General features: G+C 68.6%; 55 protein-coding genes and 1 pseudogene (2 of these 56 cut by a window edge). 26 read left to right on the top strand and 30 right to left on the bottom strand.

Annotated elements, in window-relative coordinates; all coding sequences use genetic code 11:
- Positions 1-1,098: the 3' portion of a YibE/F family protein gene (locus tag BKA18_RS18775; RefSeq protein ID WP_366043915.1), read on the top strand. Its footprint begins 315 nt before the window's first position; the window shows 1,098 of its 1,413 coding nt (coding positions 316-1,413); the start codon falls outside the window, past its left edge; it ends in the stop codon at positions 1,096-1,098.
- Between the two features lie 185 nt (positions 1,099-1,283).
- Here the strand turns inward: BKA18_RS18775 and BKA18_RS18770 are convergent, their stop codons facing one another.
- The 4 genes from BKA18_RS18770 to BKA18_RS18755 form a co-directional block, all read right to left on the bottom strand.
- A complete protein-coding gene (locus tag BKA18_RS18770; RefSeq protein ID WP_040898836.1) occupies positions 1,284-1,706 on the bottom strand; it encodes an SsgA family sporulation/cell division regulator in 423 nt (140 codons plus the stop codon).
- Between the two features lie 104 nt (positions 1,707-1,810).
- Positions 1,811-2,578, bottom strand: coding sequence for an IclR family transcriptional regulator (locus BKA18_RS18765; RefSeq protein WP_429638350.1), 768 nt, complete (start codon positions 2,576-2,578; stop codon positions 1,811-1,813).
- Between the two features lie 521 nt (positions 2,579-3,099).
- A complete protein-coding gene (locus tag BKA18_RS18760; RefSeq protein WP_040898840.1) occupies positions 3,100-3,324 on the bottom strand; it encodes a DUF5326 family protein in 225 nt (74 codons plus the stop codon).
- A 240-nt stretch (positions 3,325-3,564) separates the two neighbouring features.
- Positions 3,565-3,882, bottom strand: coding sequence for a cupin domain-containing protein (locus BKA18_RS18755; RefSeq protein WP_366043914.1), 318 nt, complete (start codon positions 3,880-3,882; stop codon positions 3,565-3,567).
- Between the two features lie 48 nt (positions 3,883-3,930).
- Here BKA18_RS18755 and BKA18_RS18750 point away from each other — a divergent pair, with 48 nt between their 5' ends.
- The 5 genes from BKA18_RS18750 (at position 3,931) to BKA18_RS18730 (ending at position 7,815) form a co-directional block, all read left to right on the top strand.
- The gene (locus BKA18_RS18750) at positions 3,931-4,308 is read left to right on the top strand and encodes a phage holin family protein (RefSeq protein ID WP_006604375.1); all 378 of its coding nucleotides are present in this window, start codon (positions 3,931-3,933) and stop codon (positions 4,306-4,308) included.
- 3 nt (positions 4,309-4,311) lie between these two features.
- On the top strand, positions 4,312-4,941 hold the full coding sequence (locus BKA18_RS18745; RefSeq protein WP_366043913.1) for a low molecular weight protein-tyrosine-phosphatase: 630 nt from the start codon (positions 4,312-4,314) through the stop codon (positions 4,939-4,941).
- Positions 4,938-6,065, top strand: coding sequence for a cystathionine gamma-lyase (locus tag BKA18_RS18740; RefSeq protein WP_366043912.1), 1,128 nt, complete (start codon positions 4,938-4,940; stop codon positions 6,063-6,065). Before BKA18_RS18745 ends, BKA18_RS18740 begins: the two co-directional genes overlap by 4 nt.
- A gap of 327 nt (positions 6,066-6,392) precedes the next feature.
- Positions 6,393-7,289 carry a LysR family transcriptional regulator gene (locus tag BKA18_RS18735; RefSeq protein WP_366043911.1) on the top strand — a complete coding sequence of 299 codons (897 nt, stop codon included), beginning with the start codon at positions 6,393-6,395 and terminating at the stop codon, positions 7,287-7,289.
- A 46-nt stretch (positions 7,290-7,335) separates the two neighbouring features.
- Positions 7,336-7,815, top strand: a complete 480-nt coding sequence (locus tag BKA18_RS18730; protein ID WP_006604379.1) for an NUDIX domain-containing protein — start codon at positions 7,336-7,338, stop codon at positions 7,813-7,815.
- Between the two features lie 91 nt (positions 7,816-7,906).
- Here the strand turns inward: BKA18_RS18730 and BKA18_RS18725 are convergent, their stop codons facing one another.
- The 3 genes from BKA18_RS18725 to BKA18_RS18715 form a co-directional block, all read right to left on the bottom strand.
- Entirely contained in the window at positions 7,907-8,821 is a 915-nt protein-coding gene (locus BKA18_RS18725; RefSeq protein ID WP_366043910.1) for a pyridoxamine 5'-phosphate oxidase family protein, read from the bottom strand.
- Between the two features lie 49 nt (positions 8,822-8,870).
- Entirely contained in the window at positions 8,871-10,874 is a 2,004-nt protein-coding gene (locus BKA18_RS18720) for a globin domain-containing protein (RefSeq protein WP_366043909.1), read from the bottom strand.
- A 462-nt stretch (positions 10,875-11,336) separates the two neighbouring features.
- Positions 11,337-11,969 (bottom strand): HAD family hydrolase, encoded by a 633-nt coding sequence (locus BKA18_RS18715; protein ID WP_366043908.1) that lies wholly within the window; start codon positions 11,967-11,969, stop codon positions 11,337-11,339.
- A gap of 201 nt (positions 11,970-12,170) precedes the next feature.
- On the opposite strand from BKA18_RS18715, the gene BKA18_RS18710 reads away from it, so the two are divergent.
- Complete coding sequence (locus BKA18_RS18710; protein WP_366043907.1) at positions 12,171-12,728, top strand: DUF2269 domain-containing protein; 558 nt, start codon at positions 12,171-12,173, stop codon at positions 12,726-12,728.
- A 35-nt stretch (positions 12,729-12,763) separates the two neighbouring features.
- Here BKA18_RS18710 and BKA18_RS18705 read toward each other — a convergent pair whose 3' ends face one another.
- Both BKA18_RS18705 and BKA18_RS18700 read right to left on the bottom strand, forming a co-directional pair.
- Positions 12,764-13,210: a GlcG/HbpS family heme-binding protein gene (locus BKA18_RS18705; RefSeq protein WP_366043906.1), complete on the bottom strand. Its 447-nt coding sequence runs from the start codon at positions 13,208-13,210 to the stop codon at positions 12,764-12,766.
- Between the two features lie 112 nt (positions 13,211-13,322).
- Positions 13,323-14,543, bottom strand: coding sequence for an MFS transporter (locus BKA18_RS18700; RefSeq protein WP_366043905.1), 1,221 nt, complete (start codon positions 14,541-14,543; stop codon positions 13,323-13,325).
- Positions 14,544-14,674: 131 nt separating this feature from the next.
- On the opposite strand from BKA18_RS18700, the gene BKA18_RS18695 reads away from it, so the two are divergent.
- Positions 14,675-15,187 (top strand): MarR family winged helix-turn-helix transcriptional regulator, encoded by a 513-nt coding sequence (locus tag BKA18_RS18695; protein WP_429638349.1) that lies wholly within the window; start codon positions 14,675-14,677, stop codon positions 15,185-15,187.
- Between the two features lie 87 nt (positions 15,188-15,274).
- Positions 15,275-15,727, top strand: a complete 453-nt coding sequence (locus BKA18_RS18690; protein WP_366043904.1) for a GNAT family N-acetyltransferase — start codon at positions 15,275-15,277, stop codon at positions 15,725-15,727.
- Positions 15,728-15,764: 37 nt separating this feature from the next.
- On the opposite strand, the gene BKA18_RS18685 is transcribed toward BKA18_RS18690, so the two are convergent.
- From BKA18_RS18685 to dnaB, 5 genes are all read right to left on the bottom strand, one after another.
- The gene (locus tag BKA18_RS18685; RefSeq protein WP_366043903.1) at positions 15,765-16,511 is read right to left on the bottom strand and encodes a TetR/AcrR family transcriptional regulator; all 747 of its coding nucleotides are present in this window, start codon (positions 16,509-16,511) and stop codon (positions 15,765-15,767) included.
- A 559-nt stretch (positions 16,512-17,070) separates the two neighbouring features.
- Complete coding sequence (locus BKA18_RS18680) at positions 17,071-18,207, bottom strand: pyridoxal-phosphate-dependent aminotransferase family protein (RefSeq protein WP_429638348.1); 1,137 nt, start codon at positions 18,205-18,207, stop codon at positions 17,071-17,073.
- 100 nt (positions 18,208-18,307) lie between these two features.
- Positions 18,308-19,750: a serine hydrolase domain-containing protein gene (locus tag BKA18_RS18675; protein WP_366047901.1), complete on the bottom strand. Its 1,443-nt coding sequence runs from the start codon at positions 19,748-19,750 to the stop codon at positions 18,308-18,310.
- Positions 19,751-19,799: 49 nt separating this feature from the next.
- Positions 19,800-20,171, bottom strand: a complete 372-nt coding sequence (locus BKA18_RS18670) for a hypothetical protein (RefSeq protein WP_366047902.1) — start codon at positions 20,169-20,171, stop codon at positions 19,800-19,802.
- 139 nt (positions 20,172-20,310) lie between these two features.
- Complete coding sequence (gene dnaB, locus BKA18_RS18665) at positions 20,311-21,771, bottom strand: replicative DNA helicase (RefSeq protein ID WP_040898843.1); 1,461 nt, start codon at positions 21,769-21,771, stop codon at positions 20,311-20,313.
- A gap of 476 nt (positions 21,772-22,247) precedes the next feature.
- On the opposite strand from dnaB, the gene BKA18_RS18660 reads away from it, so the two are divergent.
- Positions 22,248-23,585: an MATE family efflux transporter gene (locus BKA18_RS18660; protein WP_366047903.1), complete on the top strand. Its 1,338-nt coding sequence runs from the start codon at positions 22,248-22,250 to the stop codon at positions 23,583-23,585.
- Positions 23,586-23,650: 65 nt separating this feature from the next.
- Positions 23,651-24,496 (top strand): trypsin-like serine peptidase, encoded by an 846-nt coding sequence (locus BKA18_RS18655; RefSeq protein ID WP_366047964.1) that lies wholly within the window; start codon positions 23,651-23,653, stop codon positions 24,494-24,496.
- A 111-nt stretch (positions 24,497-24,607) separates the two neighbouring features.
- Here BKA18_RS18655 and rplI read toward each other — a convergent pair whose 3' ends face one another.
- The 4 genes from rplI to rpsF all read right to left on the bottom strand — a co-directional run bounded on the left by rplI (position 24,608) and on the right by rpsF (position 26,381).
- Positions 24,608-25,054 (bottom strand): 50S ribosomal protein L9, encoded by a 447-nt coding sequence (gene rplI / locus BKA18_RS18650; RefSeq protein ID WP_030075760.1) that lies wholly within the window; start codon positions 25,052-25,054, stop codon positions 24,608-24,610.
- Between the two features lie 18 nt (positions 25,055-25,072).
- Positions 25,073-25,309 (bottom strand): 30S ribosomal protein S18, encoded by a 237-nt coding sequence (rpsR, locus tag BKA18_RS18645; protein WP_003978893.1) that lies wholly within the window; start codon positions 25,307-25,309, stop codon positions 25,073-25,075.
- A gap of 109 nt (positions 25,310-25,418) precedes the next feature.
- Complete coding sequence (locus BKA18_RS18640; RefSeq protein WP_006604398.1) at positions 25,419-26,009, bottom strand: single-stranded DNA-binding protein; 591 nt, start codon at positions 26,007-26,009, stop codon at positions 25,419-25,421.
- Positions 26,010-26,090: 81 nt separating this feature from the next.
- On the bottom strand, positions 26,091-26,381 hold the full coding sequence (rpsF, locus tag BKA18_RS18635) for a 30S ribosomal protein S6 (RefSeq protein WP_006604399.1): 291 nt from the start codon (positions 26,379-26,381) through the stop codon (positions 26,091-26,093).
- Positions 26,382-26,610: 229 nt separating this feature from the next.
- Here rpsF and BKA18_RS18630 point away from each other — a divergent pair, with 229 nt between their 5' ends.
- From BKA18_RS18630 to BKA18_RS18620, 3 genes are all read left to right on the top strand, one after another.
- Positions 26,611-26,925 (top strand): hypothetical protein, encoded by a 315-nt coding sequence (locus BKA18_RS18630; protein ID WP_006604400.1) that lies wholly within the window; start codon positions 26,611-26,613, stop codon positions 26,923-26,925.
- A gap of 145 nt (positions 26,926-27,070) precedes the next feature.
- On the top strand, positions 27,071-28,189 hold the full coding sequence (locus BKA18_RS18625) for a lipid II:glycine glycyltransferase FemX (protein ID WP_006604401.1): 1,119 nt from the start codon (positions 27,071-27,073) through the stop codon (positions 28,187-28,189).
- Between the two features lie 65 nt (positions 28,190-28,254).
- Complete coding sequence (locus BKA18_RS18620) at positions 28,255-29,286, top strand: alanine racemase (RefSeq protein ID WP_366047904.1); 1,032 nt, start codon at positions 28,255-28,257, stop codon at positions 29,284-29,286.
- An 87-nt stretch (positions 29,287-29,373) separates the two neighbouring features.
- Here the strand turns inward: BKA18_RS18620 and BKA18_RS18615 are convergent, their stop codons facing one another.
- A complete protein-coding gene (locus tag BKA18_RS18615; RefSeq protein WP_366047905.1) occupies positions 29,374-30,855 on the bottom strand; it encodes a glycosyltransferase family 87 protein in 1,482 nt (493 codons plus the stop codon).
- Positions 30,856-30,985: 130 nt separating this feature from the next.
- Entirely contained in the window at positions 30,986-33,259 is a 2,274-nt protein-coding gene (locus BKA18_RS18610; protein WP_366047906.1) for a transglycosylase domain-containing protein, read from the bottom strand.
- A gap of 750 nt (positions 33,260-34,009) precedes the next feature.
- Between BKA18_RS18610 and BKA18_RS18605 the strand changes: the two genes are divergently transcribed.
- The 4 genes from BKA18_RS18605 to BKA18_RS18590 all read left to right on the top strand — a co-directional run bounded on the left by BKA18_RS18605 (position 34,010) and on the right by BKA18_RS18590 (position 37,858).
- Complete coding sequence (locus BKA18_RS18605) at positions 34,010-34,690, top strand: PadR family transcriptional regulator (protein WP_366047907.1); 681 nt, start codon at positions 34,010-34,012, stop codon at positions 34,688-34,690.
- A 46-nt stretch (positions 34,691-34,736) separates the two neighbouring features.
- Positions 34,737-35,819: an inositol-3-phosphate synthase gene (locus BKA18_RS18600; protein WP_096213335.1), complete on the top strand. Its 1,083-nt coding sequence runs from the start codon at positions 34,737-34,739 to the stop codon at positions 35,817-35,819.
- A gap of 78 nt (positions 35,820-35,897) precedes the next feature.
- Positions 35,898-37,178 (top strand): MFS transporter, encoded by a 1,281-nt coding sequence (locus BKA18_RS18595; RefSeq protein ID WP_366047908.1) that lies wholly within the window; start codon positions 35,898-35,900, stop codon positions 37,176-37,178.
- 89 nt (positions 37,179-37,267) lie between these two features.
- Positions 37,268-37,858, top strand: coding sequence for an LppU/SCO3897 family protein (locus tag BKA18_RS18590; protein WP_366047909.1), 591 nt, complete (start codon positions 37,268-37,270; stop codon positions 37,856-37,858).
- Between the two features lie 108 nt (positions 37,859-37,966).
- Here the strand turns inward: BKA18_RS18590 and BKA18_RS18585 are convergent, their stop codons facing one another.
- The gene (locus BKA18_RS18585; protein WP_366047910.1) at positions 37,967-39,442 is read right to left on the bottom strand and encodes a CCA tRNA nucleotidyltransferase; all 1,476 of its coding nucleotides are present in this window, start codon (positions 39,440-39,442) and stop codon (positions 37,967-37,969) included.
- Positions 39,443-39,717: 275 nt separating this feature from the next.
- On the opposite strand from BKA18_RS18585, the gene BKA18_RS18580 reads away from it, so the two are divergent.
- The 7 genes from BKA18_RS18580 (at position 39,718) to trxA (ending at position 49,331) form a co-directional block, all read left to right on the top strand.
- Entirely contained in the window at positions 39,718-42,003 is a 2,286-nt protein-coding gene (locus BKA18_RS18580) for a DUF6049 family protein (RefSeq protein WP_040898849.1), read from the top strand.
- Positions 42,004-42,049: 46 nt separating this feature from the next.
- Positions 42,050-44,233, top strand: a complete 2,184-nt coding sequence (murJ, locus tag BKA18_RS18575) for a murein biosynthesis integral membrane protein MurJ (RefSeq protein ID WP_366047911.1) — start codon at positions 42,050-42,052, stop codon at positions 44,231-44,233.
- 107 nt (positions 44,234-44,340) lie between these two features.
- The gene (locus tag BKA18_RS18570; RefSeq protein ID WP_366047912.1) at positions 44,341-46,053 is read left to right on the top strand and encodes a serine/threonine protein kinase; all 1,713 of its coding nucleotides are present in this window, start codon (positions 44,341-44,343) and stop codon (positions 46,051-46,053) included.
- Between the two features lie 190 nt (positions 46,054-46,243).
- Positions 46,244-46,927, top strand: a complete 684-nt coding sequence (gene sigM, locus BKA18_RS18565; protein WP_006604413.1) for an RNA polymerase sigma factor SigM — start codon at positions 46,244-46,246, stop codon at positions 46,925-46,927.
- A complete protein-coding gene (locus BKA18_RS18560; protein WP_366047913.1) occupies positions 46,924-47,868 on the top strand; it encodes an anti-sigma factor family protein in 945 nt (314 codons plus the stop codon). Before sigM ends, BKA18_RS18560 begins: the two co-directional genes overlap by 4 nt.
- A gap of 115 nt (positions 47,869-47,983) precedes the next feature.
- Positions 47,984-48,958, top strand: coding sequence for a thioredoxin-disulfide reductase (gene trxB, locus BKA18_RS18555; RefSeq protein WP_129245870.1), 975 nt, complete (start codon positions 47,984-47,986; stop codon positions 48,956-48,958).
- 46 nt (positions 48,959-49,004) lie between these two features.
- Positions 49,005-49,331 (top strand): thioredoxin, encoded by a 327-nt coding sequence (gene trxA / locus BKA18_RS18550; protein WP_329149064.1) that lies wholly within the window; start codon positions 49,005-49,007, stop codon positions 49,329-49,331.
- Positions 49,332-49,412: 81 nt separating this feature from the next.
- Here trxA and BKA18_RS18545 read toward each other — a convergent pair whose 3' ends face one another.
- The 9 genes and pseudogenes from BKA18_RS18545 to rpmH all read right to left on the bottom strand — a co-directional run bounded on the left by BKA18_RS18545 (position 49,413) and on the right by rpmH (position 56,271).
- Positions 49,413-50,030 carry a GNAT family N-acetyltransferase gene (locus BKA18_RS18545; RefSeq protein ID WP_006604417.1) on the bottom strand — a complete coding sequence of 206 codons (618 nt, stop codon included), beginning with the start codon at positions 50,028-50,030 and terminating at the stop codon, positions 49,413-49,415.
- A 306-nt stretch (positions 50,031-50,336) separates the two neighbouring features.
- The gene (locus BKA18_RS18540; RefSeq protein WP_366047914.1) at positions 50,337-51,434 is read right to left on the bottom strand and encodes a ParB/RepB/Spo0J family partition protein; all 1,098 of its coding nucleotides are present in this window, start codon (positions 51,432-51,434) and stop codon (positions 50,337-50,339) included.
- Complete coding sequence (locus BKA18_RS18535; protein WP_093484167.1) at positions 51,431-52,501, bottom strand: AAA family ATPase; 1,071 nt, start codon at positions 52,499-52,501, stop codon at positions 51,431-51,433. The genes BKA18_RS18540 and BKA18_RS18535 overlap by 4 nt, the downstream gene beginning before the upstream one ends.
- A gap of 300 nt (positions 52,502-52,801) precedes the next feature.
- Complete coding sequence (gene rsmG, locus BKA18_RS18530) at positions 52,802-53,527, bottom strand: 16S rRNA (guanine(527)-N(7))-methyltransferase RsmG (protein ID WP_006604420.1); 726 nt, start codon at positions 53,525-53,527, stop codon at positions 52,802-52,804.
- A 132-nt stretch (positions 53,528-53,659) separates the two neighbouring features.
- Positions 53,660-54,166, bottom strand: coding sequence for a Jag family protein (locus BKA18_RS18525; protein ID WP_006604421.1), 507 nt, complete (start codon positions 54,164-54,166; stop codon positions 53,660-53,662).
- A 15-nt stretch (positions 54,167-54,181) separates the two neighbouring features.
- Positions 54,182-55,333, bottom strand: coding sequence for a membrane protein insertase YidC (gene yidC / locus BKA18_RS18520; protein WP_366047915.1), 1,152 nt, complete (start codon positions 55,331-55,333; stop codon positions 54,182-54,184).
- Between the two features lie 3 nt (positions 55,334-55,336).
- Positions 55,337-55,654, bottom strand: coding sequence for a membrane protein insertion efficiency factor YidD (gene yidD, locus BKA18_RS18515; RefSeq protein WP_006604423.1), 318 nt, complete (start codon positions 55,652-55,654; stop codon positions 55,337-55,339).
- A gap of 86 nt (positions 55,655-55,740) precedes the next feature.
- Positions 55,741-56,109: pseudogene (gene rnpA, locus BKA18_RS18510) on the bottom strand (ribonuclease P protein component); the annotation flags it as partial.
- Positions 56,110-56,133: 24 nt separating this feature from the next.
- Positions 56,134-56,271, bottom strand: a complete 138-nt coding sequence (gene rpmH / locus BKA18_RS18505) for a 50S ribosomal protein L34 (RefSeq protein ID WP_003949374.1) — start codon at positions 56,269-56,271, stop codon at positions 56,134-56,136.
- 408 nt (positions 56,272-56,679) lie between these two features.
- Between rpmH and dnaA the strand changes: the two genes are divergently transcribed.
- Positions 56,680-56,738, top strand: partial view of a chromosomal replication initiator protein DnaA gene (dnaA, locus tag BKA18_RS18500; RefSeq protein WP_488169141.1) — the start only. Its footprint extends 1,825 nt past the window's final position; 59 of the gene's 1,884 nt are visible here — the first part of the coding sequence; it begins with the start codon at positions 56,680-56,682; its stop codon lies off the right edge, out of view.

Raw genomic sequence — 56,738 nt, 5'->3', positions numbered from 1 at the left:
GCGGCGGCCAAGGGCAAGCCCTGCCAGCAGGCGACGATCGAGGTCACCACGGGGGAGAACGCCGGACGCACCTTCAAGACGGTGGTCACGCCGGACGCCCTGCGCCACTACACCACCGGCCAGGACGTGGTGGTGGCGTACTCCCCCAAGGCACCGAAGGATCTGCAGTACTCGGTCAGCGATGTCGACCGGTCGCTCCCGATGTGGGTGCTGGCCGCGATCTTCGCCCTCGCCGTGGTGCTCGTCGGGCGGCTGCGCGGCGTCCTCGCGCTGGTGGCGCTGGCGGCCAGCTTCGTGGTCCTGACCCTGTTCATCCTCCCGGCGATCCTGCAGGGCTCCAACCCGCTGGTGGTGGCGGTGGTCGGGGGCAGCGCGATCATGCTGATCGCGCTGTATCTGTGCCATGGGCTGACGGCTCGCACGTCGGTGGCCGTACTCGGCACCCTGGCGTCACTGCTGTTGATCGGGCTGCTCGGGTCGGTGTTCATCAACTGGGCGCTGCTGACCGGCAATACGGACGACACCACCGGGCTGGTGCACGGCCTCTTCCCGGGCATCGAAATCCGCGGTCTGCTGCTGGCGGGGATCATCATCGGGTCGCTCGGTGTGCTCGACGACGTGACCGTGACACAGACAGCCGCGGTCTGGGAGCTCAAGGAGGCGGACCCGTCGGCCGGCTGGCGCAAGCTGTACGGCGCCGCGATGCGGATCGGCCGGGATCACATCGCGTCCGTCGTCAACACCCTCGTGCTGGCCTACGCGGGCGCGGCACTGCCATTGCTTTTGCTGTTCTCGATCGCACAGAGCGGCGTCGGCACGGTCGCCACGAGCGAAGTGGTCGCGGAGGAGATCGTCCGCACCCTGGTGGGCAGCATCGGGCTGGTCGCTGCGGTACCGCTGACAACGCTGCTGGCGGCGTTGGTCGTCTCCGCGGACCGCAAGGAGCGGGGCGTGGCCGGGGTCGCCGCCCGGCGGGGAGAGGGAGAAGGTTCGGGCGTCCGTACGCATACCGGGGAGCCAATCGCCGCCAGGGGGCCGACGGACGCCCTGGCCGGCCCGAGGCGGCGCGGGGGACACGGCAGGCGCCGCAAGCGGTAAGGGCGGCTGCGGGCGGGACGGGTTCGCGGCCCAGGCGAGCAGGGGCGGACGGGTACGCGGGATGACCTGCATACCCGCTATGGCCCCGGCTTGGACGGTCGGTGCGGGGGCGGAGTCGAGGGTGGACGCCGGGGCGAAGTCCGGGGGTGGCGCCGGGGCAGAGTTGGGGTAGGCGCGGGGCGGGGTCAGCCGGCCGGGGCCTCGGTGAGGATCCGGTCCAGTACGGCCTCCAGGGTGTCGCAGACCTCTTCCTTGCCGAGCGGTACGAGCCGGTCCGTACGGTCCAGGAAGGCCACCAGCGGTGCCGCGCTCACTCGGAACAGCGCACGCTCGGAGCCGACTTGAAGGCTGATGAAGACATCGCTGAGGTGCTCGGGGGAGGCCGGCTCGATACGCACATCGCCCTCGCCGGATGGCCGGCTCAGTCCGTCCAGCAGCAACTCTCGGCCGAACGCCCAGGTCACCGGTGCATCGCCGGGCAGATCGAAGGTGAGGCGGACGGCAAAGGGATCGGCGCTGGCGAAGTCCAGCTCCACCGGAATCCGGAACGCAAGCTCATCCGAGACGACGAAGCTCATGATCACTTCTGCCTGAACTGTGTCGGTCATCAACCACTGCCCCGCACTTGATCGGAGATGGCCGGGAAACATCCCCCGTAGCCCTATTGGCGCCATCGTCTGCCACGTGCCAGCAGATCACAAGGAGTGAGTTTTCAGATACTGATAGAGAAGGCGAGTGTCGTTAGTGCCGCCTCCGCCATTTTTCGTAGTCGGTCTGTAACGGACCGCAATCGATGCAGTTCGTCCGCGGGCAGGGAAATCGCCAACGCAGCAGCGGCCGCCCCGACCTGAATGGGGATGGCTGCGCACACCGTGCCAAGGGCATATTCCTGACGCTCATAAGCGACTTGACCGCGACGCACTGTATCCAAGCGGTGCAGCAAATCGTCCTCAGTTCGCACAGAAAAGGGCGTTATCGACTGGACGGGATAGCGCGCAAGGTGCTCCTTCCTTGATGCCTCGTCAAGCTGCGCGAGCAGGCACTGCCCCATCGCATGAGCGTGGGCCGTGGTGCGGAAATCGACCCACTCCTCCACGGCCGGCCGCTCCGGATCGTCGGTGAGCGCCACCACCTCGACTTCACCCTCGCGGTAGACAGCGAAGTAGACGGCGGCACTCAACTCCCGCCCGGCCACCGCCAGGGCTTCGGAGATCTGTGCCCGCTGCCGGCGCCCGGCCCCGGCCCGGCCGATGGCCTCGGCAGCCGTACCGAGGACGAACACACCCTGGTCGCGGTGCAGATAGCCCTCGTGCGTCAGGGTCCGCAGCAAGTGGTAGGTCGTCGGCAGCGGCAGCCCGGTTTCCCTGGCGAGCTGCTTGGCGAGCGCACCGCCGGGATGTGCGCCGACCGCCTCCAGCAGCCGAAGCGCCCGCTGCACCGATCCGATCAAGGTGGGATGAGAAGCGGATTCGCCATTCACGACTGACAACGCCAACCCCCAGATCCGCTCGCAGTGGGGCACGGGGGCCCCGGTCGCGGGACCCACTCCCGCCACCGCGCGCGTCTCCCAGGCCCCCGCGATGACGCCCGGACCGGTCTCGCCCCACGCGAATAGTCCGGAATGCCACCATCCGGAAGACGCCTGCGCGCCGCACTCTAACTCGGTCGATCCGGGCGGTAAGGGGGAATTCGGGGAGTTACCTCACCTGGTGCAGGTGTGGACTTGAGTGGGCGGGATTGATTCGACATCGACATCGATTGCGCCACCCTTGGGTGATTTGGGGCGGTGCCGATCGGACGTGATGGGTGTCGGTAGGTCGGTGCAGCGCGTGGGTGGCCGCCGTATGGCGCCGGACGCCCGAGAGCTGCCGCGTGTAGTGGGACGGCCCGCGCGGAGCGTGAGGAGTCAGCCATCAGCCGTGTGAGGCACGGTGCGACGCGCGGGCCCTGGATCGGACGGGGGGGGACGACGAGGTCAGGCCAGCCGTCCCCTTCTGCGGCCTACCAGTCGCTCTTCGACGAGGACGAGGACGAGCCGGCGAACCTGCGGACCAGGTAGATGGCCCCGGCGATCAGGGCCGCCGCGATGAGGACCTTGAACAACAGGCCGATCAGGAAGCCGAGCGCGGTGGCAATCAGTCCGCCGAAGACAACGATCAGGATGACGGGCACCACGACCCAGGTGACCCACCACGGAAGCCCTGTGAATATCCCCTTACCAGCCACTGCTCTGCCCTGCTTTCTGTCTGTCGCGCTGTCGCTGTGTGCACCGCGCTATCTGTCCGTTGCGTTGTCCGCCTGCTGCGCCGTATGTCGCGCCGAGGGTTCGTTTCGCGTGCTGCGTGTCGGCCGCTGCCCGCTTCCGTTCCCTTCCACCACGATGCTAGGACGCGGACCGCTGCCGTGGGGGCCGCGCAGCCCCCACCCTCCCCTGACCCTTCCCCTACGGGTCCCGGGGCCCGTCCCTTAGCTCTCAGGAGGAGAGAAGACCACCATCACCCGGAGGTCCTCGCTGATGTGGTGGAACTTGTGGGGCACCCCGGCCGGTACATAGACCACGCTGCCGCGCGCCACCGACTCCGTCTCCGTCCCGACGGTGATCGCCGCGCGGCCGCTGACCACGAGATACACCTCGTCCTGGGCGTGCGGCTGCTGCGGGTCGGTACTGCCCGCGTCCAGCGCATACAGCCCGACCGACATGTTGCGTTCCCGGATGAACTGCAGATATGCACCGTCGTTCGCGGCCCGCTCCGCTTCCAGCTCATCCAGTCGGAAAGCTTTCATGCCGTTCGCACCCCTCGATAGTTCAGAATCGTCTGCGACGATCTCACCATGAAGCATTTTCTGGTCAAGACGATCGCCAACGCCGCGGCGCTTGCCGTGGCCATCTGGCTGCTCAAGGACATCACGCTCACCGGTGAGAACACCGGCCGCAAAATACTCACCCTGATCCTGGTCGCGTTGATCTTCGGGCTGGTCAATTTCATCGTCAAGCCCGTGGTGAAGCTGCTCTCCTTCCCCCTCTTCATCCTCACCCTCGGCTTGATCACGCTGGTCGTGAATGCCCTGATGCTGTTGCTCACCTCCTGGCTCGCCGGCAAGGCAGACCTCGCCTTCCATGTGGGCGGCTTCTGGACGGCACTGCTCGGCGGCGTGATCATCTCCATCGTGGCCTGGGCGATGCACGTGATCCTTCCCGACGAGGACTGACCTTTGAACGCCCCGTTCCGTATCTGCTTCGTGTGTACCGGCAACATCTGCCGGTCGCCGATGGCGGAGTCCGTCTTCCGCGCCCACCTCGCGGAGGACGGACTCGACGGCCTGGTCGAGGTCGACAGCGCCGGCACCGGCGGCTGGCACGAGGGCGACGGAGCCGACCCGCGCACAGTCGCCGTACTGCGCGCGGGCGGCTACGCACACGCCCACACCGCCCGGCAGTTCCGTGCCTCGTGGTTCGACCGACTCGACCTGGTCATCGCGCTCGACTCCGGCCATCTGCGCGCGCTGCGCAGCCTGGCCCCCACCGAACAGGACGCCGCCAAGGTCCGCCTGCTGCGCTCGTACGCCAAGGGTGGAGCGGCGGACGCCGGCCCGGGGGAGTTCCCCGGACTCCTCTCCGACTCCGGCCTCACGGGTGACCTGGACGTACCCGATCCGTACTACGGCGGCTTCGCCGGCTTCGAGGAGTGCCTGGAGATGATCGAGACCGCGAGCGAGGGCCTGCTGGCAGCGGTCCGTACCGCGCTCACGGCCCGCGCCATGATCCCGGCCCGCGCACCGGGACACGACGCCCCCCGCGCCCCGCGGGACCCGCACAGGTCGCGCACCAAGGAGCGCGCATGACGGGCGACGGCACCCGCGTCGTACGGGCCGGGCTTCCGGAGCCCGAGGCATACGAGCCGACGCTCCCCGGGCCGGTGTTCGCGGCCCACTACCACCTCCCCGGCGATGCCGTCGGCCCGTACACGTACGGCCGCGACGCCAACCCGACCTGGACCCGTCTGGAACAGGCCATCGGCGAGCTCGAATCGCCGGAGGAAACCGCTCATACCGTCGCCTTCGCTTCCGGCATGGCGGCCATCACCGCTGTCCTCTTCTCGCAACTGCGCACCGGCGACGCCGTGGTGCTCCCCAGCGACGGCTACCAGTTGCTGCCGGCCGTCCGGACCCGTCTGGAGAGCTACGGCATCGAGGTCCGTACGGCGCCGACCGCACATGATGCACAGCTCGATGCCCTGGATGGCGCCCGGCTGCTGTGGATCGAGTCACCCTCCAACCCCGGCCTCGACCTCTGCGATATCCAGCGGCTGTCCGACGAAGCCCACCGTCGCGGCGCCCTGGTCGCCGTCGACAACACCCTCGCCACCCCACTCGGCCAGCGGCCGCTCGAACTCGGCGCGGACTTCTCGGTGGCCAGCGGCACCAAGGCGCTGACCGGCCATGGTGATGTCCTGCTGGGGTACGCCAGCACCCGGGATGCCGCGCTGGCCGATGCCGTACGGCTGTGGCGCAAGACCGTGGGCGCGATCCCCGGCCCCATGGAGAGCTGGCTCGCACATCGCTCGCTCGCCACGCTCGCGCTGCGCGTCCGCCAGCAGTCGGCGGGCGCTCTGGCGCTGGCCGCCGCGCTGGCCGACCGACCCGAGGTCACCGGCCTGCGCCACCCCGGGCTGCCGTCCGACCCGTCCCACGCGCTCGCCGCCCGGCAGATGCGCCCAGGCCGCTTCGGCTCCGTGGTGTCCTTCACACTGCCCGACAAGGCCTGCGCGGAGCGGTTCCTGGCCGCGCTGACCTTGGTGGACGACGCGACGAGCTTCGGCGGCGTGCGGTCCAGCGCCGAGCGCCGGGCCCGTTGGGGCGGTGACGCGGTGCCGGAAGGCTTCATCCGCTTCTCCGTCGGCATCGAGGAGCCGGAGGATCTGATCGCGGATGTCACGCGGGCACTGGACGTGGCCACGCAGAACTGATCCCACCGACCGGGATGAACTACACAAACGGCATGAACTGCACACGGCAGAGCGGCTCGAACAAACCGAGTGAGCCTTACGCCCCGCGCCCCTGAAGCGACAGGAGAAGGCCGGCAGGGTATCCCCCCTCGTCACCCTGCCGGCCTGCGGTTCCACGTGGCTCGAGCCCACGCGTTTCACGTGAAACCAAATGTTCCACGTGAAACCACCGCTCGAACAAGGCTAGTTGACTGTGCGTCAGTGTCCAATCACGCTAGCGACACAGCCCTATCGACAAATTTATAGTTGGCCCGCGACCAGGCTTCCGAGGGGCGCAGGAGGTACGCGATGGATCTGGCTCTGCTGCGCACCTTCGTCACCGTGCACCGAGCCGGCTCCTTCACTCGCGCCGCGGCCTTACTCGGCCTCTCCCAGCCCGCGGTGACCAGCCAGATCCGGGCGCTGGAACGCCAGTTGGGCCGTCCGCTCTTCCTCCGTTGCGCCCGCGGCGTCACCCCTACCACCATCGGCGATGAACTCGCGCACAAGGTGGCGCCGCATCTGGACGCCCTCACCGAGATCACCGAGGCCGGCCTGGACCGGGACTCCGTCACCCGCACGCTGCATCTCGCCGGGCCCCCAGAGTTCCTCGCCGAGCGCGCGCTCCCCGCGCTGACCCCGCTGATCGCCCAGGGCCTGTCCATACGCACCGCCTTCGGCTCCGCGGAGGAGCTGCTGACCGGCCTGTCCTCCGGCCATCACGATCTGACGGTCACCACGGCCCGGCCCCGCGGCGGACTGCTCACCGCCACCCCGCTGTGCGACGAGGAGCATGTACTGATCGCCGCACCGCGATGGGCGGGCCAGCTGGGAGGGCCTGCCGTACTGCAGGCCGGGGGCGTGCGGGTGCTGGATCCCGTACCGCTCGTCGAGGTCCACGAAAGCCTGCCGCTGGTCTCCCGCTACTGGTCCGCGGTCTTCGACGCCAAGCCCGCTGCCTCCGCCGCCGTGATCGCTGCCGACCTCCGGGCGGTGCTGTCCTGCGTGACGGCCGGTGCGGGGATCGCCGTACTGCCCCGCTATCTGTGCGCCGAGGCGCTGGACAGCGGCGAGGTCGTCGCCCTGCTCGACCCGCCGGTACCTCCGCTAAGGACCTACTTCCTGGCCGTACGGAACGGGACTCTCGGGCTGCCGCATATCTCACGGGCACATGAATGGCTGCTGCGGGCCGCGATCGCCTGGTGAGCGAGCACCGGGTTTCACCAGGCCTCGACTGCGGCACATGTCCCCTATGAACGTACGGCCAGTCGTCAAACGCACCGCCCGCGCGATTCTGCTCGACGGCGCGGACCTCGTTCTCATCAAGCGCACCAAGCCGGGCCGGGCACCGTACTGGATCACCCCGGGCGGCGGTGTCGAGCCCGAGGACGCCACGGTCATCGACGCCCTCCACCGTGAGCTGGACGAAGAGCTGGGCGCGAAGATCAAGGACGTGGTGCCGGTCTTCGTCGACACCGTCGAGCACTTCAGCGACGGCGGGGTGGACGGCGTGAAGGTACAGCACTTCTTCGTCTGCCGGCTCGACTCCATGGACCTCTCCCGCCGGCACGGCCCCGAGGTCGACGAGCCCTGCGGGGACTACGAGATCGTGCGGGTGCCCTTCACCCGCGTCGGCATCGCCTCCGTCGAGGTCGTGCCGCTGTCGCTACGGCACTACCTGGACGGCAATATCGAGGGCGTACGGGCGATGCACGCCCCCGACCTGGGCTGACAAACACCGTGGCACGGCCGGCGCCGGCTCAGGCGTCGCGCCGGCTCAGGCGTCGCGCCGGCTCAGGCGTCGCGCCGGCTCAGGCGTCGCGTCAGCCGAACCATCCGCGGAAGGCTGGGTCGTCCTCCACGGGCCCGCGGGGCCGTGCCCGGGCGAGCACCCGCTCGACCCGGTCGAGGAACTCCGCATTCAGCTCCTCGACGACATCCTCCCGGCCGGCCCCGGCTCCGGCCGCCGGACCGGCCTGTGCGGCACGTGACGTGGCGGCGGACACCCGTCCGCTGCCGGGCGCCGGAGCCGCGTCCTGATGCGCCGCGTCCTCGATGTCCTCGTGCAGTCCGCCACGGAGGTGTTCGTTCCGGTGCGCCGCGCGCTGGAAGGGCGGCCGCTCACCCGCCTCGGCCGCCGCGCCGAAGAAGTCCCCGCCCTTGCGCTTGACGTCGTCGGTGCCCCAGGCCCGCGCCCCGCGCTGCTGCGCCGGAACCTTCTGCAGATGCGGGATGTGCTTGGCGCAGTGGATGTACGCCTCTTCGACCTCGACCGTGACCCACAGCTGGGCGCGCCGCCCGGGGATCGGGTCGACCGGGAGACCCTCGTGGTGCGCCCGCATCTCGTCGTCCATGACGACCCGTGCGCGTCCGTTGATGTGCAGCCCGATGCGGTCACGCGTGAAGTCGATCATCAAGATGCCCAGGCGCGGGTTCTCCGACATGTTGCCGATGGACGCCATGACACCGTTGCCACGGTATTCCGGGTACGCCAGCGTCCGGGCGTCGAGCACCTGGACGAAACCGGGCGGCCCGGCCCGGAACGTCGAGTCGCATTCGCCGTGCCGGTCGGCCGTGGCCAGGAAGAACATCTCCTGCCGGGCCACGAACTCCTGCATACGGACATTGAGATGGTCCAGGACCTGGTCCCCGTAGAAACGGTCTGCGCGCTCGGTGGTACCCAGCCTCTGCTGCACCAAGTGCTCGCCGTCGCTCCCGGGGCGTTCCTGCTGCGCCATGCCCCACCTCTCCCCTGTTGGACCGTATTCGCGCTGCGCTGCCAAGACTTCAGTCTGCTGCTGCGACCAGCTCTTCCACGGAGTCGTGCCGTATGCGGTCGGCCGGGACGCCGACCCCCACCAAAGCGTCCACACCGCTGCGGATCAACCCCGGCGGTCCGGAAAGATATGCGTCGTATTCCCGGTACGGCCCGTATTGCCGTACTGCGTCCGGAAGTTGTCCGGTTTCGCTGCTCGTCCCACCACGGGCCGCGGGTCCGGTAGCGACGACCGGTCTCACAGAGAGCCAGGGATGGGCCTGTTCCAGATTCAGCATGGTGTCGAGGTCGTAGAGGTCATGGTCGCTGCGCGCGCCGTAGAACACCTCCACGGGGCGGCGGATGCCGTGTTCCGCGACATCCTCGACCAAGGCCTTCAGGGGCGCGATGCCGGTGCCGCCGCCGACGCACAGCAGACCGCTGCGGGTGGTGTGGTCGACGGTCATCGAGCCTCCGGGCGCACCGAGCCGGATGACGTCGCCGGGACGGGCGCGGTGGACCATGGCGTTGGAGACCCAGCCGGCCGGCACCGCCTTGACGTGGAACGAGAGCAGGCCGTCGGAGCGCGGCGCGGAGGCAAAGGAGTAGTGCCGCCAGACCCGCGGCCACCAGGGGGTTTCCACGCTGGTGTACTGGCCCGCGAGGAACGGGTAGGGCTGGTCCGGGCGGACCGTCACCACCGCGATGTCGGGGGTGCGCAGCTCGTGCGAGACGACCTCGGCCTGCCACCACGCGGGAGCCACGGCCTCGTTCGCGGCCGCCGCATCGATCATGATCTGCGAGATCGCGGTGTAGGCGCGCACCCACGCGGCCTCGGTCTCCGGCCCCCAGCTGGACGTCGCATAGCGCCCGAGCGAGGTGAGCAGGCATTCGCCGACCGCCGGGTAGTGGTCGGGCAGGGTGCCGTATTTGCGGTGACCGCGGCCGAGATTCGAAAGATAGGCAGTGAGCACCTCGCCGTTGTCGACATGCTGGGCGGCGGTGAGCAATGCCTTGAAGAGCCGGTCGCGCTGGGTGTCCATCGAGGCGGGAAACAGCGCCCGCAGATCGGGGTACTGGACGAAGAGCAGCGCATAGAAGTACGAGGTGACCTTGTCGGCCACGGGCTCGATCTCCGCCATGGTGCGACGGATGAGTACCGCGTCGGGAGAGGCGGGTGTGGCCGGGGAGGCCGAGGCCCGCAGTGCGTCGAGCGAGGCCTCGGGGGTGGGAGCGGCGGGAGCGGCGGGACGCGCCTTGGGGGCGAGGACAGAGGCAGCGGGGGCCGCGTTCTGACTGGCCGGTGCCTGGGTGGGCGGTGCTTGGGCGGCCAGTGTCCGGACAGCCGGTTCCTGGACGGGCGGTGCCTGGGGGGCCGGGGTCCGGACAGGCGGTTCCTGGACGGGCGCGGCGCCGGTGGGGGCGCTTTTCGCGGGCGTCTGCGCCTGCGTGGCGCGCGCCGATTCGTGTACGGGCTCGGGCTCCGGCTCCGGGGCGGATACCCGTTCCCAGACCGGCCAGCTGCCCTGGAACGGATCGGGGGCCGCGGTGGGCGTGGGCTCGGCCTCGTGGCGCGGCGCCGGGTAGGCGGAGGCGGCGTACCCGGGGGCCGCGGCGGACTGCCCGGGATGGGCAGTTGCGGAGGGGTGCTCGGTGGAGGAGGGGGCGGCGTGCTGCCGGGCCGCCTCTGCGGGCCGCGGCTGCGCGGCCTGCGGCGGCTCCGTCTCGCGCTCGCGCTCGGCCGCGGTGCCTACCGGCCGGATCGGATTGACCGGACGACTGGGTATGTGCTCCCGGTCGTTCGGCTCCGCTCTTTCCTGCCGCTCATGGCGATCTCTGTAGTCGCCGCGGTCGTGGGGTGCACTCCGCTCGTCGGTTTCGGCGCGGCCGTCCTGGCCCTGTTGCCGGTCCTGGCTGCTTTGCCGCTCCTGCGGTTCTCCGGAGGACTTCTTCGCCGACGGAGTGAACCAACCCCAATCTCCACTGTTCCCGCCGGAAGAGCCGTTATCGGCCGACGTGGTGGTCGGAGCGTCCATGGTCTGCCTCGCCTCGAACGTCTTTCGGTTGTCTTCGCACTTCCATGATCGGAACTGCCCGGAATTCCCCCGCCCTGCCCCGGAATTGTTAATCGACTCAAGCGATCCCGGCAACATCCTCCAAAGCGGACAAATCTCACGTCCTCGCGACAATGCGGAGCAGATGCCGCGTCAGCAGCATGCCACCCCTGCTCACCCACCGGACAAATTGCCGGAAGCCTGGGTATCGAGGGCCACTTCGCCGCTAGGCTGACGAGCTTTACCCGGCCTTCGTGCACTCGCGGAAGCCTTGACTCCGCCAAGCCGGAGTCGACCATACCGGCAGCGGTTGAATCCACAAGACCTGATCTTGAAGCACGCCGCGCGACCCTGTGATATCGGTGATCCTTCCCACAGAGCGCACTTTCAGCGGATACAGCCGGTGATTCCGTCGACGAAGTCAGAATTACCGGCCAGTAGGGATCAGTTCGTACGGATCAGTTCGTATGCCTCACGCAGATCACGGCCCACGTACGCATATGAGGCCAGGTCACTGACATGGTGATCCGCATTCACGGCAACGGACTGCGGAACCGCCGCGAACAGTTCGGTGTCCGACATGGAGTCGCCATATGCGACACAGTCGGCCCTGGTCAACCCGTACTGCACACAGAGTTCATCCGCGATCCGCACCTTCGCCGCCGACGAGAGGATGCCGGCCGGGTCCACGGCCTGTCGGATGGGCACCGCGGGCCAGCGCGAGCCGTGCGTCGTGTCGGCGCCCCAGGCCAGCAGCCGTTCGACGAAGAAGGCCGGCGACAGGGAGATCACCGCGCAGCGTTCGCCGCGCGCCCGGATGTCCGCCCAGACCTCCTGGATTCCGGTCAGCCAGGGTGCGCCCTCGAAGGCCGCGGCCAGCTGAAGTTCGGTGAGCTCGGCGGCCCACAGTTCACATGCCCGCTGTGCGAACTGCACGGGCGTCAGCTCACCCGTGGAAAATCCCCGTTCCAGCTCGGCGATCTCCCGCTCCAGCCCGAGCCGTCGGGAGATCTCGACGGCGGCCGCGGACCCGTAGAGCAGGGTCCCGTCCATGTCGAACAGATGCAGCTTGCTCATGCCCCGGAGCCTAAAGGGGCTGTCCGGCGGAAAGCGCGGAGGGAACCGGGGACGGCTACGACCGGCTGCTACGACCGGCCGCGTACGGTCCAGGAACGGGCGGCCGCCGGCACCGTACGCCGGACATACTCAAGCCCGCGTAGGCGCGGATACTCCCGCGGGCAGATGTAGCGCAGGGCGCGGAACACCACCGTGGACGGTATGCAGCAGCTCAGCCGCCCGGCCCGCCGGGCCGTTCTCGTCCTTCATGTCGCCGTCTCCGTCAGCTGGCTCGGCCTCACCCTGGGGCTGCTCGCGCTCGGTCTCACCGGCTACACCACCGGCTCGTCCGATATGGCGACGGCCGCCTACCGGGCGATGAAAGTCTTCGGTGACTGGCTGGTCCTCCCCATCGCGTTGATGTCGCTGGTCAGCGGGCTGGTGCTGTCGCTGGGCACGCCCTGGGGGCTGGCCAGGCACCGCTGGGTCGTCATCAAGTTCTGGCTGACGCTCCTCACCCTGCTGCTGTCGGTCTTCGCACTCCGGCCCGGCATCAACCACCTCGCCGCCGCGGCCGCGGCTGGCGCCCCGGCAGCCGACATCCAGCTCGTCATCGCGCCGGCTGTCGCCACGGCCACCTACTTCTTCCTCACCGCGATCTCCGTCCTCAAGCCCTGGGGGCCGACCAAGCGCGGCAGCCGACTGGGCGCAGCGCAGTCGGCCGGAGCCCGCGCCCGCCGGGCGCGAAGGAGCAGTACTGAGGGCGTGGGCGCCCGCTAACAGCGGGGGTCCACCAGCAGAGGAGGTGGCTGTCCTCAGGCGACGCCGCTCTCCGCTATCGCCTCGACGGCGATGCGGTGGTCCTGCTCAGGGGAGCCGCCGCCGAAGCCGAGCGCGCCGATCAGCCGGCCGTCACGGTGGAGCGGCACACCGCCGGCGAGGAAGAGCAGCGGCCGGTCCAGCGCCGTCGGCAGTGTGTGGAGGAGCCCTTCGGGCCGTACGAGGTCGACGAGGTCAGCGGTCGGCGTGTCCAACTGCAGTGCGGTGTACGCCTTGCGGGTGCTGGTCTCCCCGGAGATCAGCACGGCTGCGTCGTCGCGCCGGAAGCCGAGCAGATGACCGCCCGCGTCCAGAACGGTGACACTGCCGCGCACCCCGAGGCCCTCGGCGGCTCGGGCGGCGGATTCGATGAGGCCATCGGCTTCGCGGGTGGTGAGGGGACGGACGCTGGGGGTGGCAGCGGCGGGGGTGGTGGTGCTCATGAGGGGAGTTCCTCGAGGGATGTAGTGGTGGGGCAGTTGGTGCTCGTAAGCGCCGGTAAGGCACTGCCGGCCAGGCTGTTGGACAGGGTGATGCGGTACGGACCCGGCAAAGTCAGCTGTCCGTCGCGGGCACGGGCTCGTCGGCGACCACGGCGGATCCGCCGGCGGCCACCACCTGGCCGCGGCCCTTCTGGCGCCGCTCCAGGGCGGTGGCGAATATCGCCACCCCGAGCGCCGCAGCGGTCATCAGCGCACCGACCCAGTTGGGCGCGGTGTAGCCGAGGCCGGCTGAGATGACGAGCCCGCCGAGCCAGGCGGCCAACGCATTGCCGAAGTTGAAGGCCGCGATATTGCCGGCCGAGGCGAGGGTGGGGGCCGAGGCCGCCTGGTCCATCACCCGCTTCTGCAGCGGGGGCACGGTGGCGAAGCCGAAGATTCCGATCAGCGCGAGGGTGATGATTGCGGCGATCTTGCTGTGCGCGGTGAAGGTGAACGCGGCCAGCGAGAGCGCCAGACCGGTCATCGACACAAACAGCATCGGCATCATGGCGCGGTCCGTGAAGCGACCGGAGACCAGGTTTCCGCCGACCATGCCGAGGCCGAAGACGGCCGTCAGCCAGATCACGGAGGACGGTGCAAAGCCGGTGACCTCGGTCATCATCGAGGCGAGGTAGGTGACGGCCGCGAAGACACCGCCGAACCCCAGGATCGTCATCAGCATCGCCAGGCCGACCTGCGGGTTGCGGAACACGGCGAGTTCGCTGCCTATGGGGGAGGCCGCCTTCGCCCGCTGTGCCGGGATCAGCTTGACGATGCCCAGCAGCCCGATCACGCCGATCGTGGTGATGGCGTAGAACGTGGTGCGCCAGTCGAAGTGCTGGCTGAGCAGGGTGCCGACCGGTACACCCACGACGTTGGCGACGGTCAGGCCGCTGAACATCAGCGAGATGGCGGTGGCGCGCTTCTGGGGCGCGACGAGGTCGGCCGCCACGAGCGCACCGATGCCGAAGAACGCGCCGTGCGTGAAGGCGGCGACGATCCGCCCGGCGAGCAGGATCCCGAAGGTGGGCGCGACGGCGGTGAGCAGATTGCCCGCGATGAACAGGCCCATCAGCAGCATCAGCATCTGCTTGCGGGTGAAGCGCGTGCCGAGAGCCGTCATCAGCGGCGCACCGACGACCACGCCGAGGGCGTAGAGCGTGGTCGCGTATCCGGCGAGCGGGATGGAGATACCGAAGCCGGCCGCCATGTCGGGCAGCAGACCCATGACCGCGAACTCGGTCGTTCCGATCCCAAAGGCACCGATGGCCAGAGCCAGGAGTGCGAGAGGCATGACGGATCCCTCCGAATGATTGCGTCCATCCTTTACAAGCGTCCACAATAATTGCAGACGCCGATTAATTGCAAGCGCGGGATATTGCAGATGCCCTATCCTGGCTCGTACGACCCATGAGGAGGTCTTCGATGCCGCAGGAGACGCGCGAGAAGCAGGAGACGCAGGAGATGGCAGCCGCCGAGCCCGCCTGCCCGCCGGCGGCCACTCCCGCACTGGCACAGAGCTGGTGCGCGCTCTCCGCGCTGCACGGCCGTATAGAGACACACATCGAGCGCGCACTGCAGGCCCAACACGACCTCAGCGTCCGAGAGTTCTCGGTCCTCAACGTGCTCAGTGAGCAGCACGACGGGCCGGGCGGCCATCTGCGGATGCACCAGGTCGCGGAATCCGTCGTCCTGAGCCAGAGCGCCACCACCCGCCTGGTGACCCGGCTCGAGGAGCGTGGCCTGCTCTCGCGCTTCCTGTGCCCCGACGACCGACGCGGCATCTATACCGACGTCACGCCCGATGGCCTCGCACTCCTCGTGGAGGCTCGGCCCACCCATGACGGGGCCCTGCGCGAGGCCCTCCAGGACGCCGCGCGGCGCCCCGAACTGGCACCACTCGTCACCGCCGTCGAAACGCTCGCTCCGCCTGAGTGAGGCCCACGGGCCGGGGTCCGGCGGCAGCTCGCACGGTGGCGCCGCCTACCCGCCGCCCCTGAGGCGCCTCGGCATAGGGTCGCGCCCATGAGCGATATCGAGATACGCCGCGCGACCGAAGCCGACCTCCCCGCCATCGTGGCGATGCTCGCCGACGACCCGCTGGGAGCCGCCCGTGAGGCGCCGGACGACCTGGCTCCGTACCGTGCCGCGTTCGAAGCGCTGACCGCCGACCCGCAGCAGCACCTGGTCGTGGCGGTCCGCGAGGGGCGGACGATCGGCACGCTCCAGCTCACCGTCATTCCCGGCCTGTCCCGGCGCGGCGCCACCCGCTCGATCATCGAGGGCGTGCGGATCCACCGCGACGAGCGCGGCAGCGGCCTCGGTACCGAGCTGATCGAGTGGGCGGTCGCGGAATCCCGCACGCTCGGCTGCCAGATGGTGCAGCTCACCTCGGACGCGACCCGGATCGATGCGCACCGCTTCTATGAGCGCCTCGGGTTCGAGGCCTCCCACCTGGGATTCAAGCTCACGCTCTGAGCCGGCACGACGACCGGCGGCTCGCGGCCGGGCATGATCACCGCTGTCGGGTGCGCTCTCGCGCCCGGTGGGCCTTCTGCCGACAGGCGCCACCGCAGTAGCGCGCCGGCCGGCCCGCGCGCGCCGTCGCGAGCGCCGCTCCGCACACCTCACACCGCGACCCGTTACGTTTTGCAGGATCTGTCGCCAGTTTCGTTACGGCTCGCTCCGGCCGCAGCGCCTCGCACATCAGCTCCGTCATCCGGCCCTGCACCCCGTCATCCGTGTCGGCACCCGCCCGGGCCCGCTCCATCGAAAGACAGCCCACCAGCAGCGCCCGGATGTCCGCTATCCCGACGTCCTGCCGCACGGCGCCTGCCTCTTGGGCCCTGCCGAGCAAGACCTCCAGCGCATCATCGAAGTCCTTCCCGACCCCGGGCGACGGCTCGAAGCGGCCCGTGCCGGCCGCCTCCAGTGCGTCGCACAACGCCTTGTTCCGTGCGGCGAGCCGTACGACCGACGCCAGAAAGCGAAAGAAGACAGGTCCGGGGTCGGTGACATCGGCCAAGTCCCGTGCGGTGTCGGTGAAGAGTTCGATCCGGTCCACGATGGTCGCCCTGAACAGGGCTTCCTTGGAAGAAAAATGCCGGTAGACGGTGCCCGCGCCGACCCCCGCACGACGTGCGATCTCCCCGAGCGGAACCCCCAACCCCTGTTCCTCGAAGGCGAATCGGGCCGCCTGGAGCACCAGTGCCCGGTTGCGCCGCGCATCCGCACGCGAGGGCGGGACGCCGCCGTCCGACATCGCTCGGCCTCCTGAGAATCATCGACCTCCGGGTCGAGAGATCCACCCATACAAACGGGTCGCTCGTTCCGATTCTAGAGGAGGGTTTCAGTAAGATCGTTAATGACCTGGCCGCCGCGTTGGCGGATCGGCCGGGCGGACCGTCCGGGCGGTGGGGTCGTGCGCCAACGGCGGGCGGTCCGCCCGCCCGCGCGCGTGCCCCGCGCACACGGCGTCTTCAGCGTCCAGCCTGCCTCCGGTACCCGGGGCGCGCCACCGGACTACTCCGGACGGGACGCGGCCGCGCTTCCCTCGATGCGGCCGGCTCCCCGGGCGTACGGAACCTCGTCTCCCCCGTCAGCCCACAGAGCCCAACTCCGGTACCGCAAAAGGAACTTGGCTGGCACCGGCTCATCGATCAGGGCATGTCGGAGCCGCGACATTCGCCGCCAGACTCACCGCGTCGTACCGCCGTTTCACGTGAAACGACACCGCACCCAGACATGGACGTGGGGTCGTGTTTCACGTGAAACACGACCCCACGTCGACAACTCGCCCGCCATCCGGGCGCCGACCAGCGTCAGCCAGCGACCACCGAGTCCCACGCCGCGCCCGCGGCCAGGGCCGCCGCCTCAGCATCCACCGGCACGTCCAGCGCACGTAGCCCACCTGCCAGCGCCATCAGCGAGGCCGTGACCACGGTCCGGTCGGCGGCGCGGCCATAGTGGTTCACCCGGATCATCTCCTTGGCCAGTGCGCCCGCCGCGGCCTGCACCGGCACAGTGGCATCCGCCGCGAGCGCTGCGGCCACCACCTCCCGGGCGTCCACTCCCTCGGGCGCACGGAGCGTCGTGGCGGCCGGCGCCGCGTCCTCATCGTGTACGACGTATGGAGCGAGCCCTCCCAAGGCCTGGATACCGGCCCGGGTCGCCGCGGACGCCGCCCGGTGCCGCGTGATGACCGCGGCCAGGCCCTCGACTTCGACACGGTCCGCCGCCTGCTCCAGCGCGAGCATCTCCAGCTGTGCCGGAGCGTGCGGCAGTGCGGTGCGTCCGCCGTCGATCCAGCGCTCCTTCCAGTCCAGCAGCGAGAGGTACGAGCGCCGCGGGGCCTGCTCGTTGGCGGCGATCCGCTCCCACGCCCGGGCGCTGACCGATACCGCCGAAACCCCGGCGGGCCCGGCCAACGCCTTCTGCCCACCGATCACACAGAGATCCACGCCCCACTCGTCGGTGAGCAGCGGCTCGGCGCCCACCGAGGCGACCGCGTCCAGCATCAGCAGCGCGCCGTGCTCCCGCACCACCGCGCCGATCTCGGCGACGGGGTTGGTGTTGCCGGTGGCCGCCTCGGCGTGCACCAGGCTCACAAAGTCGATCTCGGGGTGCTGCCGCAGGGCATCAGCCACCTGCTGCGGGTCGGCCGCACCCGTGAACGGCGCAGTGAGGGTGACGACGCCGGCACCGCATGAGCGCAGCCAGCCGCCGAAGGTCTCGCCGTACGGCCCGGTGATGATGTTGAGCGCGGTGCTGCCGGGGCGGACGGCCGAGCGGATACAGGCCTCCAGCGGCAGCAGCGCCTCGCCCTGCATCGCCACGACATCGCAGCGGGTGTGCAGCAGAGCGGCGACCTTGTCCTCGATCCGCGCGAAGTGGGCCGCGGTGAGCGGCGGCAGATCGAGCAGGACCGGGGCGGAGGGGTTCGCGGTCGGGTCAGACACGGCAGTCACAGGGCCTTCCAGCGGTGGCGAGCCGACGCGGCGCGGCTCCTGACATCTGCTTCGACTGTACGGCCGGCCCCCACGCCCTCGGGTACGGGCCTCACACCCGCCAGCCCTCCGGATCCACCCCACCGGGCACCGGCTCTGACGGCTCGTACGGCCCGCGGGTGAACACGAAGGTTCCGAGGTTCAGATGGCTGACCGAACCGTCCTCGTCCCGCATCACGCGCAGCGTCTCGCCCGCGTAGTAACCGTCCAGCCCCGTCCATGTGCCGTCCTCCTCCGGCCGGAATTGCGAGGACCGCCCCACCCCGGACAGCGGCGCGAGCTCCAGCCCGCGCTCGTCCCGCAGCCGCAGGACGTGGGGGGTAGCGCCCCAGTACCAGGGCCCGGTCAACGCCAGCAGCTCCCGGTCCAGCGGCCCGGGCAGCGGGTGCCAGGGCTCGGGAATCCGTGGCTCGTGCTCGGTCACGATGGCAGTGAGGTCGGCAGCGATGGCGGAGACCACCGGGCCCGAGGTGCAGTTGGTGAGCACGACTCCGGCAACGTCCTCGTCGACGTCGGTCCACAGCGCCGCCAAATATCCGGGCATCGAGCCGAGGTGCCCGGCCAGCAGCCGCCCGTCCCGCCGTACGAGCTGAACGCCCAGCCCGTAGGCCGCGTCCCAAGCACTCTCCTCCGGTGGCACGGCCGGCATCCGCATCTCGGCCAGACTCGCCGCGCACAGCACTCGGCCGTCGCCCCGCAGCAGGAACGCCGCCCATCGGCACAGGTCCGCAAGCGTCGACCACAACTGCCCTGCCGGGCCCATCAGTCCGGTGTCCTCGGCCGGCTCCGGCAGCAGCGCATCGGCCCACGGATGCACCGCCCAGCCGCCGGCGAACGGCGGCTGTGGACGCAGCGTCGTACGGCTCATGCCGAGCGGTTCCAGCACCTCGCGGCGCAGTACCTCGTACCAGGGGGTGTCGCCCCGCAACCGTTCGACCAGCATCCCGAGCAGCGCATAGCCAGGGTTGGAGTAATGGTGCCGGCGGCCGGCAGCCAGCCGCTGCGGCCGCTCGCCGAAGAGGTCGGCCGGCGCGGGCCGCAGCCCACCGTCGGTCCGCTCCCACCACGGGCCCCGTGCCTCGGCCGTCAGCCCCGCACTGTGCGCGAGCAGCTGCGCAATCGTCGCGTCCGGCACCGGGGTCCCGTCCAGATGCCTGCCGAGCGGGTCCTCCAGCCGCAGCAGCCCCTCGTCCCGCAGCCTCAACACCAGCACGGCGACAAAGGTCTTGGTGAGTGAACCGATCCGGTACTGCACCGCGCCGTGTGGTGCCTCCCCGTCCACCGCACCCCGGGCTCCCGTCCACACCGCCCGCCCGTCGCGGACGACCGCACCCACCATCGAGGGCGCCCGGCCCTCCGACTGCCCCACCGCGAGCCGGCGCAGCAACGCCCTACGTGTCTGCGGCAACAGCTCCGCGAACTCGTCAGGCGCGGTAACCGCCCCCGGCCCGTTCGTCCCGGGCTCATGGGACTGCCTGGACTGTGCGATGGTCATGGCGCTCCTCCACAGCGGATCCGATTCGGCCGCGCCCATCCTCGCCGTATCACCGCAGCGCTGCCGACCCGATCACCGTGCCCAGCTCCGCCTGCTCGTCCTCCGGCAGCCGGCGCGCCGCATGCACCATGTGCAGCGCGGTACGCAGGCGTGCCCGGTCCTCGTCCGTGCCGAGATGGCCGAGACAGGCCGGGAGCGCCAGCGCCAGCGCCAGGAGGTCGCCCCGCGCACACCACCGCGACACCAAATCCCGCAGCCGCCCGTCGACCGCCTCATCCAGGAGGAGCCGCGAGGCGTCCCCGCCGGGGGCCGGTCCGGGCACCGCGTAGGCCGTATCCCGCAGGCCTTCCACGATCGCGAACCGGTTCCAGTCGCCGTACTGCCCCCCGGGAGCCTCGGCGACCCGCTCGGCGGCCCGCACGAAGTACGCATGTGCCGCCGCAGGCCGGCGCTCCCCCGTCGGCCGAGCCCGGGCCGTCCTCCTCGCGCCGGCGCCGGTCAGCGCACCTCTGCGCCGCGCATGACGGCATGAGGCACGCGATGCCGCCGGTCCGGACAGCTCAGGTCTGCGCCATGTCGACAAACCGCGAGTAGTGGCCCTGGAACGCCACCGTGATCGTGGCGGTGGGGCCGTTACGGTGCTTGGCCACGATCAGGTCGGCCTCGCCGGCGCGCGGGGATTCCTTCTCGTAGGCGTCTTCGCGGTGCAGCAGGATGACCATGTCGGCGTCCTGCTCGATCGAACCGGATTCACGCAGGTCGGAGACCATCGGCTTCTTGTCCGTGCGCTGCTCCGGACCACGGTTCAGCTGGGAGAGCGCGATGACCGGGAGCTCCAGCTCCTTCGCCAGCAGCTTGAGGTTTCGGGACATGTCCGAGACCTCCTGCTGGCGGCTCTCGGCGCGCTTCGAGCCACCGGACTGCATCAGCTGCAGATAGTCGATGACCACCAGCTTCAGCTCGTTGCGCTGCTTGAGCCGGCGGCACTTCGCCCGGATCTCCATCATCGAGAGGTTCGGCGAATCGTCGATGTACAACGGCGCGGCGGAGACATCCGGCATCCGGCGCGCCAGCCGCGTCCAGTCCTCGTCGGTCATGCTGCCGGAGCGCATGTGGTGCAGCGCGACCCGCGCCTCGGCGGACAGCAGACGCATCGCGATCTCGTTGCGCCCCATTTCCAGCGAGAAGATCACGCTCGGCAGATTGCTCTTGATCGAGCAGGCTCGCGCGAAGTCCAGCGCCAGGGTCGACTTACCCATGGCGGGACGGGCCGCGATCACGATCATCTGGCCGGGGTGCAGGCCGTTGGTGAGGGAGTCCAGATCGGTGAAGCCCGTCGGCACGCCCGTCATCTGGCCCTGGCGTGAACCGATCGCCTCGATCTCGTCGAGGGCGCCCTCCATGATGTCGCCGAGCGGAAGGTAGTCCTCGCTGGTCCGCTGCTCGGTGACGGCGTAGATCTCCGCCTGGGCGCTGTTGACGATCTCGTCGACATCGCCGTCCGCGGCATATCCCATCTGCGTGATGCGGGTGCCGGCCTCGACCAGCCGGCGCAGCACCGCACGCTCATGGACGATCTCGGCGTAGTACTCGGCGTTCGCCGCGGTCGGTACGGACTGGACGAGGGTGTGCAGATACGAAGCGCCGCCGACCCGCGCGATCTCGCCGCGCTTGGTCAGCTCCGCGGCGATGGTGATCGGGTCGGCCGGCTCGCCCTTGGCGTACAGATCCAGGATCGCCTGGAAGACCAGCTCATGGGCGGGACGGTAGAAGTCCTCGCCCTTCAGGACCTCGACGACATCCGCGATGGCGTCCTTGGACAGCAGCATGCCGCCGAGCACGGACTGCTCGGCGTCCAGATCCTGCGGAGGCACCCGCTCGAAGCCGCCGGACCAGGAGCCGCCGCTGTCGTCGTCACGCTCCTGCCGGTCGCCGCGCCCCCGGCCCTTGCCCTCGCCCCGCCGGGAGCGGGCGGCCGGCAGCAGGTCGCTGGGACCGGAGTCCGCCCAAGGGTCTTCCATGGGCTCGGGAATGCTCACCCCGGCACCTCCTCCCGTCCGCGGCGCGGACCTTGCTGTGCGGTTCTTTCTTACGGCACAGCTCTGACAATCGAGACGCCCGACTCCGGTTACGGCGCGTCGAGTTCGGACGTGGTCTGAAGCCAGAACAGGCGGCGGGTGCCGGACCACGGTAGGCCCGTGGGCACCGTCCGCCAATCTGGTTATCCACAGGCCATGTGGATGACTGGCCTACAGCTGTGGAGAAGTCCCCGGATCCTGTGCACGGCACGGGGGAAACTTCTGTGGACAAGCACACAATCACCTCGCCCTCACCCGTCTGACCTGCACCTTTCTCATCCATAGGCTGTGGGGGAGAAAAACTTTCCCCGGGTGTTCAAGATCGCGACAAACGGCACACGGATGACACCTACACGCAGCGGTAAGTAAGGACTGCAAATGGTTTGCATCTCTTACCTGTGGAAGATTAGATTGTGCGGATGACACAGGCTCCCGCGACAACGCGGCGCACCGACCGCCGCCATGACCGCGAGATCATCGCCCTTGCCCTGCCTGCCTTCGGCTCACTGGTCGCGGAACCGCTCTTCGTCATGGCCGACAGCGCCGTCATCGGCCACCTCGGCACTCCCCAACTCGCCGGCCTCGGTATCGCCGCCGCCCTGCTGACCACCGCCGTCTCCGTCTTCGTCTTCCTCGCCTACGCCACCACCGCGGCGGTCGCCCGCAGGGTCGGCGCCGGCGACCTCCCCGCCGCCATCCGCCAGGGCATGGACGGCATCTGGCTCGCGCTGCTGCTCGGCGCCGCCGTCATCGCAACCGTGCTGCCCACCGCCCCGTGGCTCGTCGAAGCCTTCGGCGCCTCCGGCACCGCCGCCCCGTACGCCACCACCTACCTGCGCATCAGCGCGCTGGGCATCCCCACGATGCTCGTCGTGCTGGCCGCCACCGGAGTGCTCCGCGGCCTCCAGGACACCAGGACCCCGCTCTACGTCGCCATCGGCGGCTTCTCCGTGAACGCCGCGCTCAACGTCGGCCTGGTCTACGGTGCCGGTCTCGGTATCGCGGGCTCCGCCTGGGGCACGGTCATCGCCCAGTGCGGCATGGCAGCCGTCTACCTCGCCGTGGTCGTCCGCGGCGCCCGACGGCACGGCGCCTCGCTGCGCCCCGATGCCGCGGGGATCCGCGCCTCGGCCCAGGCCGGGGTCCCGCTGCTGGTGCGTACGCTCTCGCTGCGCGCCGTGCTGATGATCGCCACCGCCGTCGCCGCCCGGCTCGGCGACGCCGAGGTCGCAGCCCACCAGATCGTGCTCACGCTGTGGTCCCTGCTGGCCTTCGCGCTGGACGCGATCGCCATCGCCGGGCAGGCCATCATAGGCCGCTACCTCGGCGCGGGGGACCGCGACGGCGCCAAGGCAGCCTGCCGCAGGATGGTCCAGTGGGGCATCGCCGCGGGCCTGGTCCTCGGGGTGCTGGTCGCGCTCGCCCGCCCGCTGTTCATCCCCCTGTTCACCTCCGACCCCGCCGTGGAAGGGCCGCTGCTGGCGACACTCCTGGTCGTGGCCGTGACCCAGCCGGTCTCCGGCATCGTCTTCATCCTCGACGGCGTGCTGATGGGCGCGGGGGACGGCCCGTATCTCGCCTGGGCCATGGTCGTGACACTGGCGCTGTTCGCGCCGGCCGCGCTCGCCGTGCCGGCCCTCGGCGGCGGACTGGTCGCGCTGTGGGGGGCAATGGCGCTGATGATGGCCGTGCGACTGCTGACCCTGTGGCTGCGCACCCGCTCCGGTCGGTGGATTGTGACCGGGGCCTCCCGCTGAACCACCTCCCGTCACACGCAGCGCATGTCAATAATGACCCTGTGCGCTCGCTTGCCAGGAAGTCCGTGCTGCCCTTGACGTCTGTCGTCATGCTGGCTGCTGCCGTGGTGGGCTACGCCACGGAGCAAACCGACATCAGCAGTGGCAGTAGCCTCGGCCGCAGCGGATTCGGCAAGTCCGGCGAGTCCAGCCAGGACCCGCAGGACCAGGATCCCAAGGCGACGGCCCCGGCCGATGACGGCAATGCGTACACCCCGCGCAGAACCGAGGAGAACGCGCGGGTCGGCGCGGTCTTCGAGAAGGACGACTCCGGCGACCACTTCTGCACCGCGAGCGTGGTGCAGAGCCCGGGCCGGAACATGCTCATCACCGCGGCGCACTGTGCCTACGACATCGACGCCGGCAGCACGGTCGACGATCTGGTCTTCGCCCCCGACTACCGCGACGGTGACGAGCCCACGGGCCTGTGGAAGGTCAAGAAGGTCATCGTGGACGATCGCTGGGCCAAGTCGCAGGACGAGGATCTCGACGTCGCCTTCCTCGTGCTCGACAAGAAGAGCGGGAAGCAGATCCAGGACGTCCTGGGCGGCAACACCCTCGGCATAGACCGTGGTTTCGACAACGACGTCAAGATCACCGGCTACCCCACCAGCCGCAACACGCCGATCTCCTGCCAGAACCGCACCACGAAGTTCAGCGACACCCAACTGCGTATCCAGTGCACCGACTTCGAGGGCGGTACGAGCGGCAGCCCCTGGCTGGCCGACTACGACCCCAAGAGCCACACCGGCACGGTCATCGGTGTCCTGGGCGGCCACGAAGGCGGCGGTGACGAAGACGATGTCTCCTACGCCGCGTACTTCGACGACGACATCGCCAAGCTCTACAAGCACGCGCAGGACGAGGACTGAGAACGGGCCTCGCGCCCGCCGCACGACGAGGCCGAGCCGGCGAGCGGCCCCGGACACGGCGAAGGGCCGCACCCCGGTGACGGGATGCGGCCCTTCGGCGCGGTACTGCGATTACGCGGCGACGACCTCGACGCCGAGCTTCGCGACGACCTCGGCGTGCAGACGCACGGAGATCTGGTGCGCGCCCAGGGTCTTGATCGGCGAACCGAGCTCGACACGACGCTTGTCGACGTCCGGACCACCGGCAGCCTTGATCGCCGAGGCGACGTCGGCCGGGGTGACGGAGCCGAACAGACGACCCGCGTCGCCGGCACGCACGGCCAGCTTCACGTTGACGCCCTCGAGCCGGCCCTTGACCTCGTTGGCCTGCTCGATCGTGGCGATCTCGCGGATCTTGCGACCGCGACGGATCTGCTCGACGTCCTTCTCGCCACCCTTGGTCCAGCGGATCGCGAAACCACGCGGAACCAGGTAGTTGCGGGCGTACCCGTCCTTGACGTCAACGACGTCGCCGGCGGTGCCGAGGCCGGAGACCTCGTGGGTGAGGATGATCTTCATGATTCGGTCACCCTTCCCTTATCGCGCGGTGGACGTGTAGGGCAGCAGCGCCATCTCACGGCTGTTCTTCACGGCCGTGGCGACGTCACGCTGGTGCTGAGTGCAGTTGCCGGTGACCCGGCGGGCACGGATCTTGCCGCGGTCGGAAATGAACTTCCGCAGCAGGTTCGTGTCCTTGTAGTCGACGTAGGAGATCTTCTCCTTGCAGAACACGCAAACCTTCTTCTTAGGCTTGCGAGCAGGCGGCTTCGCCATTGTCTCTCTCCAATGAGTTCAAGAAGTTTGTGCTGACGCCCTCAGGCCCCAGGCCGTTCCGCGGCGCCGTTTCACGTGAAACAGCGCGGAGCCGGACCGGCTCATGGACCTAGAAGGGCGGCTCGTCCGAGTAGCCACCGCCGGAGCTACCGCCCCAGCCACCGCCGCCGCCACCCTGCTGACCGCCGCCGGCCGGGCCATTGGTCGCCCACGGGTCGTCGGCGGGAGCACCGCCGCCGCCCTGCTGGCCGCCGCCGGGGCCGCCGCCCCAACCGCCGCCACCCTGGCCACCGCCCTGCTGACCGCCGCCGAAGCCGCCGCCCTGGCCACCGCGACCGCTGGTCTTGGTGATCTTGGCCGTGGCGTTCTTCAGGCTCGCGCCCACTTCCTCGACGTCGAGCTCGTAGACCGTGCGCTTCACGCCCTCGCGGTCCTCGTACGACCGCTGCTTGAGGCGGCCCTGGACGACCACGCGGGTACCCCGCGTAAGGGACTCGGCGACGTTCTCCGCCGCCTGACGCCACACCGAGCAGGTCAGGAACAGGCTCTCGCCGTCCTTCCACTCATTGGTCTGACGGTCGAAGGTGCGGGGAGTGGACGCGACGCGGAACTTCGCGACCGCCGCACCGGACGGGGTGAAGCGCAGCTCGGGGTCGTCGACAAGATTGCCGACAACCGTGATGACGGTCTCGCCTGCCATTAGGGGAACCTCTCGGCGGGTGTGCTGCTGGCTGCTGGTGTTGCTGCTACTCGGACCCGGTTACCGCTGGCGCTGTCGCGCTCAGTGGGTCTCGGGACGGAGAACCTTGGTCCGGAGGACCGACTCGTTCAGGTTCATCTGACGGTCGAGCTCCTTGACGACCGCAGGCTCGGCCTGCAGGTCGATGACCGAGTAGATGCCCTCGGGCTTCTTCTTGATCTCGTACGAGAGACGACGACGGCCCCAGGTGTCGACCTTCTCGACCTTTCCGTTGCCCTCGCGGACGACGGAGAGGAAGTTCTCGATCAGCGGGGAGACAGCGCGCTCCTCGAGATCGGGGTCGAGGATGACCATCACCTCGTAGTGACGCATGTGGAACCCACCTCCTTTGGACTCAGCGGCCACGGTCGTTCCGTGGCAGGAGGGTCAAATGCGTTTCCGCGCCGTGCCCGGCCGGTCATCCGGACAGACATGGGCGCAGACCGTACAGAGTACCTGCCTCTGGCCTTCCGGTTGAAATCCGGCCGGTGCACCCCTCAATCTGGAACACAACGGGTGTGAGCGGCGTTACAGTGCGCCGCCCTGTCATGGGAGGTGCCGCATGGCACAGGCAAGGACCCAGCGCAATCTGCTCTCGCTGCTCAACAGCGACGGCAAGGACCATCCCGTCGAGAACACCCTCGCCCTCGCGACCATCGTGCTCGGCGCGATCGCCGTCTTCACCACGCTCGCTCCCAGCCTGCACCTCATCAGCTCCTGGGTCGGTCTGATCGGCATCGGTACCGGCCTCTGGGGCCAGTTCATCTCCTCCACGACAGGCGAACGCTTCCTGTTGATCATCGGCCTAGGAGCCTCGGCCGTCGGCTTCTATCTGGGCGTGGCACACGGCGGCCTTTTCGGCGGCGTCATCGGCTAGGGCCCGCCCGACGGGCCCCGCGCCGATGCGGCATATGGGACCCGCGCCCGTACGGCCCAGACGGGGCGCTCCGCGGTCACAGTAGGCTTCGGCGCGAGAGCCGGAGCCCCGACCATGGGGACACACCTGCCGAGGAGCGCCCCGCATGAGCCTGACCCTGAGGACCATCAGCCGAGAGCAGCATCTGGCGTATATCCAGAGCCTGCCCGCGGCAAGCCACATGCAGGTTCCGGCCTGGGCGGACGTCAAGGCCGAATGGCGGTCGGAGAGCCTGGGCTGGTTCGACGCGAGCGGCGAGATGGTCGGCGCGGGTCTGGTGCTCTACCGCCAGGTCCCCAAGGTCAAGCTCTACCTGGCGTACCTCCCCGAGGGGCCGGTCATCAACTGGCACTCGCCGAACCTGGAGGACTGGCTGCAGCCGATGCTGAAGCATCTCAAGCAGCAGGGTGCCTTCACCGTGAAGATGGGCCCGCCGGTGATCATCCGCCGCTGGGACGCCCAGGCGATCAAGGCCGGCATCCAGAACCCGGATGTGAAGCGTCTGCGGGACGTCGAGGCGACGCACATCGAGCCGCGCGCCTTCGAGGTGGCCGACAAGCTGCGCCGCATGGGCTGGCAGCAGGGTGAGGACGGCGGCGCCGGTTTCGCCGACGTACAGCCCCGCTACGTCTTCCAGGTGCCGCTGGCCGACCGCTCGCTGGAGGAGGTCCACAAGGGCTTCAACCAGCTGTGGCGCCGCAACATCAAGAAGGCCGAGAAGGCCGGCGTCGAGGTTGTCCAGGGCGGATACGAGGACCTGGCCGAATGGCAGCGCCTCTACGAGATCACCGCGGTCCGTGACCAGTTCCGGCCGCGGCCGCTCGGCTACTTCCAGCGCATGTGGACGGCCCTCAATTCCGAGGACCCCAATCGCATGCGGCTCTACTTCGCGCGCCACGACGGCGTGAACCTTTCTGCAGCGACGATGCTCGTCGTCGGCGGGCACGTCTGGTACTCCTACGGCGCCTCGGACAACATCGGCCGTGAGGTCCGTCCCTCGAACGCGATGCAGTGGCGGATGCTGCAGGACGCCTATGCGCTCGGCGCCTCGGTCTACGACCTCCGCGGCATCAGTGATTCGCTGGACGAAAACGACCACCTCTTCGGCCTGATCCAGTTCAAGGTCGGCACAGGCGGGCAGGCAGCGGAGTACCTCGGCGAGTGGGACTTCCCGCTCAACAAGCTTCTGCACAAGGCGTTCGATATGTACATGGCACGCCGCTGATCCGCTCCACCGCACCGTTCGTACTCCTGACACACCGCAGCCACGAGAAAGGTTCCGGGCCGGCCATGGCGCTCACCCTCTACGTCGACACCGCGCGCTGGCGGGCGCATCACCAGAGCGTTCTCCAGCAGTTCCCCGGGCTCGTCCCGGTCTGCAAGGGCAACGGCTACGGCTTCGGCCATGAGCGCCTCGCCGACGAGGCAACCCGCCTCGGCGCCGACATCCTCGCGGTCGGGACCACCTACGAGGCGGTCCGTATCAAGGACTTTTTCAGCGGCGACCTGCTCGTCCTGACGCCGTTCCGCCACGGCGAGGAGCCGGTGCCGCTGCCCGACCGGGCGATCCGCTCGGTCTCCTCCGTCGAGGGCGTCGGTGGCCTGGTCGGCGCCCGCGTGGTCATCGAGGTCATGAGCAGCATGAAGCGCCATGGCGTCAAGCCGGAGGATCTGCCGAAGCTGGCCACGGCCATCGAGGACGTCCGGCTCGAGGGCTTCGCGCTCCACCTGCCACTGGACCGCACCGACGGGTCCGATGCGGTCGAGGAGGTCATCGGCTGGATGGACCGGCTCCGTGCCGCCCGCCTCCCCCTGCACACCATGTTCGTCAGCCACCTCAAGGCCGATGAACTCGCCCGTCTCCAGCAGCAGTTCCCGCAGACGCGGTTCCGCGCGCGGATCGGTACCCGGCTGTGGCTGGGCGACCACGAGGCCACCGAGTACCGCGGTTCGGTGCTCGACGTCACCCGGATCGCCAAGGGCGAGCGCTTCGGCTACCGCCAGCAGAAGGCGGCCTCCGACGGATACCTGGTCGTGGTGGCCGGCGGCACCTCGCACGGCGTCGGCCTGGAATCGCCCAAGGCGCTGCACGGGGTGATGCCGCGTGCCAAGGGCGTGGCGCGGGCCGGCCTGGCCACCGTCAACCGCAATCTCGCGCCCTATGTGTGGGCCGGGAAGCAGCGCTGGTTCGCGGAGCCCCCGCACATGCAGGTGTCGATCCTGTTCGTGCCGGGCGACGCCCCGCAGCCGCAGGTCGGCGAGGAGCTGGTGGCCCATCTGCGGCACACCACCACGCAGTACGACCGCCTCGTGGACCGCTGAGCCGGCCGAGGCGTGGACAGACCGAGGGCCCGGTGCCGCAGGCGTTCCCTGCTGCACGGGCCCTCGGTGCACCACGCCGGTGCCGGCTCATTCCCGTACGGCGCCCCAGCGCACCCGTGGCGCCGCCTCGAACTGCATCGCGTGCCGCGGCTGGTGGTGGGTCCGTCCGAGCACGAACACATCAGGGCTGTGGTCCAGGACTCCGCCCGAGGGGTCGTCGTCCCCGTCCCTGCGGACCACGTCGCGCTCCGGCAGCCAGATGTCCCGTACCACCACGGCACACAGGTAGAGGGTGCCCAAGAGGTGCAGGCCGATGGCCAGTTGGTATCCCTCCGTGGGGAGCCCCTGGTGCTTGTCGCCGTTTCCTGTGTAGGCGAGGTACATCCAGATCCCCAGGAAGTACATGACCTCGCAGCCCTGCCAGATCAGGAAGTCCCGCCAGCGCGGCCGGGCCAGCGCGGCGAGTGGGGTCAGCCACAGGACGTACTGCGGGGAGTAGACCTTGTTGGTGAGGATGAACAGCGCCACGACGAGGAACGCCAGCTGAGCGAAGCGCGGCCGGCGCGGCGCATAGAGGGCCAGCAGGCCGATGGCGCCGCAGCCGAGGATCATCAGCAGGGTGGCGTAGGTATTGGCGTTCTCCAGGGGATTCCCGGTGCGCTGCGAGATCAGCAGCCAGACCGAACCGAAGTCGATGGGCCGTTCCTGGCTGAACGTGTAGAACTTCGCCCAGCCCTCCCGGATGTGGAAGCCCGCGGCGTCATGCGTGATCATCACCGGGAGATTCACCACCAGCCAGGACACCAGGGCACCGGCCACCGCCTTCCGGTAGGCGCGCCAGGCTCCCGCGCGCCAGCACAGCACCAGCAGCGGACCCAGCAGCAGCACCGGATACAGCTTCGCCGCGGTGGCCAGCCCGATGAGGACACCGGCCGCCAGCGGCCGGCTGCGTGACCACATCAGCATCCCGGCGGCGGTCAGGGCGATCGCGAGGAGATCCCAGTTGATGGTGGCGGTGAGGGCGGCGGCGGGCGCCAGGGCGACCAGGAGGCCGTCCCAGGGGCGCCGCCGGTGGGTGCGGGTCACGCACACGGCGATCACGACGGCGCAGATCATCAGCATGCCGGCGTTGACCAGCCAGTAGATCTGTTCGCGCTGCTGGATACCGCCCGCGTGCGGCGTCATCCAGGAGGCAACCTCCATGAAGACACCGGTGAGCACCGGGTACTCGAGATACTCCATATCGCCGGGCAGCCGGTCGAAGTACGGGATCAGCCCCTCGGCAAAGCCCCGCCCCGCATAGAGGTGGGGGATGTCGGAGTAGCAGGCGTGGGTGTACTGGCTGGTGGCACCGAAGAACCAGCCGCCGTTGTAGCACGGCAGCTTCTGCACCATGCCGAGCGCGAACATGCCGATGGCGACGAGCGCGATGACCCGTACCGGGGTCAGCCAACTCGTTCCGAGCAGCGCGTGCCGGCCGATCGGCCCTCCGATCAGCTCGCTGCCGGCCGCCGCCACCTCATCCCGCTTTGTCGGCCGCACCGACTCGTCCCGTCGCACGCTCGTCATGGCCCCATCCTGCCGTACGGCCGGGTACGGAAAACGGCGAAGCCCCCGCCCGGACACGCCGGGCGGGGGCTTCGTGGCTCCACGTTTCACGTGAAACATTCAGCGTTTCACGTGAAACGGTCGGTGCTCATCAACCGGTCGGACCGCCGAACCAGCCGCCACCACCGGTGGCGTCCGTCGGGGCAGGCGTCGGACTGGTGCCTCCGGTGCCACCGCCCGGTCCGCCAGGTCCGCCCGTTCCTCCTCCGTTGCCTCCGCCGTTACCGGCGCCACCACTGTTCTTGCAGTTGAGGTCCCAGGTAGAGCAGGAGTCCGAGGGGCTCGGGCTGGGAGAGTTCGTCGGGGGAGCGGACTCACTGGGAGTCTCCGACGGAGTGTTCGACGGCGTGTCCGACGGCGTGGGCGTCGGCTTCGGAGTCGGCATGCCGTCCTCGTCCACCCGGTCCCCGATGGGTGTGGCGGGCGGGAAGTTCTCCGGCGTGACGCCCTTCATCGCCTGCAGCATGTACTCGGTCCACACCTCGGTGGGCAGCGCACCACCGTGGATCGAGTCGAAGCCACCGACACCGTTCATGGACAGCTGACGGGGGTTCTGTGCGTCCTCACGGAACATCGTGATGGACGTCGACAGCTGCTTGGTGTAGCCGACGAACCAGGCCGACTTGTTCTGGTCGGTGGTACCGGTCTTGCCCGCTGCCGGCATTTTCAGCTTCTTGGCTTCCGTCGCGGTGCCGTTCTGAATGACGTTCTGCAGCACCTTGGTCACGTTGTTGGCGATGTTGGAGTCCATCCCGGTCTCGGACTTGGGCTTGTCGAAGCCCTTCAGGTCCTCGCCCTCGAACGTCACCTTGGTCACCGAATACGGCTCGACCTTCGTCCCCGAATCGGCAAACGTGGCGTAGGCATCGGCCATCCGGATCGCGCTCGGCGTGGAGGTGCCCAGTGCGAAGGACGGGTTCAGGTTCTTGTCGAAGCTGGCCGGCGCGATGCCCGCAGCCTGTGCCATGTCCCGGACCTTGCTCATCCCGACATCCATGCCGAGCTGCACGAACGGAGTGTTGACGGACTGCTCCATCGCCTTGGTCAAGGGGATGTAGCCCCAGGGATGGTTGCTCTCGTTCTCCTGATAGAAGACCGAGTCGTCCCGCTTCCGGACGTAGTTACCTTCAGCGTCCTTCACCTTGAGGTGGTCATTGCCGTTGTACCGGCTGTCCGGCGAGACCGGCTGACCCTCGCTCTTGGCCGTTCCGTACTTCATCGCCGCGGCGAGCACGAACGGCTTCCAGGTCGAGCCGACCGGCACACCGAAGGTATCGGCGTTGTTGCTGAAGTGCCCCTTGTCGTAGCCCTCACCGCCGTACAGGGCGACGATCTTGCCGTCTCCCGGCACCACCGAGGCGCCACCGAACTGGACGTATTTGTCCTTCGCGCGCTTCTTGGGGTCGATGTACCGCTTGTCGACCTTCTTGACCGCGGTCTCGAGCTGATTGGTGCGCTTCTCGTCGAAGGTCGTCCGGATCGTGTAGCCGCCCTTGTCGAACTGCGCCTCACTGAGCCCGGAGTGCTTCAGCACATACTTCTTCGCGGTGTCCATCATGTAGCCGATCTGACCGCTCTTGCTGGCCACCGGCTTGGGCAGCTTCGGCTTGGGGAACTTCCCCCGGTACGAGTCCCGCTGCGCCTTCGACATGAGGTGGTTGTCGACCTCGCGGTCGAGGATCCAGGACCAGCGCGCCTCGGCACGCTTGGTGTTCGCCGCCCGGGTGGCTCCCGGACTGGTACCACCCGCGGGGTCGTACAGATCCGCGCCCTTGAGCACCGTGGCCAGGAAGGCGCTCTGGTCCGGCTTCAGCTTGGCGGCGTCCACGCCGTAGTACGCCTGAGCCGCGGCCTGGATGCCGTAGGCACCGCGTCCGTAGTAGCTGGTGTTGAGGTACCCCTGGAGGATCTGGTCCTTGTTCTTCGACCAGCCGACCTTGATCGCGATGAACAGTTCCTTGAACTTGCGGTCGATGGTCTGCTGCTGGCTCAGCATGGCGTTCTTCACGTACTGCTGGGTGATCGTCGAGCCGCCCTGGGTCTCGCCGCCCTTGGCCATGTTGAACACGGCGCGCGCAATACCCATCGGGTCCACGCCCGAGTCCGTCCGGAACGAGGCATTCTCCGCGGAGATTGCCGCATTCTGCATCGAACGCGGAATTTCATTGATCGTGACGTTTTGCCGGTTTGTCTCACCGTCGCGAGCCATGACCTTGCCATTGGCCCAGAGATAGACATTGTTCTGCGACTTGGCGGCCAGGCTCTCGTCAGGAACGTGCACCACGGCCAGCGCGACTCCGGAAACGCCGACGATCAGCCCTATGAAACCGACGCACAGGCTGGCGACCTGTTTCCAGGACGGCACAAAGCGCCGCCAGCCGCTGCGGTGGGCGCGCGGGTAATCGATCAGACGCTTCTTGGCAGGCTTTCCGCTGCCGCGACCGCGACCGCGGCCCCCCTCGGGGCCGCCGCCACCACCGCGCCGGCCTCCGCCACCGCGGCCACCGGCTCCGTCACCGGAGCCCATCCCAGCAGACTCGGGCGCCCTGCGGCGGCCGCTGCGCTGAGCGGCTCTGCGGGCCTCGGCACGGCCACCCTGCCGCGGCTCGTCGCCGTACGGATCGGAGGGGGAAGCAGGACCGGCGGCGGAGCCACGCGAAGGGGCGCCACGACGCCCTGGTGGCTGTGCGGCGCGTCGGGCCGCGGCACGTCCGCCACTCTGCGGCTGTGGCGGTTTGCGACGGTGCTCGCTCATGGAACGAATACTCCTCGGGCAGGCGCGCTATCTCGTCGCCTGAAGGCGGCAGTTGTCTTCAGGTCCCCCCGATGCACGGCTCGCTCCTGAGGCGCGAACCGCAATACACCGAGGACGGGGACGTCAGATATCGGCCCGCGGTTCCCGGCAGTCTGCATGCCGCACAGACTACGCACGTCCAAAACCTGCCCAGTGTTGAAATTCACTCCAAATCAGTCAGGTTGAGTAGCACGAATCAGTGATGTGACGCCGTTCACCATCCCCCCTCTTGTTCCACCCAGGTGACCGTTCTATCGTCTGGATGTATCGAGTCGATACATCAGCACGACATAAAGAACGCACAGACCAGGGAGGCGGAGGATGAGCAGACGTTCCGGCATCCTTGAGTTCGCCGTCCTCGGCCTGCTCCGCGAATCCCCGATGCACGGCTATGAGCTGCGTAAACGGCTCAACACCTCGCTCGGGGTCTTCCGTGCGTTCAGCTATGGCACCCTCTACCCCTGCCTCAAGGCGCTGGTCGCCAACGGCTGGCTCATCGAGGAGACGGACGGCGCCCCGGAGGCCGTACCGGCCACGGCGCTGACAGGGCGCCGAGCCAAGATCGTCTACCGATTGACCGCAGCGGGCAAAGAGCACTTCGAAGAACTGCTCGCCCACTCCGGACCGGATGCGTGGGAGGACGAGCACTTCGGCGTCCGCTTCGCATTCTTCGGCCAGACGTCGCGGGACGTGCGGATGCGTGTGTTGGAAGGCCGCCGCAGCCGGCTGGAGGAGCGCCTCGAGCGGATGCGCACCTCCCTGGCCAGGTCCCGCGAGCGGCTGGACGACTACACCCTCGAATTGCAGCGGCACGGCATGGAGTCCGTGGAGCGCGAAGTCCGTTGGCTGAACGAGCTCATCGAAAGTGAGCGTGCCGGGCGCGATCAGCGCGCACCGGATCCCGCAGCACAGGACAGCAAGCACCAGTCAGGAGATACGGGCGGCCTGCCCCGGCACCGGGGTGGTTCCCGGCCGGATCCGTCCGATGACACCACCACATGAGGTTCCGTCGTACGGAGCCTCATCGAGATCACAGGGAGCAACCGGAATGGGTTCGGTTCGCGTAGCCATCGTCGGCGTGGGCAACTGCGCCGCCTCGCTGGTACAGGGCGTCGAGTACTACAAGGACGCCGACCCGAAGAGCCGCGTGCCCGGCCTCATGCACGTGCAGTTCGGCGACTACCACGTGCGTGACATCGAGTTCGTGGCCGCCTTCGACGTCGACGCCAAGAAGGTCGGGCTCGACCTCGCGGATGCCATCGGCGCCAGCGAGAACAACACCATCAAGATCTGCGATGTGCCGAACGCCGGCGTGACGGTCCAGCGCGGCCACACCCTCGACGGCCTGGGCAAGTACTACCGCCAGACCATCGAGGAGTCCACCGAGGCCCCGGTCGACGTCGTCCAGGTCCTCAAGGACAAGCAGGTCGACGTCCTGGTCTGCTACCTCCCCGTCGGCTCCGAGGACGCGGCGAAGTACTACGCCCAGTGCGCCATCGACGCCAAGGTCGGCTTCGTCAACGCCCTCCCGGTCTTCATCGCCGGCACCAAGGAGTGGGCGGACAAGTTCACCGAGGCCGGCGTCCCGATCGTCGGTGACGACATCAAGTCGCAGGTCGGCGCCACGATCACGCACCGTGTGATGGCCAAGCTCTTCGAGGACCGGGGCGTCATCCTGGACCGCACGATGCAGCTGAACGTCGGCGGCAACATGGACTTCAAGAACATGCTCGAGCGCGAGCGCCTGGAGTCCAAGAAGATCTCCAAGACGCAGGCCGTCACCTCCCAGATCCGCGACCGTGAGCTGGGCGAGGACAACGTCCACATCGGCCCCTCGGACTATGTGGCCTGGCTGGACGACCGCAAGTGGGCCTACGTCCGGCTCGAGGGCCGTGCCTTCGGTGACGTCCCGCTGAACCTGGAGTACAAGCTCGAGGTCTGGGACTCCCCCAACTCCGCCGGAGTCATCATCGACGCCCTGCGCGCCGCGAAGATCGCCAAGGACCGGGGCATCGGTGGCCCGATCCTCTCCGCGTCCTCGTACTTCATGAAGTCGCCGCCGGTGCAGTACTTCGACGACGAGGCGCGGGAGAACGTCGAGAAGTTCATCAGCGGCGAGGTCGAGCGCTGAGGCGCCCGACACACTCTCCCTCCGCAGGCCTCCGGGTATTCCACCCGGAGGCCTGCGGGCTGTGTGAGGCTGTGCCTCATGCATGCGGTGCGCGCCCTGTCCGTACTCCTCCGGCTACGCGACTTCCGTTCGCTCCTTGCCGCACGGCTTCTGTCCCAAGCGGCCGACGGGGTGTTCCAAGTCGCACTCGCGACGTTCGTCGTCTTCTCACCCGAGAAGCAGACCTCGCCCGCAGCCATCGCCTCCGCCATGGCAATCCTGCTACTGCCGTACTCACTCCTCGGGCCGTTCACCGGGGTGCTGCTCGACCGCTGGCGCCGCCGTCAGGTCCTGCTGTACGGCAATCTGCTGCGGGCCCTGCTGGCCATGGTGACCGCGGCGCTGATCGTGTCGGAGGTCCCTGACGGGCTCTTCTACGTCTCGGCCCTGTCCGTGACCGCCGTGAACCGCTTCGTCCTGGCCGGGCTCTCGGCCGCGCTCCCCAGAGTGGTCGACGGGGGACAACAGCTGGTCATGGCCAACTCCCTTGCCCCCACCGCCGGAACGCTCGCCGCGACGGCCGGCGGCGGGCTGGCCTTCGCCATCCGGCTGGCCGGCTCGGATGTGGACGCGTTCGTCGTGCTGCTCGCCGCGGCCCTCTACTTCTGCTCGGCCCTCACCTCGCTGCGCATGACACCGCAGCTGCTCGGCCCCGACCCCGCACGCCTCCAACCGCATCTGCGAGAAGCCCTGTTGAGCACGGCGCGCGGACTTGTGGAGGGGCTGCGCCATCTTGCCGAGCGGCGCACCGCGGCGCGCGCGCTGCTCGCGATGACCGTGATCCGGTTCTGCTACGGAGCGCTGACGGTCATGGTGCTGATGCTGTGCCGGTACTCCTGGTCCGACACCGAATCCGAGGGCCTGGCACTGCTCGGGATCGCGGTCGTGGTGTCCGGTGGAGGTTTCTTCACCGCCGCTGTCGTCACGCCCTGGGCCGTCACACGGCTCACCGCGTTCGGCTGGATCGTCTGCTGCGCCGCGATGGACGCGGTGCTGGTGCCGTCCCTCGGGTTGTTCTTCACGCCGGGCCCGATGTTGGCGGCCGCGTTCGTGCTCGGCCTCAGCACACAAGGGACGAAGATCTCCACGGACACCATCGTCCAGTCCTCTGTCGACGATGCCTTCCGCGGCCGGATCTTCGCCATTTACGACGTCCTTTTCAACGTCGCCTACGTCGGCGCTGCCGCAGTCGCGGCCCTCATGCTGCCTCCGGACGGACGGTCCATCGCGCTGCTGGGCGTGGTGACCGTGCTGTACGCGCTGGTGGCCGCGACCGTGGTCTGCTTCAGCCGCGGAGAGAGGCCATTCGCCGTGCGATGAGTACCCCGGCGTCTGCGGCAGGGCACCCGGACCGGATACCTTACGGGCGTCCTACACAAGCCTGTACACATCAAAACCGGGGGAATCCCATGACCACGCCGCCTCAGGGCGCGAATCCGTACGGCCAGGCGCCGTACGGGCAACAGCCGTACGGACAGCCGCCCTACGGGCAGAACCCCTATCCGCAGGCACCGCAAGCGCCGCAGGCTCCTTATGGCCAGCCCCAGGGCGGCTACGCCCACCCCCCGCAGCCGCAGGCTCCGTACGGCCAGCAGCCACAGCCGGGTTACCCCATGGCTCCGCAGCAGCCGTACATGCAGGGCGGGCCTCCCGTACCGCCGCCACGGCCTGCCAAGAGCCGTTCCCCCAGGGCCATCTTGAGGGGCATCGGGCTCGTCATCGGGCTGATCGTCATCGCAGTCGGCTGGATCAGCAGCATGGATGACGCAGAATCCGCCGAGGTCGGCGACTGCGTGCACAAGTCCAGCAGCTCGCTCGATGACGGCCTCGAAGTGGTGGATTGCGGAACCTCGAAGGCCCAGTACAAGGTGACCGCCGTGCACAACGGCACCTCGGACACGTCGGTGTGCCCCGCGGGTCAGCCGGCCTACGTCAAGGAAACGCACCGTCGCAGGCGCGCCGACACCGCCATGGTGCTCTGCCTGACCGCTGCGAAGTAGCCGGCCTGAATGCATCGGATAGGCGAGGAGCGGTGTTTCACGTGAAACACCGCTCCTCGTTTCACGTGAAACGTGACGGCTGATCGACCGCTCGTTTCACGTGAAACATCAGCTCTGGGTGGCCCACCACTCCTTCAGCGCGGCGATGGCCGCCTCGCGGTCCATGGGGCCGTGCTCCAGCCGAAGCTCCAGCATCTGCTTGTAGGCCTTGCCGACCTCGGGACCTGGGCGAAGGCCCAGGATCTGCATGATGTCGTTACCGTCCAGATCCGGGCGGATCGCTTCCAGCTCTTCCTGTTCCTGCAACAGCGCAATGCGCTCCTCAAGCCCGTCATAGGCGCGCGACAGGGCACCGGCCTTGCGCTTGTTGCGAGTGGTGCAGTCCGAGCGGGTGAGCTTGTGCAGCCGCTCCAGCTGCGGGCCGGCGTCCCGCACGTACCTGCGGACCGCGGAGTCCGTCCACTCGCCCGTCCCGTAGCCGTGGAAGCGCAGATGCAGCTCCACCAGCCGCGAGACGTCCTTGATCATGTCGTTGGAGTACTTCAGAGCGGTCATCCGCTTCTTGGTCATCTTCGCGCCCACCACCTCGTGGTGGTGGAAGGAGACCCGGCCGTCCTGCTCAAAGCGTCGCGTCCTGGGCTTGCCGATGTCGTGCAGCAGGGCCGCCAGCCGCAGCACAAGATCGGGACCGTCCTCCTCAAGGTCGATCGCCTGCTCCAGGACCGTCAGCGAATGCTCGTAGACGTCCTTGTGACGGTGATGCTCGTCACTCTCCAGCCGCAGTGCGGGCAGCTCGGGCAGGACCTGGTCGGCCAGGCCCGAATCGACGAGCAGCCGCAGTCCCTCGCGCGGGTGCGGCGCCAGGATCAGCTTGTTCAGCTCGTCCCGCACACGCTCCGCGGAGACGATCTCGATACGGTCCGACATCGCCTTCATTGCGGCGATGACCTCGGGCGCGACCTCGAAGTCCAGCTGCGCGGCGAAGCGGGCTGCACGCAGCATCCGCAGCGGATCATCGGAGAACGACTCCTGCGGCGTCCCCGGCGTCCGCAGCACGCGCGCCGCCAGGTCCTCCAGACCGTCGTGCGGGTCGACGAACTCCTTCTGCGGCAGCAGCACCGCCATGGCGTTCACCGTGAAATCCCGGCGCACCAGGTCCTGCTCGATGGTGTCCCCGTACGACACTTCCGGCTTGCGAGAGGTGCGGTCGTATGCCTCGGAACGGTAGGTCGTGACCTCGATGTCGAACGAGTCCTTCTTGCAGCCGACCGTCCCGAAGGCGATACCGACCTCCCAGACCGCATCAGCCCAGGGACGGACGATGTCGAGGACGTCCTCGGGGCGGGCATCGGTGGTGAAGTCCAGGTCATTGCCGAGCCGGCCCAGCAGCGCATCCCGGACCGACCCGCCGACCAGGGCAAGTGTGAACCCGGCCTCCTGGAATCGACGGGCCAGGTCATCCGCAACGGGGGACACCCGCAGCAGTTCGCTCACGGCACGACGCTGCACATGGTTCAGCGCGTTCGTCGACTGCGGGGTCCGCTCGGAGAGCGGGGCGGGGAGGTCATTGTTGGCGTTCGGCACAACAAAACAGGGTACGTGGCCGCGCAGCCCCAGGCGTCACGCAATAAAGCAGCCCCCGGCGTCACGTACTAAAGGGGACAGGCTGGGCGCACTGCCCGCTGCGCCGCCATCATGTGGAGCAGTCCCTGGCACTCCGGCGCGGCGGGCCTCGTTACCATTCGTGGACGCACATTCCGAACGACCACAGACGACGACGAGGGACGGGCGAGCGCGTGGCCGAGGCGGCAGGGTTCCAGGCGACTGAACGGCCGCGTGGTCGATGGCTGCGAAGGACCGTGACACTGCTCACTGGAGTGCTCCTTCTCGTGGGGCTGCTCCAGGTCCCGCACGCTCCCTCCGCCCAGGCGGCTCCCACCGGCTCCCGGACGGTCGATGTGACGATCGACTCGATGTCCCCGGCCGCCCCGTCCAAGGGCGACACGGTCACCGTCTCCGGCACGCTGATCAACGACGGCCGCAGCACGATCACGGACGCCAAGGTCGCCATGCACCGCGGCGCCCCCATCGGCGGCCGCAGCTCCATCGAGAGCCTGTCCCGTCGCACCGGCTATCTGCCGGGCGCGGACGGCGAAGCGGTCGACGGGCACACGGAGAAGATCGGCAAGCTGGAGCCCGGCGTCAGCCAGCCCTTCAGCCTCAGCGTGCCGGTCAAGGATCTCGACCTCGGCAAGGACGGGGTGTACCAGCTCGGTATCTCTCTGTCAGGGCGCTCCGCGTCCGCGCCGTCCGGGCAGGTCCTCGGCTTCGACCGGACGTTCCTCCCCTGGCAGGAGTCCGACGCCGAGAAGAAGACGCAGCTCACGTACATGTGGCCGCTGATCTCCTCCACACACCTCACCGCGGAGACCGACGCCGACGCCCAGCAGACACCGGTCTTCCGTGACGACGACCTCGCTGCCGAGCTCGCGCCCGGTGGCCGGCTGCAACAGATGGTCGCGCTCGGCAAGAACCTCCCGGTGACCTTCGTCATCGATCCCGACCTGCTCGCGACGGTCGACGCGATGACCAAGTCGTACCGGGTGAACGGCCCGGACGGCCCCATGGGCAAGAACCAGGCGGTCGCCAAGCAGTGGCTGCACGAGCTCGAGGAAGCGGTCAAGACGCACGAGGTGGTCGCGCTGCCCTTCGCCGACCCCGACCTGGCCTCGCTGGCCCACCATGGCAAGGGCGTGCCCAGCGCGCTCAGCCACCTCGGCCCGGCCACCGACCTCGCCGACAAGACCGTGGACACGATCCTCGGCGTCAAACCGCGCACGGACTTCGCCTGGCCCGTCGACGGCGCGATCGACTCCTCCATCGTCGATGTCGCGACCTCGGCCGGTGCACACAACGTGATCACCCGCAGCGACAGCCTCCGCGAGGCCGGCGGGCTGTCCTACACCCCGACGGCCGCCCGGCCCATCGGCGGCGGCAACACCGCCGTCGTCGCGGATGCGCAGCTCTCGCGGGCCTTCGAAGGCGATATGTCGAAGGCGGGAAACTCCGCCCACGCGGTCCAGGAGTTCCTCGCCCAGACCGAGATGATCAACCTTGAGGACCCCGGCCGGCAGCGCAGCATCGTTGTCGCACCGCAGCGCATGCCGTCGGTCAGCCAGGCCCAGGCGATGGCCACCGCGCTACGGGATCTCAAGCAGTCCGACCGCTGGACCCAGCCGCTGAACCTCGGCAGCGCGGCCAAGGCCAAGCCCGACCGCGCGGCCACCCGTCACGTCCCGAGCGGCAGCGCCTACCCGTCGTCGCTGCGCCGGCAGGAACTCCCCACCGAGGCCTTCCGGCAGATCCAGAGCACCCAGTCCGCGCTCGACGACTACCAGGTGATCCTGGCCCAGCCGGAGCGCGTGGTCACCCCGTTCGGCAACGCCATAATGCGGGAGATGTCGACGCAGTGGCGGGGAGACCCCACCGGCGCCAAGGCGTTCCGTCACTCCGTCCGCAGCTACCTCGACGGCCTGACCAAGAAGGTGCACCTGATCCAGAAGTCGGAGGCGACGCTCTCCGGGCGCAGCGCCACGATTCCGGTGACGGTCCAGAACAACCTGGTCCAGGGCGTCAAGGACATGACGCTGAAGCTGACCTCTTCCCAGCCGAACCGTCTGGACGCAGGGAAGCCGCAGACGATCACCGTGGACGGCGGGCACAGCCAGTCGTTCAAGTTCGACACCACAGCGAATGCGAATGGTCGGGCGTGGGTAACCGCCCAGCTCTACACATCGGACGGAAAGCCCTACGGTGACCCCATGACGTTCCAGGTGAACGTCACGGAGATCACCGCGACGGTGATGCTCGTCATCGCCGGCGGCGTGCTGCTGCTCGTCCTCGCCGGCGTGCGGATCTACCTCCAGCGCAAGCGGGCGGCCGGCCAGCGTGCCGAGGACGGCACCGACGGAGAGGGAACCGACGGCGACGGAACCGATGGAGACGGGACCGACGGCGATACGGGCACAGACGGCGACAACGGCGGCACGGACGGCGACGAGCCCGAGCAGCCGAGTGACCCCACGCCGGACACCGGTTCGGAAAGCTCCGACCCGTCCGGCTCAGGTGAGAAAGTAGACCGTTGATAGATGGCGGGGCCGGATGGCCGGCTACGGATGAGGTGGGGCAGCGATGAATTCGCCGTACGACGGTGACCGGGGCCGGGGCGCCAGTGGCGACCCCAACGGGCCGGTCCCTCCGACGCCCCCCTTGCCCGCGGACCAGGACCCCTACGTCCAGGACGCCTACCGCAACGATCCGCACCGCGCCCAGGACCCGACGGCACAGGATCCGGTGACCGACGCGCTCTACGACCGCGCCGCGCACCCGCCGCCGCCCCCGGGGCAGCCCACGCAGCCGCTCTACCAGCAGCCTGCCGCCGGACGACACGCCCCCGATCCGCAGCTGTGGGCCTCACCTCCGCCGCCCGAGCCCCAGGGGCCCAGCCGCAACCTTCCGTACGGCGACGCCGCGGCGACCACCCAGTTCGTGGGCGTCGACGACCTGATCACCCAGGCCTCCCAGGAACGTCCGGAGCCGGATGCCTTCGCGCATCTCTACCGGGACCAGCAGCACTACGAGCCCCAGCACCCACCCGCGGCACCCGGCCCGGAGGCCGTACCGCAGCAGCCCGCGCCGGCGCCGGAGCCCGACCCCGTGGCGGCAGCCGGCAAGCCGTCCGGTGGCCGGGCCTCCGGCCTGCTCAAGTCCAGCGCGGTGATGGCCGCCGGCACGATGGTGTCCCGTCTGACCGGCTTCGTCCGCTCGGCGCTGATCGTCGCGGCGCTCGGCGGTGCGGTGCTGGGTGACTCCTGGCAGGTCGCCTACCAGCTTCCGACGATGATCTTCATCCTGACCATCGGCGGCGGTCTGAACTCCGTCTTCGTCCCGCAGCTGGTGCGCGCGATGAAGGAGGACGACGACGGCGGCGAGGCCTATGCCAACCGGCTGCTGACCCTGGTCATCGTGGTTCTCGGCGTGCTGACGGTCCTGGCGGTCGTGGCCGCGCCACTCCTGGTGAAACTGGTCTCCTTCGACATCTCCCGTGACCCGGCGGCCAACGAGGTCGCGGTCGCATTCACCCGCTACTGCGTGCCCACGATCTTCTTCATGGGCCTGCATGTGGTGATGGGCCAGATCCTCAACGCCCGTGGCCGCTTCGGCGCGATGATGTGGACCCCGGTCCTCAACAACATCGTCATGATCGCCACCTTCGGCCTGTTCATCTGGGTCTACGGCACCGCGAAGACCTCGCACATCGGCGTCACCACCATCCCCGACCAGGGCATCCGGCTCCTGGGCATCGGCACCCTTCTCGGGCTCGTCGTCCAGGCGCTGGCCATGATCCCGTACCTGCGCGACGCCGACTTCAAGCTCCGGCTGCGCTTCGACTGGCGGGGGCACGGCCTGGGCAAGGCCGCCAAGCTCGCCAAGTGGACGGTGCTGTTCGTGCTCGCCAACCAGGCGGGCGTCCTCGTCGTCACCCAGCTCTCCACCTGGGCCGGTAACACCGCCGACCAGCAAGGACACCCGGGCACCGGCTTCATCTCGTACGCCAGCGCCCAGCTGATCTGGAACATGCCACAGGCGATCATCACCGTCTCCGTGATGGCGGCGCTGCTGCCGCGGCTGGCACGGTCCGCGCACGACGGTGACACCGGCGCCGTCCGGGACGACATGTCGCAGGGCCTGCGCACCTCCGCCGTCGCCATCGTCCCGATCTCGTTCGGCTTCCTGTCCCTCGGCATCCCGCTGTGCACGCTGGTCTACGGCTCGTCCGGCGCCGGGGTCCCGATGGGCTACATGCTGATGGCCTTCGGCGTGGGCCTGATCCCGTTCTCGGTGCAGTACGTCGTCCTGCGCGCCTTCTACGCGTACGAGGACACCCGCACCCCCTTCTACAACACGGTGATCGTCGCCGCCGTGAACGCCGTGGCCTCCGCCCTGTGCTTCCTGGTCCTGCCTGCCCGCTGGGCCGTGGTCGGCATGGCTGCCTCCTACGGCCTGGCGTACATCATCGGCGTCGGCGTGGCCTGGCAGCGGCTGAGCAAGCGGATGGACGGCGATCTCGACACCGCGCACGTCGTCCGGACCTACGCCCGGCTGGCCGGCGCGAGCATCCCGGCCACGATCATCTCCGGGGCGGCGGTCTACGGCATCATGCAGACGCTCGGCAGCGGGGTCCTCGGGTCGCTGGCCGCTCTGATCGTCGGCGCCGCCGCACTTCTGGCGGTGTTCTACGTCGCCGCACGCAAAATGCGCATCGAGGAACTGAACGCCCTGGTCGGCATGGTCCGGTCGAAGCTGGGGCGCTGAAAGAGCACAACCATCGACTGCCACCGTGTGTCGTGCATAGTGGCGGACTGTGGGCACAATTGTCTTGGCTCATTGAGCCTGCAACGGATGGGGAGGCAGGAACGACGGTGGCGGAACGGAGCACGGCTGCCGTCGACGTGGCTGACACGAGCGGTGAAGAACCGCTGACCGCCAAGGCGGGTAAGGCCACGGACGACGGTGCTAAGGCCGAGAAGGTATCCGGCAGGGAAAACGACGCCGCAGGCACCGACGAGGAGCGTGCCGAGGCGATCGAAGCCCAGCCACCGGAACTGCACAGCGGCCACAAGCTTGCCAGACGTTATCGCCTCGAGGAGTGCGTCACCCGTCTGGACGGATTCAGCAGCTGGCGCGCGGTCGACGAAAAGCTGCGCCGCGCCGTCGGCGTACACATCCTGCCGGCCGAGCACCCACGCGCCCGGCCGGTGCTGTCCGCCGCCCGATCCTCGGCGCTGCTCGGTGACCCCCGGTTCGTCCAGGTCCTGGACGCCGTCGAGGAGAACGACCTCGTCTACGTCGTCCACGAGTGGCTGCCGGACGCCACCGAGCTCACCACGGTGCTCGCCAACGGCCCGCTGGAGCCGCACGACGCCTACCAGCTCGTCAGCCAGGTCTCCCAGGCCATGGCCGCCGCGCACCGCGAGGGGCTGTCCCATCTGCGGATCACCCCCGGCTCGGTGCTGCGGACGGAGTCCGGGCAGTACCGCATCCGCGGCCTGGCCGTCATGGCGGCACTGCGCGGCATCACCTGCGAGCACCCGCAGCGCACGGACACGGAGGCGATCGGCGCGCTGCTCTATGCCGCGCTGACCCAGCGCTGGCCGTACGAGAACGACGCCCACGGCCTCACCGGCCTGCCGAAGGGCGTCGGGCTCATCGCGCCCGACCAGGTGCGTGCCGGCGTGCACCGCGGTCTGTCCGAGCTCGCCATGCGCGCTCTGATCAACGATGGCGCCACAGCGTCCCGCCAGGAACAGCCCTGCACCACCCCCGAGGAACTGGCCAAGGCCGTCGCGGCCATGCCGCGCATCCGGCCCCCGGAGACGGCGTTCACCACGCCGCCGCCGTACCAGCGCACGGGGTATCAGCAGGGCAGTCACCGGCAGACGTCGGTCCACAGCGGCCCGTCGGCCCGGCAGACGCAGCCGGTCGCCACGCCTCCGCCGCCCCTGCAGAGCCGCACCGGCCGGGCCCTGAAGTGGTCTGTCTCCGCCCTGCTCATCGCTGCGCTGGGGCTGGGCAGCTGGCAGCTGGCGGACACGCTGCTGAAGCGGGAGCACGACCAGGACGAGCCGCAGAACTCCCAGCCGCAGCAGGGAGCCAAGAAGAAGCCAGCGAAAACCCTGCCGATCGTCGGTGCCACGGAGTTCTCCCCGCTCTCGGAGGCGTTCTCCGCGGACAAGGCCTCCGCCGCGGCGGACGGCGACCCGTCGACCGCGTGGGTGACCAAGCGGTTCAAGGGGTGGCCGAACTTCGGAAACCTGCCGAACCGCAAGGACGGCAGCGGCGTCGTCATAGACCTCGGTAGCGCCAAGGACGTCTCCGGCGTGCAGGTCAGCATGTACCGCCCGGGCCAGACCGCAGAGATTCTGGCCGCCGCACCCTCCGCATCGAATCCGGCCTCTCTCAGTGACTTCTCCCAGCGGATCGCGACGTCGTCGAAGGCCGGCGACAAGCTGACGGTGAAGCTGGACAAGCCTGTGAAGACCCAGTACGTCCTGATCCACATCACCGCGCTGCCCAGCGACGGGGAATCAGGCTGGTTCCGAGGCGGAATTTCCGATGTGAAGGTCACCGGCTGATCCGCCGGTGATCCGGCGAGCGAGGCACTGACTGCGCAGAGACCTGGCGCCGAACCCGTGCGGTTCGGCGCCAGGTTGCTTTGTGGCCCCAGACAGGGCCCAAGTAGTGCCATAAGCTGTGCGGCGGGCCTTGCGACCGAGGAACGATCTTGGTGAGACCACGTCAGTCCCAAAGGGAGGGGGTCTTTTCATGAGCTCGCTGGACGACTGCAGCGATCAAGACCTCCTCAGCCGCCACGTCGCCGGCGACCCCGATGCTTTCGGGGAGATCGTCCGGCGCCATCGCGACCGGCTCTGGGCGGTGGCGCTGCGCACCCTCGGTGACCGCGAAGAAGCCGCCGACGCCGTGCAGGACGCCCTGGTGTCCGCCTATCGCGCGGCCCATACCTTCCGTGGCCAGTCCGCCGTCACCACCTGGCTGCACCGCATTACGGTCAATGCGTGTCTGGACCGAGCCCGCAAAGCTGCCTCGCGGCGCACTTCGCCCGTCGCCGAGACCGAGCGGCTGGAGCAGCTTCTCGAACCTGAGGAATCCGCCGCGGCGCCGGCCGAGCGTGAGGACCTGCACCGCGAGTTGCTCGGTGCCCTGCGCACCCTTCCCGAGGAACAGCGGGCCGCTCTGGTCCTCGTCGATATGCAGGGCTACCCCGTCGCGGAAGCCGCAGAGATCCTGGATATCCCCACCGGCACGGTGAAAAGCCGCTGTGCACGGGGCCGTGCCCGGCTCCTTCCCTTGGTCACCCATCTGCGCGCCGACGACGGGGGTAGCAAACCCGCGAGCGGGGGAAGGAACCGGGCGCAGGGGACATCCGTCCCACCGACGGCAGGACCCAAGGACACAGGTGCCGTGAAGGGCGGAGGTGGGCGAGCGTGACATCGACTACCGGCACGGGGGAGCACCCCGGGGGCGAGCACCCGGAGGTCGCCGAGATCTCCGACCTCACGGACGGCCTGCTGTCCCCCACCCGCACCGCGGATCTGCGCCACCATCTCGCCACGTGCGCACTGTGTGCGGACGTCTACGCCTCGCTGGAGGAGATCCGGGCGCTGCTCGGCACGCTCCCCGGCCCGGTGCGAATGCCGGCCGATGTCGCCGGTCGCATCGATGCCGCCCTCGCGGCCGAGGCGCTGCTGGATGCCACGGCTCCCCCCGGCGGAGTCACTGTTTCACGTGAAACAGTGACCGCTCCGGTCGCCGTTTCACGTGAAACCAAGGACGAGCCGCCCAGCCGTGCCGCGCCGCCCACCCGGCCCGCCGGGCGCCCTCGGGGCTCCTCGGGTCCGGGTCGGCCCTCGCCGGGGAGCCGCTCGTCCCGTGCTCGGCGCTGGCCCCGGATCCTGCTCGGGAGCGCCGCGGCCGCGGCGGTTCTGAGCTTCGGTGGCTTCCTGCTCCAGAACGCCGCTCTCGACGGCACCCAGGCAAGCGCTCCCCACCCCCATGCCACCACCGAGAAAAGCACCACTGCGGCAGGCGATCTGACCGCCGCCAACCTTGGCGCACATGTCGACGATCTGCTGGCGTCCAAGGGCTCGCACAAAACCCCGGATCTCGGCACCCGAAGCTCCCCCGACAGCCCGCTGCGCGGCAGCGCCGACACCGTTCCCTCGTGCGTACGCCAGGGCATCGGGCGTCCGGAAGCTCCGCTCGCGTCCAGCCACACCCGCTACCAGGGCAAGGACGCCTACCTCGTGGTGCTGCCGGACCCGGCCGACCCGAAGCGTGTCTCTGCGTATGTCATCGCGTCCTCGTGTGTCTCCGCCACACCACCCGCTCCCGGAAAGGTCCTGCTGACGCACTCGTACCAGCGAGACTGAGCGACGAGACGTGCGCTGTGACACTCCGGGAATGCTCGCCCCGTAGGATCCGTTGGGTGGGGTGAGAGATTCCGAGAGCCCCAGCAAGCAGTCGGCAGAGACAAGGAAGACACCCGTGAGCGACGTCCGCAACGTGATCATCATCGGCTCCGGGCCCGCGGGCTATACCGCAGCGCTCTACACCGCCCGCGCGTCCCTGAAGCCGCTCGTCTTCGAAGGTGCTGTCACCGCCGGAGGCGCGCTGATGAACACCACCGACGTGGAGAACTTCCCCGGCTTCCGCGACGGCATCATGGGGCCGGACCTGATGGACAACATGCGCGCCCAGGCCGAGCGCTTCGGCGCCGAGCTGGTGCCGGACGACGTCATCGCGGTCGACCTCTCCGACGAGATCAAGACCGTCACCGACTCCGCCGGAACCGTCCACCGCGCGAAGACCGTGATCGTCAGCACCGGCTCCCAGCACCGCAAGCTCGGTCTGCCCCGTGAGGACGAGCTGTCCGGCCGCGGCGTCTCCTGGTGCGCCACCTGCGACGGCTTCTTCTTCAAGGACCAGGACATCGCCGTGATCGGCGGCGGCGACACCGCGATGGAGGAGGCCACGTTCCTCTCCCGCTTCGCCAAGTCGGTCACGGTCGTCCACCGCCGTGACACCCTGCGCGCCAGCAAGGCGATGCAGGAGCGTGCCTTCGCCGACCCGAAGATCAAGTTTGTGTGGGACAGCGAGGTCGCCGAGATCCACGGCGAGAGCAAGCTGTCGGGCCTGACACTGCGCAACCTCAAGACCGACGAGACCGCCGAGCTTCCCGTCACCGGACTGTTCATCGCGATCGGCCATGACCCGCGGACCGAGCTGTTCAAGGGGCAGCTGAAGCTCGACGACGACGGCTACCTCAAGGTCGATGCGCCCAGCACGCGTACCAACCTGACCGGTGTCTTCGCCGCCGGCGATGTCGTCGACCACACGTACCGCCAGGCGATCACCGCGGCCGGCACCGGCTGCTCCGCCGCCCTCGACGCCGAGCGGTTCCTCGCTGCGCTGTCGGACGGCGAGGCGACGGCCGAGCCGGACAAGACCGCCACCGTCTGATCCTCGCACCCAGCTTTCCCATCACCCACCCAGTAAGGAGATTGCCATGGCCGGCGCCACGGTGACCGTCACGGACGCCAACTTCGAAGAGGTCGTCCTCAAGAGCGACAAGCCCGTTCTCGTGGACTTCTGGGCCACCTGGTGCGGCCCGTGCCGCCAGGTCGCCCCGTCCCTGGAAGCCATTGCCGCCGAGCATGACGAGATCGTCATCGCCAAGCTGAACACCGACGAGAACCCGGCGACCACCGCCAAGTACGGCGTCATGTCGATCCCGACGATGAACGTCTACCAGGGCGGCGAGGTCGTGAAGACCATCGTCGGCGCCAAGCCGAAGGCCGCGATCGTCCGCGACCTCGAGGACTACCTCGCCTGAGGCACCCCGTCACGTTTCACGGGAAACGGGCCCACCCCCTCGCGGGGTGGGCCCGTTCTCTGTTTCACGGGAAACAGCGCCTCACAGCGGCCGCAGCGCGGGCTCCTTCTGTACGGCTCCCAGCAAACGGTCGAGCGCCAGCTCGACGTCTTCCTTCCACGAGATGGTGCTCCGCAGCTCAAGGCGAAGCCGGGGAAAGCGGGGGTGAGGTCGTACGGTCTTGAAGCCCACCGCAAGGAGATGATCAGCGGGCAGCACACATGCCGGCTCGCTCCAGCGGGCGTCGCCAAAAGCCTCGATGGCCTTGAAACCGCGCTGGATCAGGTCCTTGGCGACCGTCTGGACCATCACCCGTCCCAGCCCCTGGCCTTGGTAGCCGGGAATGAGCCAGGCCGTCAGCAGCTGCACCGCGTCCGGCGACACCGGACTGGTGGGGAAGGCCGTGGAGCGCGGCACATAAGCCGGTGGGGCGTACATCACGAAGCCCACGGGCACCTCGTCGACATAGACCACCCGCCCGCAGGACCCCCACTCCAGCAGTACTGCCGAGATCCAGGCTTCCTTCTCCAGCTCGGGACGACCCGTTTTTACCGCGGCCTCGCCGCTGACGGGGTCGAGCTCCCAGAAGACACAGGAGCGGCAGCGCTTGGGGAGATCCGGAAGGTTGTCCAGCGTGAGCGGTACGAACCGACGGCCCATGAACCCAGGTCCTCACTTCCCTCGCCTGCCGCACCGCGCAGCACCGTCAGTGCCGCCTGCTCTCTGAGCAGACCTCCAACGAATCCTCCAACGGCTGCGAGGCTGAACCCCGCGGCCAACAGTCCGGTGCGGCTCACCGATCGCATGGCCCTCTCCTCGGTATGAGGTGTCTCCACATGGATGCGTGCCATACCCGAACGCATCGTAACCACCCTTTACGGGCACGGGTACCGCAAGAGAGCAAAGGGCGGGCCGTGTTCCGGTATGGACTCCGGAACACGGCCCGCCCAGGGCCGAGGGGTCAGCTCACTCTTCTTCGCGGCTCTCCTCGGCCAGTGTCTGGCCCAGGACGCGGCCCTCACCAGGGGCGAGGGTGCCAAGGATGCGCTCCAGATCGTCCATCGAGGCGAACTCGACGACGATCTTTCCCTTCTTCTGTCCCAGGTCGACCTTCACCCGGGTCTCGAAGCGGTCGGACAGCCGTGAGGCGAGACCCGTGAGCGCGGGGGACACCCGGGTACCCGCACGGGGCCCCTTGGCCTTGCTCGCACTCTGGGGTGTCGTCCCCATCAGTGTCACGATCTCTTCGACCGAACGGACCGAGAGCCCCTCCGCAACAATGCGGCGAGCAAGGTGGTCCTGCTCTTCCGAGTCCTCCACGGACAGCAGCGCGCGGGCATGTCCCGCGGAAAGCACACCTGCGGCAAGCCGCTTCTGTACGGACGGCGAGAGCTTCAGCAGCCGCAGCGTGTTGGAGACCTGTGGACGCGAACGCCCGATCCGGTCGGCCAGCTCGTCATGGGTGCACTTGAAGTCCTTGAGCAACTGGTCGTACGCAGCTGCCTCTTCCAACGGATTGAGCTGTGCCCGGTGGAGGTTCTCCAGCAAGGCGTCGAGCAGCAGCTTCTCGTCGTCGGTGGCCCGCACGATCGCAGGGATCTTCTCCAGGCCGGCCTCACGGCACGCCCGCCAGCGGCGCTCGCCCATGATGAGCTCGTACCGCCCCGGTCCCGTCTGGCGGACCACCACCGGCTGGAGCAGACCCACCTCCTTGATGGAGGTCACCAGCTCGGCAAGGGCATCCTCGTCGAAGACCTCGCGCGGCTGGCGGGGGTTCGGCTTGATCGCATCCAGCGGCACCTCGGCGAAGTGCGCGCCGGATACCTCAGAGACGCCCGTCTCCGATGTCTCCCTCCCGACCGGTGCTTCCGTTTCACGTGAAACACCGTGCGCCGGCAGCGAGGTCACCTTGGCGGCCGCTACTCCTCGCTCCGTGGTCAAGACCGGTACGGAGGACGGTGACGTCGCACCCTGTCCTGCGGTTCCAGCATGGTCCGTGCTCTGCGGTGCCGCGGGGATCAGCGCACCGAGCCCACGGCCCAGGCCTCTACGTCGTTCGCTCACTGCGTCCCCTCCGAGATGCTGTGCTGTGCTTCATAGTTCACGCTGAGGCCCTGGCCCCCGGTCTGCGGGACCCCACGCAATGCGATCTCGCGGGCCGCTTCGAGGTAAGAAAGCGAGCCGCTGGATCCCGGGTCATAGGTGAGCACCGTCTGCCCGTAGCTGGGTGCCTCGGAGATGCGCACCGACCGGGGGATGCTCGTACGGAGCACTTCGTGGCCGAAGTGGCTGCGCACCTCATCGGCGACCTGAGAGGCCAGCCGGGTGCGCCCGTCGTACATGGTGAGCAGGATGGTCGAGACATGGAGCGCAGGGTTCAGATGCCCTCGCACCAGGTCGACATTCCGCAGCAGCTGGCCCAGCCCCTCAAGGGCGTAGTACTCGCACTGAATCGGGATCAGTACCTCGGCGCCGGCAACCAGAGCGTTGACCGTCAGCAGGCCGAGGGAGGGCGGGCAGTCGATGAAGATGTAGTCCAGCGGCTGTTCATACGCCTTGATGGCCCGGTCCAGCCGGCTCTCGCGTGCCACCAGCGAGACCAGCTCGATCTCCGCACCTGCCAGATCGATCGTGGCGGGCGCACAGAACAGGCCCTCCACATCCACGACCGGCTGCACCACATCGGAGAGGGGCTTGCTCTCCACCAGCACGTCATAGATGGACGGCACTTCGGAGTGATGGTCGATCCCCAGCGCCGTCGAGGCGTTGCCCTGCGGGTCAAGGTCGATCACCAGCACGCGTGCACCGTGTAGAGCCAAGGAGGCCGCCAGGTTCACCGTGGTCGTGGTCTTTCCGACCCCGCCCTTCTGGTTGGCAACCACCATGACCCGAGTCTGTTCAGGCCGGGGCAGCCCCTCACCCGCGCGGCCAAGTGCCTCCACCGCCAGCTGAGCTGCACGACCGATCGGGGTGTCGTCCATCGGGGGCGGCGTTTCACGTGAAACGTCGTCCCCGAACGACTCGCTACGGGGACCGGGGACCGGATCGGTCATCGGTCCCGCGATGTTGGCGTCGGACCGCAAGGATTCACTCTCCTCGACAGAGGGCTCGCAATGTTCAGAGCCTGCCATGCTTTCGGTGTCGTGAACCAGTGAGGTCCGTTCTCCTGTGGACGAACCCACTTCTGTGGATACTTCCGTGACCCTTGTGGGCCTGCGGTCGCGCGGCGCGGCGGCCGCACGACCACGGCCGATGATCCCTTGCAGCAGAGAACGACGTTTCACGTGAAACACGATGCCAGCGTCACGTCTGAATGAGCCGCGACACTCCGTCTTGTGTCGTTTTGATGGCATTTACGGAATTTGCCGATCCTCCTTCACGGACCGGCAGACTCCACGCCTCACTCAGTGCTGATCTGTATCACTCCGACATCAACGTCGGCGACCCCTCGATACCCGGCTCGCCCGCGCCGCTTTCGCCCGCTTGGCCGCGAAGCGCACTCCGCCCGGGCTCTCGCCCACCTCGACCCGCACGACGGTGGAGGGCGGATCCACGATGCCCTCGCCGACATGCACCACCGAGGTCTCCACCACGCCAAGCTTGCTCAGCGCCGCCCGGGCACCCTTGAGCTCCTCCTCCGCGGCATCGCCCTTGAGCGCCAGCATCTCTCCGTAAGGACGCAGCAGCGGAACGCCCCAGCCGGCCAGCCGGTCGAGCGGAGCCACCGCGCGCGCCGTCACCACATGCACCTGAGGAAGCTTGCCCATGACCTCTTCGGCCCGGCCGCGCACGACTGTGACATGGTCCAGCCCCAGCAGCTCGACGACCTCCTGAAGGAAGTTCGTACGTCGCAGCAGCGGCTCCAGGAGCGTGATCTTCAGATCCGGGCGCACCAGGGCGAGCGGGATACCGGGCAGCCCCGCCCCCGAGCCCACATCACAGACCGTGACGCCCTCGGGCACCACCTCGGAGAGCACCGCGCAGTTCAACAGATGCCGCTCCCACAGGCGCGGCACCTCGCGCGGGCCGATGAGCCCTCGCGTCACGCCGGCGTCGGCGAGCAGTTCGCCGTACCGCACGGCCTCCGCAAAACGCTCGCCGAATACCTCCTCCGCCGCTTTCGGCGGAGGAGGGAGCTCCGCTGCTGCCTCCGTCACGGGGACCGCCCTTCCTTTGGACTGCTTTTCCTGCCGGGAACCCGGGTCAACCACCCGGGATAACACAGAACGCTGACAACTTTTGGCCCCGCCTGCGAGCAGACGGGGCCAAAGAAAAACGGGAGTGAGGGGTCAGGCCGGGAGGACGACCACTCGGCGCTGCGGCTCCTCGCCCTCGGACTCGCTCCGGAGCCCGGCGGCGGCCACCGCGTCATGGACGACCTTGCGCTCGAAGGGCGTCATCGGGTCGAGCTTCACCGGCTCACCGGTGCCCTTGCACTCCTCGGCCGCCTTCGCACCGATCTCCGCAAGCTCCTCACGCTTACGCGCCCGGAAGCCGGCGATGTCCAGCATCAGACGGCTGCGGTCACCGGTCTCGCGGTGAACGGCCAGGCGGGTCAGCTCCTGCAGCGCCTCCAGCACCTCACCGTCGCGGCCCACGAGCTTCTGCAGGTCACGGCTGCTCGAGTCGCTGATGATCGACACGGCGGCACGGTCGGCCTCGACATCCATGTCGATGTCGCCATCGAGGTCGGCGATGTCCAGCAGGCCCTCGAGATAGTCGGCCGCGATCTCGCCTTCCTGTTCCAGGCGGGTCAGGGTGTCGGTGCCCTCGGCGGCAGGGGTCGTGTCCGTCACGAAAGGGACTCCTTCTTACTTCTTCGACGGGTGCTTGGGCTGCTGGCCCTTGCGCTGTCCGGACTTGGTGGTGCGGGACCCGGAGGCGCCGCCCTTCTCCTTGCCGCCCTGCGCGTCCTTCTTCTCCAGCGACTGCTTCTTCCGGGCACCCTGACCGGAGCCCGCCGTGTCGGCGTCCGTGTCACGCGCCGCAGATCCGGCTCGCGTACGGTTCTGCGCACCGCCGGCCGGGGCGCCGCCGGTCTGCCGCTTGGCCTTCGTCTGGCGCTTGGGCTGCTGACGGTGCTGGCGCGCCTCCTCGGCGGCCTGCTTCGCCGCGACCTCGGCCGGGTCCTCGACGAGCTTGCCGGCGGCCCGCAGCCGCTCCTGACGCTCTGCGAAGGCCTTGCTGCCCGGGGTCGGGTTACGACGGATGACGAACATCTGCTGGCCCATGGTCCACACGTTGGTGGTCAGCCAGTAGACGAGAACACCGACGGGGAAGTTGATGCCGAAGACGGCGAACATGATGGGGAAGACGTACATCAGCATCTTCTGCTGCTGCATGAACGGCGTCTTCACCGTGAGGTCGACGTTCTTGGTCATCAGCTGGCGCTGCGTGTAGAACTGCGACGCAGACATCAGGACGATCATGATGATCGTGACCACGCGGACGTTGGTGACCGAAGCGCCGAGGCTCTCGATCTTGGCCGCGCTGTCCATGAACTTCGCCGCGAGCGGGGCACCGAAGATGTGCGCCTTCTGCGCGCTCTCCAGCAGCGACTGGTCGATGACGCCGACCGTCTTGTTCTGCGCGATGTGGCTCAGAACCTGGTACAGCGAGATGAAGAACGGCGACTGGGCCAGAATCGGGAGACAGCTCGAGAGCGGGTTGGTGCCCGTCTCCTTGTAGAGCTTCATCATCTCTTCGGACTGGCGCTGCTTGTCGCTCTTGTAGCGCTCCTGGATCGCCTTCATCTTCGGCTGGAGCGCCTGCATGTTCCGCGTCGACTTGATCTGCTTCACAAAGAGCGGGATCAGGCAGATACGGATCAGCACCACCAGCGAGACGATGGACAGACCCCACGCCGCGCCACTGTCCTTGTCAAAGATGAGGCTGTAGAACGAGTGGAACTGGACGATGATCCAGGAAACAGCGATATAGAGGGGACCGAGGATCGTGTCCACGAATCAGGCTCCTTGGGCGTTGGGCTGAGTCTCGGGCTGGGCGACAGGCTCAGGGACGGTGGGCCCGCCCAGGCGGCTCCTCAGCCGCTGATGCCAAACCGGACGCTTCCGGGGAGGGACGTGGTCGACGCCCCCGAGCGACCACGGATTGCACCGCAGGATGCGCCAGGCTGTCAGCGCAGTCCCTTTCACCGCGCCGTGCCGATCGATGGCCGTGTAGCCATAGTGCGAGCACGACGGGTAGTACTTGCAGACCGGTCCCAGCAGGGGGCTGATGGTCCACTGATAAATCTTGATCAAAAGCAGCAGCGGGTACTTCACTGTGCGCTCCCTCCCGGGTCCCGTCCGGGGTTCCGGGGGCCCGCGGCGCGGCTGGCGCCGGTCGCAGCCCCCGGGGGATTGCAGCCTCTCGGCACCCCTCCCAGCAGCCGCTCCAGGGCGGCGTCCAGGTCGCGGGCCAGCTGATCGTGATCAGCATCACCCGCTCCGGGCAGGGCCCGTACGACAACCAGGCTACCGGCGGGCAGCCGGTCCAGCCGGTCGCGCACGAGATGGCGGAGCCTGCGCTTGACCTTGTTCCGGACGACAGCGATGCCAACTGCCTTGCTCACGACGAAACCCGCACGTGCCGGGGGAACACTTTCCCCCGACCCGTGCGGGTCCGTTGCACCGCTGCGAAGATGAACGACAAGGAGCGGGCGCCCGGCCCTGCGTCCCCGGCGTACCGCGGTCGCAAAGTCCTCGCGCCGCCTCAGCCGATGCTCGGTAGGCAGCACGTCATGGACCTAGGTTCAGGCTGCTCAGGCAGACAGACGGGCGCGACCCTTGCCACGGCGGGACGCGAGAATCGCGCGGCCGGCACGGGTCCGCATGCGCAGACGGAAGCCGTGGGTCTTCGCGCGGCGGCGGTTGTTCGGCTGGAAGGTGCGCTTGCTCACTCGGGGGCTCCAGGAATGCTTGTTGTCTCAAGGAGAGACAGATGTGGGGCGTCGACTGGCTGTCACCGTGCGCCCACGAGTAGCTCGCAACGCCTAAGTGCACCGCTACACGATCACTCGAGCGTGATCTTTGCCCATCGGAGGCAGGCGGCAGCAGCCATCGACAACTCGACCTGGTCACGGTACGCGCGGCTACGCCATCCGGTCAAACCGGCTCCTCGGCAGCCCCTGCCGACCCCGCGCCGGGACACACTATGCACAGCCTGTGGACAACAACTTGAATACCCAGGCCCGCCCTGACTACCGTGGCTGAACTCCGATTCCTTCCCGCCCGTCCTGAGAATCACACATTCGTGGGACTGTGAGAGAGCGTGCCCTGTGGCTGATGTACCTGCCGATCTTGCCGCAGTGTGGCCGCGGGTGCTCGATCACCTCCTTCGTGCGGAGGCCGACGGCCTCAAGCCCAA

Origin of the sequence: Streptomyces auratus, from assembly GCF_050433025.1 — a bacterium.
GTDB lineage: Bacteria > Actinomycetota > Actinomycetes > Streptomycetales > Streptomycetaceae > Streptomyces > Streptomyces sioyaensis.
Note: the sequence above shows the minus strand (reverse complement) of the source record. Positions and strands in the feature narration are given on the sequence as shown.

What these genes read in the sequence shown, in the direction of transcription:
- murJ (WP_366047911.1), top strand. Translation starts at nt 42,050, where the DNA reads ATGAATTCGCCGTACGACGGTGACCGGGGCCGGGGCGCCAGTGGCGAC.
- BKA18_RS18545 (WP_006604417.1), bottom strand. Translation starts at nt 50,030, where the DNA reads ATGGGCCGTCGGTTCGTACCGCTCACGCTGGACAACCTTCCGGATCTC.
- rpsR (WP_003978893.1), bottom strand. Translation starts at nt 25,309, where the DNA reads ATGGCGAAGCCGCCTGCTCGCAAGCCTAAGAAGAAGGTTTGCGTGTTC.
- BKA18_RS18640 (WP_006604398.1), bottom strand. Translation starts at nt 26,009, where the DNA reads ATGGCAGGCGAGACCGTCATCACGGTTGTCGGCAATCTTGTCGACGAC.
- BKA18_RS18590 (WP_366047909.1), top strand. Translation starts at nt 37,268, where the DNA reads ATGACCACGCCGCCTCAGGGCGCGAATCCGTACGGCCAGGCGCCGTAC.
- BKA18_RS18735 (WP_366043911.1), top strand. Translation starts at nt 6,393, where the DNA reads ATGGATCTGGCTCTGCTGCGCACCTTCGTCACCGTGCACCGAGCCGGC.
- BKA18_RS18690 (WP_366043904.1), top strand. Translation starts at nt 15,275, where the DNA reads ATGAGCGATATCGAGATACGCCGCGCGACCGAAGCCGACCTCCCCGCC.
- BKA18_RS18625 (WP_006604401.1), top strand. Translation starts at nt 27,071, where the DNA reads ATGAGCCTGACCCTGAGGACCATCAGCCGAGAGCAGCATCTGGCGTAT.
- BKA18_RS18595 (WP_366047908.1), top strand. Translation starts at nt 35,898, where the DNA reads ATGCATGCGGTGCGCGCCCTGTCCGTACTCCTCCGGCTACGCGACTTC.
- BKA18_RS18695 (WP_429638349.1), top strand. Translation starts at nt 14,675, where the DNA reads ATGCCGCAGGAGACGCGCGAGAAGCAGGAGACGCAGGAGATGGCAGCC.
- BKA18_RS18770 (WP_040898836.1), bottom strand. Translation starts at nt 1,706, where the DNA reads ATGACCGACACAGTTCAGGCAGAAGTGATCATGAGCTTCGTCGTCTCG.
- BKA18_RS18705 (WP_366043906.1), bottom strand. Translation starts at nt 13,210, where the DNA reads ATGAGCACCACCACCCCCGCCGCTGCCACCCCCAGCGTCCGTCCCCTC.
- BKA18_RS18750 (WP_006604375.1), top strand. Translation starts at nt 3,931, where the DNA reads ATGAAGCATTTTCTGGTCAAGACGATCGCCAACGCCGCGGCGCTTGCC.
- BKA18_RS18685 (WP_366043903.1), bottom strand. Translation starts at nt 16,511, where the DNA reads ATGTCGGACGGCGGCGTCCCGCCCTCGCGTGCGGATGCGCGGCGCAAC.
- BKA18_RS18715 (WP_366043908.1), bottom strand. Translation starts at nt 11,969, where the DNA reads ATGAGCAAGCTGCATCTGTTCGACATGGACGGGACCCTGCTCTACGGG.
- BKA18_RS18620 (WP_366047904.1), top strand. Translation starts at nt 28,255, where the DNA reads ATGGCGCTCACCCTCTACGTCGACACCGCGCGCTGGCGGGCGCATCAC.
- BKA18_RS18755 (WP_366043914.1), bottom strand. Translation starts at nt 3,882, where the DNA reads ATGAAAGCTTTCCGACTGGATGAGCTGGAAGCGGAGCGGGCCGCGAAC.
- BKA18_RS18660 (WP_366047903.1), top strand. Translation starts at nt 22,248, where the DNA reads ATGACACAGGCTCCCGCGACAACGCGGCGCACCGACCGCCGCCATGAC.
- BKA18_RS18535 (WP_093484167.1), bottom strand. Translation starts at nt 52,501, where the DNA reads ATGGCAGGCTCTGAACATTGCGAGCCCTCTGTCGAGGAGAGTGAATCC.
- BKA18_RS18675 (WP_366047901.1), bottom strand. Translation starts at nt 19,750, where the DNA reads ATGACCATCGCACAGTCCAGGCAGTCCCATGAGCCCGGGACGAACGGG.
- trxA (WP_329149064.1), top strand. Translation starts at nt 49,005, where the DNA reads ATGGCCGGCGCCACGGTGACCGTCACGGACGCCAACTTCGAAGAGGTC.
- BKA18_RS18630 (WP_006604400.1), top strand. Translation starts at nt 26,611, where the DNA reads ATGGCACAGGCAAGGACCCAGCGCAATCTGCTCTCGCTGCTCAACAGC.
- BKA18_RS18725 (WP_366043910.1), bottom strand. Translation starts at nt 8,821, where the DNA reads ATGGCGCAGCAGGAACGCCCCGGGAGCGACGGCGAGCACTTGGTGCAG.
- BKA18_RS18740 (WP_366043912.1), top strand. Translation starts at nt 4,938, where the DNA reads ATGACGGGCGACGGCACCCGCGTCGTACGGGCCGGGCTTCCGGAGCCC.
- BKA18_RS18710 (WP_366043907.1), top strand. Translation starts at nt 12,171, where the DNA reads ATGCAGCAGCTCAGCCGCCCGGCCCGCCGGGCCGTTCTCGTCCTTCAT.
- rplI (WP_030075760.1), bottom strand. Translation starts at nt 25,054, where the DNA reads ATGAAGATCATCCTCACCCACGAGGTCTCCGGCCTCGGCACCGCCGGC.
- BKA18_RS18700 (WP_366043905.1), bottom strand. Translation starts at nt 14,543, where the DNA reads ATGCCTCTCGCACTCCTGGCTCTGGCCATCGGTGCCTTTGGGATCGGA.
- dnaB (WP_040898843.1), bottom strand. Translation starts at nt 21,771, where the DNA reads ATGGAAGACCCTTGGGCGGACTCCGGTCCCAGCGACCTGCTGCCGGCC.
- rpsF (WP_006604399.1), bottom strand. Translation starts at nt 26,381, where the DNA reads ATGCGTCACTACGAGGTGATGGTCATCCTCGACCCCGATCTCGAGGAG.
- BKA18_RS18600 (WP_096213335.1), top strand. Translation starts at nt 34,737, where the DNA reads ATGGGTTCGGTTCGCGTAGCCATCGTCGGCGTGGGCAACTGCGCCGCC.
- BKA18_RS18730 (WP_006604379.1), top strand. Translation starts at nt 7,336, where the DNA reads ATGAACGTACGGCCAGTCGTCAAACGCACCGCCCGCGCGATTCTGCTC.
- sigM (WP_006604413.1), top strand. Translation starts at nt 46,244, where the DNA reads ATGAGCTCGCTGGACGACTGCAGCGATCAAGACCTCCTCAGCCGCCAC.
- BKA18_RS18615 (WP_366047905.1), bottom strand. Translation starts at nt 30,855, where the DNA reads ATGACGAGCGTGCGACGGGACGAGTCGGTGCGGCCGACAAAGCGGGAT.
- BKA18_RS18720 (WP_366043909.1), bottom strand. Translation starts at nt 10,874, where the DNA reads ATGGACGCTCCGACCACCACGTCGGCCGATAACGGCTCTTCCGGCGGG.
- BKA18_RS18605 (WP_366047907.1), top strand. Translation starts at nt 34,010, where the DNA reads ATGAGCAGACGTTCCGGCATCCTTGAGTTCGCCGTCCTCGGCCTGCTC.